At 70.0% G+C, this 57,671-nt stretch carries 50 protein-coding genes, 2 tRNA genes and 3 pseudogenes (1 of these 55 only partly in view); 28 read left to right on the forward strand and 27 right to left on the reverse strand.

Annotation, left to right across the window (positions count from 1 at the left end):
* Nucleotides 1-97: 97 nt before the first annotated feature.
* Together C6A87_RS25425 and C6A87_RS25430 are read left to right on the forward strand one after the other, a co-directional pair.
* Nucleotides 98-619 carry a 2-oxo-4-hydroxy-4-carboxy-5-ureidoimidazoline decarboxylase gene (locus C6A87_RS25425; protein WP_311114780.1) on the forward strand — a complete coding sequence of 174 codons (522 nt, stop codon included), beginning with the start codon at nt 98-100 and terminating at the stop codon, nt 617-619.
* Nucleotides 620-673: 54 nt separating this feature from the next.
* Nucleotides 674-1,843 carry a serine hydrolase domain-containing protein gene (locus tag C6A87_RS25430; protein ID WP_311114781.1) on the forward strand — a complete coding sequence of 390 codons (1,170 nt, stop codon included), beginning with the start codon at nt 674-676 and terminating at the stop codon, nt 1,841-1,843.
* Here C6A87_RS25430 and C6A87_RS25435 read toward each other — a convergent pair.
* Nucleotides 1,825-2,193, reverse strand: a complete 369-nt coding sequence (locus tag C6A87_RS25435) for a hypothetical protein (RefSeq protein WP_311114782.1) — start codon at nt 2,191-2,193, stop codon at nt 1,825-1,827. The two genes, C6A87_RS25430 and C6A87_RS25435, sit on opposite strands and share 19 nt — an antisense overlap.
* 101 nt (nt 2,194-2,294) lie before the next feature.
* Nucleotides 2,295-3,341 (reverse strand): TerC family protein, encoded by a 1,047-nt coding sequence (locus C6A87_RS25440; RefSeq protein ID WP_311114783.1) that lies wholly within the window; start codon nt 3,339-3,341, stop codon nt 2,295-2,297.
* A gap of 228 nt (nt 3,342-3,569) precedes the next feature.
* Here C6A87_RS25440 and C6A87_RS25445 point away from each other — a divergent pair, with 228 nt between their 5' ends.
* From C6A87_RS25445 to C6A87_RS25470, 6 genes are read left to right on the forward strand one after another with little or no spacing between them, the layout of a single operon-like run.
* Entirely contained in the window at nt 3,570-7,511 is a 3,942-nt protein-coding gene (locus C6A87_RS25445) for a Pls/PosA family non-ribosomal peptide synthetase (protein ID WP_311118077.1), read from the forward strand.
* Nucleotides 7,508-8,854 carry a M1 family metallopeptidase gene (locus tag C6A87_RS25450; protein ID WP_311114784.1) on the forward strand — a complete coding sequence of 449 codons (1,347 nt, stop codon included), beginning with the start codon at nt 7,508-7,510 and terminating at the stop codon, nt 8,852-8,854. Before C6A87_RS25445 ends, C6A87_RS25450 begins: the two co-directional genes overlap by 4 nt.
* A complete protein-coding gene (locus C6A87_RS25455; protein WP_311114785.1) occupies nt 8,851-10,140 on the forward strand; it encodes a hypothetical protein in 1,290 nt (429 codons plus the stop codon). Before C6A87_RS25450 ends, C6A87_RS25455 begins: the two co-directional genes overlap by 4 nt.
* Nucleotides 10,137-11,129 (forward strand): UDP-glucose 4-epimerase GalE, encoded by a 993-nt coding sequence (galE, locus tag C6A87_RS25460; protein WP_311114786.1) that lies wholly within the window; start codon nt 10,137-10,139, stop codon nt 11,127-11,129. The genes C6A87_RS25455 and galE overlap by 4 nt, the downstream gene beginning before the upstream one ends.
* Nucleotides 11,126-12,901 carry a hypothetical protein gene (locus C6A87_RS25465; protein ID WP_396837124.1) on the forward strand — a complete coding sequence of 592 codons (1,776 nt, stop codon included), beginning with the start codon at nt 11,126-11,128 and terminating at the stop codon, nt 12,899-12,901. The genes galE and C6A87_RS25465 overlap by 4 nt, the downstream gene beginning before the upstream one ends.
* Nucleotides 12,902-12,913: 12 nt before the next feature.
* Complete coding sequence (locus C6A87_RS25470) at nt 12,914-13,528, forward strand: maleylpyruvate isomerase family mycothiol-dependent enzyme (protein WP_311114787.1); 615 nt, start codon at nt 12,914-12,916, stop codon at nt 13,526-13,528.
* Between the two features lie 16 nt (nt 13,529-13,544).
* On the opposite strand, the gene C6A87_RS25475 is transcribed toward C6A87_RS25470, so the two are convergent.
* A tRNA-Thr gene (locus C6A87_RS25475) sits at nt 13,545-13,620 on the reverse strand.
* 47 nt (nt 13,621-13,667) lie between these two features.
* Entirely contained in the window at nt 13,668-14,903 is a 1,236-nt protein-coding gene (locus tag C6A87_RS25480) for a DNA polymerase III subunit delta' (RefSeq protein ID WP_311114788.1), read from the reverse strand.
* Between C6A87_RS25480 and C6A87_RS25485 the strand changes: the two genes are divergently transcribed.
* A complete protein-coding gene (locus tag C6A87_RS25485; protein WP_396837125.1) occupies nt 14,902-16,587 on the forward strand; it encodes an adenylate/guanylate cyclase domain-containing protein in 1,686 nt (561 codons plus the stop codon). The genes C6A87_RS25480 and C6A87_RS25485 overlap by 2 nt on opposite strands.
* 9 nt (nt 16,588-16,596) lie before the next feature.
* Here the strand turns inward: C6A87_RS25485 and topA are convergent, their stop codons facing one another.
* The 3 genes from topA to C6A87_RS25500 form a co-directional block, all read right to left on the reverse strand.
* Entirely contained in the window at nt 16,597-19,437 is a 2,841-nt protein-coding gene (gene topA / locus C6A87_RS25490; protein ID WP_311114790.1) for a type I DNA topoisomerase, read from the reverse strand.
* Between the two features lie 135 nt (nt 19,438-19,572).
* Nucleotides 19,573-20,163, reverse strand: a complete 591-nt coding sequence (locus C6A87_RS25495) for a hypothetical protein (protein ID WP_311114791.1) — start codon at nt 20,161-20,163, stop codon at nt 19,573-19,575.
* Nucleotides 20,164-20,297: 134 nt separating this feature from the next.
* The gene (locus C6A87_RS25500) at nt 20,298-20,501 is read right to left on the reverse strand and encodes a cold-shock protein (RefSeq protein ID WP_003882601.1); all 204 of its coding nucleotides are present in this window, start codon (nt 20,499-20,501) and stop codon (nt 20,298-20,300) included.
* A gap of 278 nt (nt 20,502-20,779) precedes the next feature.
* On the opposite strand from C6A87_RS25500, the pseudogene C6A87_RS25505 reads away from it, so the two are divergent.
* A pseudogene (locus tag C6A87_RS25505) lies at nt 20,780-23,124 on the forward strand (DEAD/DEAH box helicase).
* Between the two features lie 154 nt (nt 23,125-23,278).
* Entirely contained in the window at nt 23,279-24,364 is a 1,086-nt protein-coding gene (locus C6A87_RS25510) for a PAS domain-containing protein (RefSeq protein ID WP_311114792.1), read from the forward strand.
* Nucleotides 24,365-24,551: 187 nt separating this feature from the next.
* Here the strand turns inward: C6A87_RS25510 and C6A87_RS25515 are convergent, their stop codons facing one another.
* The 8 genes from C6A87_RS25515 to ssd all read right to left on the reverse strand — a co-directional run bounded on the left by C6A87_RS25515 (nt 24,552) and on the right by ssd (nt 30,408).
* Nucleotides 24,552-25,796, reverse strand: a complete 1,245-nt coding sequence (locus C6A87_RS25515) for a serine/threonine-protein kinase (protein ID WP_311114793.1) — start codon at nt 25,794-25,796, stop codon at nt 24,552-24,554.
* Between the two features lie 91 nt (nt 25,797-25,887).
* Nucleotides 25,888-26,262 (reverse strand): Rv3654c family TadE-like protein, encoded by a 375-nt coding sequence (locus tag C6A87_RS25520; protein ID WP_311114794.1) that lies wholly within the window; start codon nt 26,260-26,262, stop codon nt 25,888-25,890.
* Nucleotides 26,231-26,545 carry a TadE family type IV pilus minor pilin gene (locus C6A87_RS25525; protein WP_311118079.1) on the reverse strand — a complete coding sequence of 105 codons (315 nt, stop codon included), beginning with the start codon at nt 26,543-26,545 and terminating at the stop codon, nt 26,231-26,233. The genes C6A87_RS25520 and C6A87_RS25525 overlap by 32 nt, the downstream gene beginning before the upstream one ends.
* Nucleotides 26,546-26,559: 14 nt before the next feature.
* On the reverse strand, nt 26,560-26,760 hold the full coding sequence (locus tag C6A87_RS25530) for a DUF4244 domain-containing protein (RefSeq protein WP_396836939.1): 201 nt from the start codon (nt 26,758-26,760) through the stop codon (nt 26,560-26,562).
* Nucleotides 26,761-26,784: 24 nt separating this feature from the next.
* On the reverse strand, nt 26,785-27,357 hold the full coding sequence (locus tag C6A87_RS25535; RefSeq protein WP_311114796.1) for a type II secretion system F family protein: 573 nt from the start codon (nt 27,355-27,357) through the stop codon (nt 26,785-26,787).
* Entirely contained in the window at nt 27,354-28,139 is a 786-nt protein-coding gene (locus tag C6A87_RS25540; RefSeq protein ID WP_311114797.1) for a type II secretion system F family protein, read from the reverse strand. The genes C6A87_RS25535 and C6A87_RS25540 overlap by 4 nt, the downstream gene beginning before the upstream one ends.
* On the reverse strand, nt 28,136-29,314 hold the full coding sequence (locus C6A87_RS25545; protein ID WP_311114798.1) for a TadA family conjugal transfer-associated ATPase: 1,179 nt from the start codon (nt 29,312-29,314) through the stop codon (nt 28,136-28,138). Before C6A87_RS25545 ends, C6A87_RS25540 begins: the two co-directional genes overlap by 4 nt.
* Nucleotides 29,311-30,408 (reverse strand): septum site-determining protein Ssd, encoded by a 1,098-nt coding sequence (ssd, locus tag C6A87_RS25550; protein ID WP_311114799.1) that lies wholly within the window; start codon nt 30,406-30,408, stop codon nt 29,311-29,313. The genes C6A87_RS25545 and ssd overlap by 4 nt, the downstream gene beginning before the upstream one ends.
* Before the next feature lie 463 nt (nt 30,409-30,871).
* On the opposite strand from ssd, the gene C6A87_RS25555 reads away from it, so the two are divergent.
* Complete coding sequence (locus C6A87_RS25555) at nt 30,872-31,693, forward strand: HAD-IB family hydrolase (RefSeq protein ID WP_311118080.1); 822 nt, start codon at nt 30,872-30,874, stop codon at nt 31,691-31,693.
* Nucleotides 31,694-32,134: 441 nt separating this feature from the next.
* Here C6A87_RS25555 and C6A87_RS25560 read toward each other — a convergent pair whose 3' ends face one another.
* Nucleotides 32,135-32,881: an oxidoreductase gene (locus C6A87_RS25560; protein ID WP_311114800.1), complete on the reverse strand. Its 747-nt coding sequence runs from the start codon at nt 32,879-32,881 to the stop codon at nt 32,135-32,137.
* Nucleotides 32,882-33,027: 146 nt separating this feature from the next.
* Between C6A87_RS25560 and acs the strand changes: the two genes are divergently transcribed.
* A complete protein-coding gene (gene acs, locus C6A87_RS25565; RefSeq protein WP_311114801.1) occupies nt 33,028-34,989 on the forward strand; it encodes an acetate--CoA ligase in 1,962 nt (653 codons plus the stop codon).
* Between the two features lie 7 nt (nt 34,990-34,996).
* On the opposite strand, the gene C6A87_RS25570 is transcribed toward acs, so the two are convergent.
* Entirely contained in the window at nt 34,997-35,695 is a 699-nt protein-coding gene (locus C6A87_RS25570) for a S1 family peptidase (RefSeq protein ID WP_311114802.1), read from the reverse strand.
* 154 nt (nt 35,696-35,849) lie between these two features.
* Here C6A87_RS25570 and C6A87_RS25575 point away from each other — a divergent pair, with 154 nt between their 5' ends.
* Nucleotides 35,850-36,356 (forward strand): phage holin family protein, encoded by a 507-nt coding sequence (locus C6A87_RS25575; protein ID WP_311114803.1) that lies wholly within the window; start codon nt 35,850-35,852, stop codon nt 36,354-36,356.
* On the forward strand, nt 36,356-37,315 hold the full coding sequence (locus C6A87_RS25580) for an alpha/beta fold hydrolase (protein ID WP_311114804.1): 960 nt from the start codon (nt 36,356-36,358) through the stop codon (nt 37,313-37,315). Before C6A87_RS25575 ends, C6A87_RS25580 begins: the two co-directional genes overlap by 1 nt.
* Here the strand turns inward: C6A87_RS25580 and marP are convergent, their stop codons facing one another.
* The 4 genes and pseudogenes from marP to nth form a co-directional block, all read right to left on the reverse strand.
* Nucleotides 37,316-38,509, reverse strand: coding sequence for an acid resistance serine protease MarP (gene marP / locus C6A87_RS25585; protein WP_311114805.1), 1,194 nt, complete (start codon nt 38,507-38,509; stop codon nt 37,316-37,318).
* Nucleotides 38,506-39,288, reverse strand: a complete 783-nt coding sequence (locus C6A87_RS25590) for a CoA pyrophosphatase (RefSeq protein ID WP_311114806.1) — start codon at nt 39,286-39,288, stop codon at nt 38,506-38,508. The genes marP and C6A87_RS25590 overlap by 4 nt, the downstream gene beginning before the upstream one ends.
* Nucleotides 39,285-39,943, reverse strand: a pseudogene (locus C6A87_RS25595) (TlpA family protein disulfide reductase). The gene C6A87_RS25590 and the pseudogene C6A87_RS25595 overlap by 4 nt, the downstream one beginning before the upstream one ends.
* A complete protein-coding gene (gene nth, locus C6A87_RS25600; protein ID WP_311118081.1) occupies nt 39,944-40,624 on the reverse strand; it encodes an endonuclease III in 681 nt (226 codons plus the stop codon).
* Nucleotides 40,625-40,861: 237 nt separating this feature from the next.
* Between nth and C6A87_RS25605 the strand changes: the two genes are divergently transcribed.
* Together C6A87_RS25605 and crp are read left to right on the forward strand one after the other, a co-directional pair.
* Nucleotides 40,862-41,194: a hypothetical protein gene (locus C6A87_RS25605; protein WP_311114807.1), complete on the forward strand. Its 333-nt coding sequence runs from the start codon at nt 40,862-40,864 to the stop codon at nt 41,192-41,194.
* Nucleotides 41,195-41,290: 96 nt separating this feature from the next.
* On the forward strand, nt 41,291-41,965 hold the full coding sequence (crp, locus tag C6A87_RS25610) for a cAMP-activated global transcriptional regulator CRP (protein WP_003931718.1): 675 nt from the start codon (nt 41,291-41,293) through the stop codon (nt 41,963-41,965).
* Nucleotides 41,966-42,041: 76 nt separating this feature from the next.
* On the opposite strand, the gene C6A87_RS25615 is transcribed toward crp, so the two are convergent.
* The 3 genes from C6A87_RS25615 to C6A87_RS25625 are packed head-to-tail and all read right to left on the reverse strand — an operon-like array spanning nt 42,042 to nt 43,458.
* On the reverse strand, nt 42,042-42,815 hold the full coding sequence (locus C6A87_RS25615) for an MBL fold metallo-hydrolase (RefSeq protein ID WP_311114808.1): 774 nt from the start codon (nt 42,813-42,815) through the stop codon (nt 42,042-42,044).
* A 26-nt stretch (nt 42,816-42,841) separates the two neighbouring features.
* Entirely contained in the window at nt 42,842-43,300 is a 459-nt protein-coding gene (locus C6A87_RS25620) for a RidA family protein (RefSeq protein WP_311114809.1), read from the reverse strand.
* Nucleotides 43,297-43,458: a DUF4177 domain-containing protein gene (locus C6A87_RS25625; RefSeq protein ID WP_013472940.1), complete on the reverse strand. Its 162-nt coding sequence runs from the start codon at nt 43,456-43,458 to the stop codon at nt 43,297-43,299. Before C6A87_RS25625 ends, C6A87_RS25620 begins: the two co-directional genes overlap by 4 nt.
* Before the next feature lie 48 nt (nt 43,459-43,506).
* Here C6A87_RS25625 and C6A87_RS25630 point away from each other — a divergent pair, with 48 nt between their 5' ends.
* Nucleotides 43,507-44,550 (forward strand): ArsA family ATPase, encoded by a 1,044-nt coding sequence (locus tag C6A87_RS25630; protein ID WP_311114810.1) that lies wholly within the window; start codon nt 43,507-43,509, stop codon nt 44,548-44,550.
* Nucleotides 44,551-44,566: 16 nt separating this feature from the next.
* Nucleotides 44,567-45,711: pseudogene (locus tag C6A87_RS25635) on the forward strand (ArsA family ATPase); the annotation flags it as partial.
* A gap of 122 nt (nt 45,712-45,833) precedes the next feature.
* Here the strand turns inward: C6A87_RS25635 and C6A87_RS25640 are convergent.
* Nucleotides 45,834-46,190, reverse strand: coding sequence for a WhiB family transcriptional regulator (locus C6A87_RS25640; RefSeq protein ID WP_311114812.1), 357 nt, complete (start codon nt 46,188-46,190; stop codon nt 45,834-45,836).
* 331 nt (nt 46,191-46,521) lie between these two features.
* Between C6A87_RS25640 and ponA2 the strand changes: the two genes are divergently transcribed.
* The 6 genes from ponA2 (at nt 46,522) to C6A87_RS25670 (ending at nt 53,152) form a co-directional block, all read left to right on the forward strand.
* Entirely contained in the window at nt 46,522-48,975 is a 2,454-nt protein-coding gene (gene ponA2, locus C6A87_RS25645) for a transglycosylase/D,D-transpeptidase PonA2 (protein ID WP_311114813.1), read from the forward strand.
* Nucleotides 48,976-49,020: 45 nt separating this feature from the next.
* Nucleotides 49,021-49,986, forward strand: coding sequence for a metallophosphoesterase (locus C6A87_RS25650; protein ID WP_311114814.1), 966 nt, complete (start codon nt 49,021-49,023; stop codon nt 49,984-49,986).
* Nucleotides 49,983-51,071, forward strand: coding sequence for a PLP-dependent cysteine synthase family protein (locus C6A87_RS25655; RefSeq protein WP_311114815.1), 1,089 nt, complete (start codon nt 49,983-49,985; stop codon nt 51,069-51,071). The genes C6A87_RS25650 and C6A87_RS25655 overlap by 4 nt, the downstream gene beginning before the upstream one ends.
* Before the next feature lie 242 nt (nt 51,072-51,313).
* Nucleotides 51,314-51,387, forward strand: a tRNA-Pro gene (locus C6A87_RS25660).
* 235 nt (nt 51,388-51,622) lie between these two features.
* Entirely contained in the window at nt 51,623-52,090 is a 468-nt protein-coding gene (locus tag C6A87_RS25665; RefSeq protein WP_311114816.1) for a MarR family transcriptional regulator, read from the forward strand.
* 162 nt (nt 52,091-52,252) lie between these two features.
* Nucleotides 52,253-53,152 carry a TIGR03620 family F420-dependent LLM class oxidoreductase gene (locus tag C6A87_RS25670; protein WP_311114817.1) on the forward strand — a complete coding sequence of 300 codons (900 nt, stop codon included), beginning with the start codon at nt 52,253-52,255 and terminating at the stop codon, nt 53,150-53,152.
* A 16-nt stretch (nt 53,153-53,168) separates the two neighbouring features.
* Here C6A87_RS25670 and C6A87_RS25675 read toward each other — a convergent pair whose 3' ends face one another.
* Both C6A87_RS25675 and C6A87_RS25680 read right to left on the reverse strand, forming a co-directional pair.
* On the reverse strand, nt 53,169-54,395 hold the full coding sequence (locus C6A87_RS25675) for an MFS transporter (RefSeq protein WP_311114818.1): 1,227 nt from the start codon (nt 54,393-54,395) through the stop codon (nt 53,169-53,171).
* The gene (locus C6A87_RS25680; RefSeq protein WP_311114819.1) at nt 54,392-55,741 is read right to left on the reverse strand and encodes an NAD(P)-binding domain-containing protein; all 1,350 of its coding nucleotides are present in this window, start codon (nt 55,739-55,741) and stop codon (nt 54,392-54,394) included. Before C6A87_RS25680 ends, C6A87_RS25675 begins: the two co-directional genes overlap by 4 nt.
* Before the next feature lie 86 nt (nt 55,742-55,827).
* Here C6A87_RS25680 and C6A87_RS25685 point away from each other — a divergent pair, with 86 nt between their 5' ends.
* From C6A87_RS25685 to C6A87_RS25695, 3 genes are all read left to right on the forward strand, one after another.
* A complete protein-coding gene (locus C6A87_RS25685; protein WP_311118082.1) occupies nt 55,828-56,187 on the forward strand; it encodes a metalloregulator ArsR/SmtB family transcription factor in 360 nt (119 codons plus the stop codon).
* A 113-nt stretch (nt 56,188-56,300) separates the two neighbouring features.
* Nucleotides 56,301-56,585: a type VII secretion target gene (locus tag C6A87_RS25690; protein ID WP_311114820.1), complete on the forward strand. Its 285-nt coding sequence runs from the start codon at nt 56,301-56,303 to the stop codon at nt 56,583-56,585.
* 3 nt (nt 56,586-56,588) lie between these two features.
* Nucleotides 56,589-57,671, forward strand: the 5' portion of a protein-coding gene (locus C6A87_RS25695) for a hypothetical protein (RefSeq protein ID WP_311114821.1). 288 nt of this gene lie beyond the right edge of the window; the window shows 1,083 of its 1,371 coding nt (coding positions 1-1,083); its start codon is at nt 56,589-56,591; its stop codon lies beyond the right edge, outside the window.

Below are 57,671 nucleotides of genomic sequence, written 5' to 3' on the forward strand. Positions count from 1 at the left end.
TCGTGCGATTTTGTGTCTGCTCGCGCCGGTGCGACGAATTTGCACGGTCGTAACACGGCGTAACGCCTGTGTGGCTTGACGGTCCCATCATTGCGGTGTGTTGCTGCATCAGGGGATGGGGCTGGACGCGTTCAACGCCCTGCCGATGCGCCGCGCCGTCCACGCGGTCTTCGAATGCTGCTTCAGCGTGCCACTGGCCGCAGATCTGGCCCGTGCCCGCCCGTTCGACACCCACGACCGGCTGTTCCGCTTCGCCGACACGCTGCTGTTCGGGTTGAGCGAGGAGTCGATCGACTCGATCCTGCAGGCCTATCCGGACGTGGGCAGACGCCCGGGCAGCGAGAAGTCGCAGGCCGAACAGTGCGCGATCTCCGACAAACGTCCTGAGGTGATGGCCGAACTGGCGGCCGCGTCGAAGGCCTACCTGGACCATTTCGGGTTCGGCTTCGTGATGTTCGTCAACGGCGCCGGCGCCGACCTGGTGCTCGCGACGATGCGCAACCGCATGCACCACGACCGCGAGACCGAGCGCAAGGTGGTCCGCAACGAGCTGGCCCGGATCAACCGCACCCGGCTGGAGCGCATGCTGGGCCCCGAGGGTGGCTACGACAACTGGTGAGATAGCAGGCGCGCTCCTCCCGCCGCAGGGACGACACGGCCTAATGTCGGTCCCATGACCGACGTGGCAGGCCACTGGGAGCCCCGCTTCGACGCGCTGGCCGGCGCCCTGGCCGACGAGGTCGCCGCCGGCGCCGAACTCGGCGCGTCGATCGCGGTCGACGTCGACGGCGAGCTGGTGGCCGACATCTGGGCCGGCCACGCTGATCGCGCTAAAACCGTTGCCTGGCAACAGGATACGATCGTCAACTTCTGGTCCTGCACCAAGACGTTGACCGCGCTGGCGGCGCTGATGCTCGTCGACCGCGCCGAACTGGACCCGTTCGCGCCGGTGGCCCGCTACTGGCCGGAGTTCGGCGCCAACGGCAAGGCAGGCATCGAGGTGCGCCACCTGCTGTCGCACACGTCCGGGGTGTCGGGCTGGCAGACCCCGTTCGGCGTGCAGGACATCTACGACTGGCCCACGGCGACCGCGCATCTGGCCGCGCAGGCGCCGTGGTGGCCGCCGGGATCCGCGTCGGGCTACCACGCGATGAACTACGGGCACCTGATCGGCGAGCTGGTCCGCCGCATCACCGGCACGTCACTCAAACAGTTCGTCGCCGAACAGATCGCGACTCCGCTGCAGGCCGACGTCCAGATCGGGGCGCGGCCCGACGACCATCCCCGCATCGCGGAGTTGGTGGCTCCCCCACCGCGCGAGAGCGGCCTGGAGCGGTTGCCGCCGGACCACCCGGCGGTGCTGACGTTCGCGGCGTTCCCGCCCGGCGCCTACGGCGTGGCCCACGCCGAAACCGACGCGTGGCGCAGTGCAGACATCGGCGGCGCCAACGGTCACGGCAACGCCCGCGGCCTGGTCCGCGCGCTGTCACCGATCTCGTTGGGCGGCAGCGCCGGCGGGGTGCGGCTGCTCGGTCCGCGCACCATCGAGCTGATCTTCACCGAGCAGTCCCGCGGCACCGACAAGGTGCTGTTCGTCCCGCTGCGTTTCGGCATCGGGTTCGGGCTGCCCAGCCCCGACAGCGTCCCCGCCGTACCCGCGGGCAGGGCCGGCAAGGTGTGCTGGTGGGGTGGCTGGGGCGGCTCGCTGGTGGTGATGGACCTCGAGCGGCGCGCGACGTTCGCCTACGTGATGAACAAGATGGGCGGCGGCACCACCGGCAATGCCCGCACGCTGCGCTACGCGAGGTTGATCGACGCGGCGCTTCAGGACGCGCGCGGCTGATCGCGTGCGGCCAGCCGGCCGAGCACGTCGCGGCCCACCGTGCCGACGTCCTGCCGCGGTGACGCCGGGATCAGCGTGACGCCGTCGGCGACGCCGGCCGACGCGATGTCGGAGATCAGGCCTGCCAGACCGTCGACCGTGCCGACGTAGTGCACCGTGGCCTCGTCCGCGGGATCGAGGCCCTGCTGCTGCGCCGACCGGAAGTCTCCGGCGACGGCGATCGTGACGTCCAGGATCACCGCGACGTCGTCGGAACCGGCGCGGATGCGGGCCCGGACCCGCCTGGCCTGCTGCAGATCCTTGGCCGCGACGCGGACGATCTGCTGGTCGCCGTCGGTCAGCTCGCTCACGCCACCGTCTTCTGCCACGAAAAGCCGCACCCGGTCACGCTATCCAGCGCGGCCGGGTGCGGCCCAGGTTTGTGCTCAGCGCGAGTGCAACAATCGCACGCTCAGCGGCTCGGATCCGGGTGCGGATCGACCGTCGTCTCGTCGTCGGCGCTCGGGGAATCCCCGTTTGACGTGCCGTTATTGCGGACGTCGTGCACGCGGGTCTTGTACAGGCTGGCCGCGGTGGTCAGCAGCAGCGTGACGATGATCACCCCGAGCGAGAGCAGCGTCGGGATCTCCGGCACCGGCACGTGCTCGCCGCCGTTGATGAACGGCAGCTCGTTCTCGTGCAGTGCGTGCAGCAGCAGCTTCACGCCGATGAAGCCCAGGATGATCGCCAGGCCCTGCGACAGGTACACCAGCCGCTTGAGCAGATCGCCGAGCAGGAAGTACAGCTGCCGCAGACCCATCAGCGCGAACACGTTGGCGGTGAACACCAGGTAGGGCTCGCGGGTCAGACCGTAGATCGCCGGGATCGAGTCCAGCGCGAACAGCAGGTCGGTCGTGCCGAGGGCGATGATGACCAGGAACATCGGGGTCATCAGCCGCTGGCCGTTGTCCTTGATCCAGAGCTTCAGCCCGTCCCACTCGTCGGTGAACTTCATCCGCTTCTGCGCGAAGCGCACCACCGCGTTGTCGCCGTCGTCGTCGTGGTCGCTGTCCTTGACCAGCTTGACCGCGGTGTAGAGCAGGAACGCGCCGAAGATGTAGAACACCCAGGAGAACTGCTCGATCGCGACCGCGCCGAGCGCGATGAAGATGCCACGGAAGATCAAGGCCAGGATGATGCCGACGAGCAGCGCCTGCTGCTGGTAGATCCTCGGCACCTTGAAGCTGGCCATGATGATCAAGAAGATGAACAGGTTGTCCACCGACAGGCTGTACTCGGTGAGCCAGCCGGCGAAGAACTCGATGCCGAACTGGCTGCCGTGGAAGAACCACGTCCACAGCCCGAACGCGACCGCCAGGCTCACGTAGAGGGTCAGGTACCCGGCGGTCTCACGCCGGGTCGGCTCGTGCGGGCGACGCCCGATCACGATCACGTCGAAAAGCAGGATCGCGATCGTCACGGTGAGCGTGATGCCCCACTCGAGACCACTTACGTTCATCAAACCTCCGGTCGTCGTCACACGCCGGAGGTCTCTTCCACCACCGCGAAGTGCGGTGGCCCACAGCACCGGTCGTCCGAGGTCGGACGGCGTGATGACGACACCGTGGCGAAGGAATACTCCCCTCCAAGCGGCTCATTGTGCCAGCCGGTTGTCCGACACGCGAAACGAGCTGCCCGACGGGGCCAGGCGACTCCGGACGCTGAGTAGTTTGTACCCGTGACAGCCATGGATCCAACCCCCGAGATCCCCGCTCAATACCTGCTGTCGGAGCTCGCTTCCCCGCCGCGCACGCTGATCGACATCCTGTACGAGACGGCCCGCCGTTACCCCGACGCACCGGCGCTCGACGACGGAACGGTGCAGCTCACCTACGCCGAGCTGATCTCCGACGTCGAGGACAGCGTCGCGTGGCTCGGCGCCCGCGGGATCGGCCGCGGCGACCGGATCGGGATCCGGATGCCCTCGGGCAGCTATGCGCTCTACGTCGCGATCCTGGCCACGCTGGCCACCGGCGCGGCCTATGTGCCGGTCGATGCCGACGACCCGCCGGAGCGGGCCGAGCTGGTCTTCGCCGAGGCGCAGGTGGTCGCGGTGATCACCGAGCGCGGGCTGGTCCGCGGGCCCGGCGCGTCCCGCGGCTGGCGTGCGACGGCGCCGCTGAGCCGGGACGACGCATGGATCATCTTCACTTCCGGGTCGACGGGGACCCCGAAGGGCGTGGCCGTCACGCACCGCAGCGCGGCGGCGTTCGTCGACGCCGAGGCGCAGCTGTTCCTGCAGGACAACCCGCTGGGCCCGGGGGACCGGGTGTTGGCGGGGCTGTCGGTGGCGTTCGACGCGTCGTGCGAGGAGATGTGGCTGGCGTGGCGGCACGGCGCCTGTCTGGTGCCCGCGCCGCGCTCGCTGGTGCGCAGCGGCATGGACCTGGGGCCGTGGCTGGTCTCGCGCGACATCACCGTGGTGTCGACGGTGCCGACGCTGGCCTCGCTGTGGCCGGCCGAGGCGCTGGAGTCGGTGCGCCTGCTGATCTTCGGCGGCGAGGCCTGCCCGCCGGAGCTGGCCGAACGGCTCGCCGCCGGACCGGATTCGGCGGGCCGCGAGGTGTGGAACACCTACGGGCCGACCGAGGCCACCGTGGTGGCGTGCGCGGCGCGGTTGGACGGCAGGAGTCCGGTGAGCATCGGGCTGCCGCTGCCCGGATGGGACCTGGCGGTCGTCGACAAGGACGGACTGCCGGTGGCCCTCGGCGAGGTCGGCGAACTGGTCATCGGTGGGGTCGGCCTGGCCCGGTATCTCGACTCGGACAAGGACGCCGAGAAGTACGCCGCGCTGCCCTATCCGAGCCCGCTCGCGCTGTGGCCCCGCGCCTACCGCAGCGGGGACCTGGTGCGGCTGGAGTCCGACGGCCTGTACTTCGTCGGCCGCGCCGACGACCAGGTCAAGGTCGGCGGCCGCCGCATCGAGCTCGGCGAGGTGGACACCGCGCTGATGAACCTGCCCGGGGTGACCGGCGGCGCGGCGGCGGTGCGCCGCAGCGCGTCCGGGACGCCGCTGCTGGTCGGCTACGTCGCGGTGGCGCCGGAGCTGGCCGGCGGGTTCGACGTCGCTGCGGCGCGGGCCCGGCTGTCGGAGTCACTGCCCGCGGCGCTGGTGCCCCGCCTGGTGGTGGTCGACGAACTACCCACCCGCACGTCCGGGAAGGTGGACCGCGACGCGCTGCCGTGGCCCGTCGGGGGCACCGACACGGCCGACGCCGCCGACCTCGGGGGCACGCTCGGCTGGCTGGCCGGGCTGTGGCGCGAGGTGCTGGCCGCGCCCGTCGACGGTCCCGAAGCCGACTTCTACGCCCTCGGCGGCGGTTCGCTGTCGGCGGCGCAACTCGTCTCGGCGTTGCGGCAGCGCTACCCGCAGGTGACCGTCGCCGACGTCTACGACCATCCGCGGCTGGGCTCGCTGGCCGGATATCTCGACGAGCTCGACCCACCCCCGCCGACGGAGACCCGCGAGGTCGCCCCGGTGCCGCGGCTGACGCAGGCCGCGCAGGTGGCGCTGAGCGTGCCGCTGGCGCTGCTGACCGGCATGCAGTGGGTGGTGTGGCTGGCGATCGCGAACAACCTCGCCGCCGCGATGTCGCTGGCCGACTGGGTGTGGCCGCTCAGCTGGTGGTGGATCCTGGCCGGTTTCCTTCTGTTCGTGACCCCGCCCGGGCGGATGAGCATCGCGGTGTTCGGCGCGCGGGTGCTGATCGGCAACCTGCAGCCGGGCACCTACCGCCGCGGCGGCCCGACGCACCTGCGGGTCTGGCTGGCCGAGCGGCTGGCCGACGCCAGCGGCGCCGAGAACATGGCCGGGGCGCCGTGGCTGGTCTATTACGCGCGGGCGCTGGGCAATTCGGTGGGCAACGGCGTCGACCTGCACTCGGCGCCGCCGGTGACCGGCATGTTGACCCTCGGGCACCGCTGCTCGATCGAGCCCGAGGTCGACCTGAGCGGGCACTGGATCGACGGCGACCTGTTCCACGTCGGGCCGATCACCGTCGGCAACGACGCCACCGTCGGGGCCAGGACGTCTCTGCTGCCCGGCGCCGTGGTCGGCAAGAACGCCGACGTCGCACCCGGGTCCGCGGTGGTCGGCAAGGTCAAGAACGGCCAGTACTGGAAGGGCTCACCCGCGGTGAAGTCCGGTAAGGCCAAGCATCCGTGGCCCGATCACCGTCCGCCGCGCGCGCCGCTGTGGGTGGCCGTGTACGGCGTCACGTCGATGCTGCTGGGCGCGCTCCCGCTGGTGGCGCTGGCCGCCGGGCTGGCCGTGATCGGCTGGGGTGTGCGCGGCACCCCGACGGTGGTGTCGGCGATCGCACCGGCGCTGGCCTGGCTGGTGCCGGCCACCGCGGCGGCGCTGCTGGTGTACGCGGTGTTGACCGTGCTCGGCGTGCGGCTGCTCTCGATCGGCCTCGACGACGGCTACCACCCGGTGCGCAGCAGGCAGGGCTGGCAGCTGTGGGCGACCGAACGTCTGATGGACGGTGCGCGCAACTACCTGTTCCCGATCTACGCGAGCCTGCTGACGCCGTGGTGGCTGCGGCTGCTCGGCGCGAAAGTCGGTAAGGGCACCGAGATCTCGACCGCGCTGGTGATCCCGAAGTTCACCCTCATCGAGGACGGCGCGTTCCTGGCCGACGACACGATGGTCGCCTCCTACGAACTCGGTGGCGGCTGGATTCACGTCGCGCCGGCCACCGTGGGCAAGCGGGCGTTCCTGGGCAACTCCGGGATCACCCAGCCCGGCCGGCGGGTGCCCGACGACGGGCTGGTCGCCGTGCTGTCGGCCACCCCGCACAAGGCCAAGGCCGGCTCGTCGTGGCTGGGCAGCCCGCCGGTGCGGTTGCGCCGCAAGCCGACTGCCGCCGACGCGCTGCGCACCTTCCACCCGTCGGCGCGGCTGAAGGTGCTGCGCGCGGTGGTGGAGACGTTCCGGTTCGTGCCCGTCGCGGTGACCTTCGCGATCGGGGTCGCGGTTCTGCTTTCGCTGCAGCAGGTGGCGGTGACCTACGGCTGGCTGTGGACCGTGTTGGCGGCCGGGCCGGTGCTGCTGGCCGCGGGCGCGGTCGCCGGGATCGTCGCGGTGCTCGCGAAATGGCTTGTGGTCGGCCGGATCGGTGCGATCGAGCATCCGCTGTGGTCGGCGTTCGTCTGGCGCAACGAGGTGTCGGACACGTTCGTCGAGACCGTCGCCGCGCCTTGGTTCGCCCGCGCGGCATCGGGTACGCCGGTGATCAACCTGTGGTTGCGGGCCCTGGGCGCGAAGATCGGACGTGGCGTGTGGTGTGAGACGTACTGGCTTCCCGAGGCCGATCTGGTGACCCTCGGCGACGGCGCCACCGTGAACCGGGGCTGCGTGGTGCAGACCCATCTGTTCCACGACAGGATCATGCGCATGGACACCGTCGTGCTGGAACAGGGCGCGACACTGGGGCCGCACTGCGTGGCGCTGCCCGCGGCGCGCATCGGGGCGGGCGCCACCGTCGGGCCCGCGTCACTGGTGATGCGCGGCGACGAGGTGCCGCCGTCGACCCGGTGGCAGGGCAACCCGATCGCGCCGTGGCTGCCGAAGAAGAAGCGCTCCGAGACCCCGGAGCCGAAGCCCAAGAAGTCCGCGGCCGCGTGACATTACGCAAGAGCGCCGCCAAGAAGGGTGCTGCGCCCGTGATCGACCCGTACCTGCCCGGGTCGGGCAATTTCGGGTACCGGGTCTCGCGCTACGAGCTCGAGCTGGAGTACAAGGTCGCGATCAACCGGCTGGCCGGCGCGGCCACCATCACCGCGGTGACGCTCGCGGAGCTGAAGACGTTCACCCTCGACCTGTCCGACGCGCTGGCGGTGGCCAAGGTCACCGTGAACGGCAAGCGGCCCGCGCAGTACCGCGCCTCGGCGGGCAAGCTGCACGTCACCTTGTCCGATCGGCTGCCCGCCGGCGCGGCGATGACGGTCGCGGTGCGCTACGGCGGCAACCCCCGGCCCACCCGAAGCCTGTGGGGCGAAGTCGGTTTCGAGGAGCTCACCGAGGGCGTGCTGGTGGCCGGGCAGCCCAACGGCGCGTCGTCCTGGTTCCCGTGCGACGACCATCCCAGCGCGAAGGCCAGCTTTCGCGTCCAGATCGCCACGGAGAGCCCGTATTTCGCGTTGGCCAACGGAAAGCTGTTGGACCGCCGGGCCCGGGCGGGGATGACCACCTGGGTTTACGAACAGGCCGAACCGACGTCGACGTATCTGATCACGCTGCAGATCGGCATGTACGGACGGCATCGGATGGCCAAGAACGGCGTCGAGATGTTCGCGGTGCTGCCCGACCGGCTGCGGGACGACTTCGAGCACGACTTCGCCCGCCAGCCGCAGATGATGAAGCTGTTCACCAAGCTGTTCGGGCCCTATCCGCTGGCCACCGGATACACCGTGGTGGTGACCGACGACGACCTGGAAATACCCCTTGAGGCGCAAGGCATCTCGATCTTCGGCGCCAACCACTGCGACGGCCGCCGGGGGTCGGAGCGGTTGATCGCCCACGAGCTGGCGCACCAGTGGTTCGGCAACTCGGTCACGGCGCAGCGCTGGCGCCACATCTGGCTGCACGAGGGCTTCGCGTGCTACGCGGAGTGGCTGTGGTCCGAGCACTGCGGTGAGCGCACCGCCGACGAGTGGGCCCGCCACTACCACCACCGGCTGCGGCATTCGGCGCAGGACCTGGTGCTGGCCGACCCGGGCCCCCGCGACATGTTCGACGACCGCGTCTACAAGCGTGGCGCGCTCACCCTGCACGCCCTGCGCGGACGCCTCGGAGATGCCGACTTCTTTGCGCTACTACGGGATTGGACGGACCGCCACCGGCACTCCAGCGTGGTCACCGACGACTTCATCGCGCTGGCCGCCCGGTACACCGACGAATCGCTGCGCCGACTGTGGACGGCGTGGCTGTACTCACCGGAGGTCCCTGCGCTGGACGCGGGGCCGTGACCGACGCGACGGCCGGACCCTCGGGTGCGGTGACCCGGGGCAGTGTGGTCCGGGTCGGGGTCGCGACGGCGCTGTCGGCCCTGTGCGGATACGCGGTGCTGTACCTGGCCGCCCGCGATCTGGAGCCCGCCGGCTTCTCGGTGTTCGGGGTGTTCTGGGGCGCCTTCGGACTGGTCAGCGGCGCCGCGTTCGGACTGCTGCAGGAGACGACGCGCGAGGTGCGGTCGCCGTCTGCGGCGCCCGGTGACAAGAAGGCGCACCCGATGCGCGTCGCGGCCGGCGTCGGCGTCGGCGCGGCCGCGGTGATCGCCGTCTCCGCGCCGGCGTGGTCCGGGTACGTGTTCGCCGACGCCCGGGTGCTGAGCGTGATCCTGCTCAGCGCGGGCCTGGCCGGGTTCTGTCTGCACACCACGCTGCTGGGCGCGCTGGCCGGGATGAACCGGTGGTCGGAGTACGGGGCGCTGATGGTCGCCGACGCAGCACTGCGTGTCGCGGTCGCCGCGGCGACGTTCGCACTGGGGTGGGGCCTGGGCGGCTACCTGTGGGCCACGGTCGCCGGCGCGTTCGCGTGGCTGCTGATGCTGGTGGTGTCCCCGGCGAGCCGGATGGCGGCCCGGCTGCTGACCCCCGGCGGGACGGTGACGTTCCTGCGCGGGGCAGGGCACTCGATCGCAGCCGCAGGCGCCAGCGCGGTACTGGTGATGGGATTCCCGGTGCTGCTCAAGGCCACCGCCGGGGAGCTCGGCGCCACCGGCGGAGTGGTGATCCTGGCGGTGACGCTGACCAGGGCGCCGCTGCTGGTGCCGCTGACCGCGATGCAGGGAAACCTGATCGCCCACTTCGTCGACCAGCGCGAACACCGCCTCAAGGCGCTCGTCGTGCCGTCGGCGGTGGTCGCCGGGCTCGGCGCGGCCGGGGTCGCGCTGGCGGGCGCGTTCGGGCCGTGGCTGCTGCGGGAGGCGTTCGGTGCGCAGTACCAGGCGGACGGCACCCTGCTGGCCTGGTTGACCGCGGCGGCCGTCGCCGTCGCGCTGCTGACGCTGACCGGCGCCGCGACGGTGGCCGCCGCGCTGCACCGCGCCTACGCGGCAGGCTGGGTGATCGCGACGCTGGCGGCCACGCTGTTGCTGCTGCTTCCGCTGGAACTGGAAGTGCGCACCGTCATCGCGCTGCTGTGCGGACCGCTGCTCGGGATCGCGGTGCATCTGAGCGCACTCGTTACGGTGGCATATCGACGACCCGGTTCCACCGAGCCGCGTCCGACGACGACGAAGGAGACACCGTGACCTGGTTGGTGACCGGCGGCGCCGGCTACATCGGCGCGCACGTGGTGCGGGCACTGCGCGACGCCGGGCTGGGCATCGTCGTGATCGACGACCTGTCCACCGGCCTGGCGCAGTTCGTGCCCGACGGCGTGCCGCTCGTCACGGCGAACCTGCTCGACGCCGACACCGTGCGCGCGACGCTGGACGAGCACCGCGTCAGCGGAGTCATCCATATCGCCGGCTACAAGTACGCCGGCGAGTCGGTGCAGCGTCCGCTGCACACCTACCAGCAGAACGTGTCCGCGATGGTGACGCTGCTGGACGCGGCGACCGCCGCCGGCGTCGACAAGTTCGTGTTCTCCTCCAGCGCGGCGACCTACGGCACCCCGGCGACCGAGGTCGTCGACGAGGGCACATCCACCCGCCCCGAGTCGCCGTACGGCGAGAGCAAACTGATCGGCGAATGGCTGCTGCGCGACGTCAGCACCGCCACCGGGCTGCGCCACACCAGCCTGCGCTACTTCAACGTCGTCGGCTCGGGCTCGGATGACGTGTTCGACGTCAGCCCGTTCAACCTGTTCCCGAGGGTGTTCGACATGCTGCTGCGCAACGAGACCCCCCGGATCAACGGCACCGACTACCCGACCCCGGACGGGACGTGCGTGCGCGACTACGTGCACGTCGCCGACATCGCCGCCGCCCACGTCGCGGCCGCCCGCCGGCTCGCCGACGGCAGCCCGATCGAACCGGTCTACAACCTCGGCAGCGGATCGGGCACCTCGGTGCGCGAGATCATGACCACCATGCGCGAGGTCACCGGCGTCGACTTCGAACCGGAGGTGGCGCCGCGCCGCCCCGGCGACCCGGCCCGCATCGTCGCCGACGGCACGCTTGCCGCCCGCGACCTGGACTGGAAGATGCGGCACTCGCTGACCGACATGGTGGCCTCGGCGTGGTCGGCCCGCCAGGCCGCCGGTCAGGCCTGCCCGACCGCGGGGACGGTCCCCTGATCGCGACGAGGAACTGGGTCGCCCGCACCGCGGTGGCGCTGATCGCGCTGCAGCTGGTGATCCGGGCGGTGCTGGCGTTCGGTGGCTACTTCTACTGGGACGACCTGATCCTGATCGGTCGGGCCGGCACCCAACCCCTGCTGTCCCTGGGCTATCTGTTCGACGACCACGACGGGCACGTGATGCCCGGGGCGTTCCTGGTCGCCGGCGTGATCACCCGGCTGGCGCCGCTGGACTGGATCGGGCCCGCGGTCAGCCTGGTGCTGCTCGCGCTGCTGGCGTCGCTGGCGTTGCTGCGCGCGCTGTACGTGATCCTGGGCTGGCGCCCGGTGTTGTTGCTGCCGTTGACGTTCGCGCTGTTCACACCACTGGCGGTACCCGGGTTCGCGTGGTGGGCGGCGGCGTTGAACTCGCTGCCGATGCTGGCGGCACTGGCATGGGTGAGCGCCGAGGCGATCCTGTTGGTGCGCACCGGAAACCGGCGGCACGTCTGGTCCGGGGCGCTGGTGTATCTGGGCGCCCTGCTGTTCTTCGAGAAGTCGGCGATCATCCCGTTCGTCGCGTTCACCGTCGCGGCGCTGTACGGGTACGTCACCGGGTCCGCGACCGTCGCCCAGGTGTGGCGCCGCGGACTGCGGCTGTGGAGGGCATCGGCGGCGCTGACGGTGGCGTGGGTCGGGGTCTACCTGCTGGTGGTGGATCAGCAGCGGTGGAGTTTCGACCTCGCGATGACCTGGGATCTGTTGCGCCGCTCCTTCACCCACGGCATCGTGCCCGGTCTGGTCGGCGGGCCGTGGGACTGGCAGCGGTGGGCGCCGGCCTCCCCGTGGGCGACTCCCCCGCTCACGGTGATGGTGCTCGGCTGGCTGGCCCTGGGCGCCGTCGTCGCGGTGACGCTGCTGCGCAAGCGTCGCCTCGGCCCGGTATGGCTGGCCGCGCTGGGCTACGCGGTGGCCTGCCAGGTGCCGATCTATCTGATGCGCTCGTCGCGGTTCACCGCGCTGGAACTGGCGCAGACGTTGCGGTACCTGCCCGATCTGGTGGTGGTGCTGGCGCTGCTGGCCGCCGTCGGCCTGTGCGCGCCGAACCGCGAGCGTTCGCGGTGGCTGGATGCCTCGCCGGGGCGCACTGCCGTGACCGTATGCGCCGCAGTGGCTTTCATGGCCAGCAGCCTGTACTCCACGTCGACGTTCCTGACCAGCTGGCGGGACAACCCGGCCCAGCCGTATCTGCAGAACGCGCGGGCCGGGCTGGCGCAGGCGCACGCGTCGTCGGACTCGCCGATGCTCGACCAGGAGGTCGATCCGCTGGTGCTGCAGCGGGTGGCGTGGCCGGAGAACCTGGTCTCACACATGTTCGCGCTGCTGCCGGATCGCCCCGAGTTCGCCGCTGCCGCCACCGATCTGCGCATGCTGGACAGGCAGGGCAACCTCGTCGACGCGCTGGTGACGTGGGTGCGCAGCATCCGCCCGGGACCCGATCCGCAGTGCGGCTACCTCGTGCAGCCCGACTTTCCGGTCAGCATGCCGCTGGACGGCCCGCTGCTGCCCGCGGACTGGACCGTGGAACTCAACTACCTGGGCAACAGCGACGGTTCGATCACCGTGTCGCTGTCGGAGGGCGAGGCGGTGAAGGTGCCGGTGCGGCCGGGACTGAACCGGGTCTTCGTCCGGCTGCCCGGCGCGGGCGACGCGATCACCGTCAGTGCCGACACCGCGGCGCTGTCGGTGTGCGTGGCCTCGGGTCCCGTCGGGTTCGTCGCGCCGATCTAGCAGACTGTCGGCATGGCCGCGGTGCACTCTCTCGCCTTCAGGGAACGCGAGAGGTTCGCCGAGCTGCTGGCCGGGCTCAGCGCCGAGCAGTGGTCCGCACCGAGCCTGTGCGCCGGCTGGTCGGTGCGCGACGTGGCCGCCCACGCCGTGGCCTACCTCGGGCAGAGCGTGCCGGGCCTGACACGCAACATGATTCGCGCCCGCGGCGATGTCGACCGGGTCAACTCCCGGCTGCTGCGGACGTCCACGGCCCTCACCCCCGCCGAATTGGTGGGTCTGATGGCCCGCCATACCGCGCCGGCCGGAGCCGCGGCGCTCTACGGCGGGCGGGTCGCGCTCATCGAGTGCGTGATCCACCAGCAGGACATCCGCCGCCCGCTCGGGCTCGACCGCGACGTGCCGGAGGACGCGCTGCGGGCGTCGCTGACGTACGCCCGGGTCAGCCCGGTGATCGGCGGGGCGCGGCGCACCCGCGGCGTGCGCCTGGTCGCCACGGACATTGACTGGGCAGCCGGGCGCGGACCCGAGGTGCGCGGGCCGGGCGAAGCGCTGCTGCTGGCGATGACCGGACGTATCGACGCGATCGGCGCCGAACTGGCCGGCGAGGGCGTGTCGAAGCTGTCCTGAGCGGTGGTGAAGAAAGTGGAGCCGCCTGGGGGAATCGAACCCCCGACCTATTCATTACGAGTGAATCGCTCTACCGACTGAGCTAAGGCGGCGCTGTCGGGCGGCATGAGTCTACGGCAGGGCCTCCCGGCGACCCAAGTCAGCTGCGCAACGCCTGCCCGACCGTGGCGACCATCGCGTCCACCGCGAACTTCGGCTTGACGTTGACGGCGAGCGCTTCGCGGCATTCGAGCACGGCTTCGATGCAGCGCAGCAGCTTGTCGGGCGACGAGTGCGCGGCCATCGCCGCGACCTTGTCGGCCATGTCGGGGTGGTTGGCGACGACCCCGGTGGCGCCCGAGGCGACCAGCAACGCGTCCCGGAAGTAGGTCGCGAGGTCGATCAGCGCGCGGTCCAGCGCATCCCGCGACGCGCGGGTCTGGCGGGATTTCTGGCGCTTCTCCAGTTCTTTGAGCGCCCCGGCGGCTCCCCGCATGGTGCCTGCGGTGCCCTTCCCGGTGCCGCCCGCACCGAGCGCGGTGCGCAGCTCCTCGGTCTCGGCCTCGTTGCGGTCCCCGGTCAGCGCCTTGGCCTCGGCCTCGGCGGTGGCCACCAGCTCTTCGGCCGCGGCGTACGCGCGCGACGGCGTCGCCGCGTCCCGTGCCAGCCCCAGCGCCCGTTTGCGCCGCTCCCGCGCCTGCTCGTCGGTGGCCAGCCGACGGGCCCGCCCGACGTGTCCGCCGCTGACCGACGCGGCCCACGCCGCGTCGCGTTCGGGCAGCCCGTCGGACTCGATCAGCACCTTGGCGATGGCGTCCACGGGCGGGGTGACGAGTGCGACGTGCCGGCACCGCGACCGCAGCGTGATCGCGATGTCCTCGGGATCCACCGACGGCGCGCACAGCAGGAACACCGTGGACGGCGGCGGCTCCTCGACCACTTTGAGCAGCGCGTTGGCCGCGCCCTCGGTCAGCCGGTCGGCGTCCTCGATGACCACGATCTGCCAGCGCCCGGTCCCCGGCCGGCGCGACGCGATCTGCACGATCGCACGCATCGCGTCCACCCCGATGGACAGCCCCTCGGGGATGATGCGCCGCACGTCGGCGTGAGTGCCCGCCATCGTCGTCGAACACGCCCGGCACTGCCCGCACCCGGGGGTGCCGTCCGAGGTGCACTGCAGCGCGGCGGCGAAACACAACGCCGCGACCGACCGGCCCGACCCGGGAGGACCGGTGATCAGCCAGGCGTGGGTCATCGTCCCGACCACGCCGTCGGTCGCCTCCGCCACACCATCGGCGCTGGTGTGAGCGGAATCACCGCGTGCCGCGCGTGCGGCCGCGACCAACTCCTTCTCCACCGCGTCCTGACCTACCAGTCGCGAGAAAACACCGGCCATCGCCGATAACAGTAGTGCTGCGAACCGACACGTCCGCCCCAGACGCCCCTTCCGCGTCAGCGCGGCCCGATACGGTATCCGGGTGGCCGCCGAACCGATCGAAGTGGGGCGAATCAGCGCATTCGTCCGCTGGGTCGCGCGCACCCCGTGGCCGGTGTTCACGCTGGGCATGGTGCAGGCCGACATCATCGGCGCGTTGCTGGTGCTGGGATTCCTGCGCTTCGGGCTGCCCCCGGAGGACCGCATCCAGCTGCAGGACCTGCCTGCCTACAACCTCGCGATCTTCCTCGGCTACCTGCTCGTCTCGTTCACGGTGGCCTCATACCTGACTTTGCGGATGCTGATCCCGGTGATGCGCTGGCAACGCCGCGACATGCTGCTGGGCGACCGGAACCCGGCCGAGACCGAAGTGGCCCGGATGCGGGCACTGAAGATGCCGTTCTACCGGTCGCTGATCAGCGCCACGAACTGGCTGCTCGGCTCGGTGGTGTTCATCGTGGCCAGCTGGCCGGTGGCCAGCAAGTCCGCCCCGGTGGTGGCGGTCGCCACCGGGCTGGGCGCGACCGCGACCGCGATCATCGGCTACCTGCAGTCCGAGCGCGTGCTGCGCCCGGTGGCGGTGGCGGCGCTGCGCGGCGGCGTCCCGGAGAACTTCCGCGCGCCCGGGGTCATCCTGCGCCAGGTCCTGACCTGGGTGCTGTCCACCGGGGTGCCCGTGCTGGCCATCGTGCTGGCGCTGGTCGCCAGCAAGTTCGAGGTACTGACCGCGCCCGCCGACCGGTTGATCACGACGATCCTGCTGCTGGCGATCGTCGCGCTGGTGATCGGGTTGTCCAGCACCGTGCTGGTCGCGATGTCCATCGCCGACCCGCTGCGCCAGCTGCGGTGGGCGCTCGGCGAGGTGCAGCGCGGCAACTACAACGCGCACATGCAGATCTACGACGCCAGCGAACTCGGCCTGCTGCAGGCCGGCTTCAACGACATGGTCCGCGACCTGGCCGAACGGCAACGTCTGCGCGACCTGTTCGGCCGGTACGTCGGTGAGGACGTCGCGCGCCGGGCTCTGGAGCGGGGCACCGAGCTCGGCGGCCAGGAACGCGACGTCGCCGTGCTGTTCGTCGACCTCGTCGGCTCGACGCATCTGGCCGCGACCAGACCCGCATCCGAGGTGGTCAACCTGCTCAACGACTTCTTCCGCGTGGTCGTCGACACCGTCAACCGGCACGGCGGTTTCGTCAACAAGTTCCAGGGCGACGCGGCGCTGGCCATCTTCGGCGCGCCGATCGAGCATCCCGACGCCTCCGGTGCGGCGCTGGCAGCCTCCCGCGAGCTGCACGACGAACTGATCCGGGTGCTCGGCGAGACCGAATTCGGCATCGGGGTCTCGGCGGGCCGAGCGATCGCCGGCCACATCGGCGCACAGGCCCGCTTCGAGTACACCGTGATCGGCGATCCCGTGAACGAGGCGGCCCGACTGACCGAGCTGGCCAAAGCCGAACCCGGCCACGTGCTGGCGTCCTCGATCGCGGTGGCCGACGCGCTGGACGCCGAGGCGCTGTGCTGGGACGTCGGCGAGATCGTCGAGCTGCGCGGACGCACCGCCCCGACCCAGCTGGCCCGTCCCGTCAACCTGGCGACGTCACGCGCGGCGGCCCGGCAGGTCGCCGCCGAGCGGAACAGCTGACCGGAACGGCTAGGCCTTCTTCGCGACCTTCTTCGCCGGCGCCTTCTTGGCGGCCTTCTTGGCCGCCTTCTTCGGGGCGGCCTTCTTCTTCACCGGCCCACGGGCACGGCGGTCGGCGAGCAGCTCGGACGCGCGCGCGTCGGTGATCGTCATGACGTCGTCGCCCTTGCGCAGGCTCGCGTTGGTCTCCCCGTCGGTGACGTACGGACCGAAGCGGCCGTCCTTGATCACCATCGGCTTCTCCGACACCGGGTCGACGCCCAACTCGCGCAGCGGCGGGGTGGCCGCGCCCTGGCGCCCACGGCGCTTCGGCTCGGCGTAGATCTTGAGCGCCTCGTCGAGCGTGATGGAGAAGATCTGGTCCTCGGTGGCCAGCGACCGCGAGTCGGTGCCCTTCTTCAGGTACGGGCCGTAGCGGCCGTTCTGCGCGGTGATCTCCTCACCGTCGGCCGGGTCGACCCCGACCACGCGGGGCAGCGACAGCAGCTTGAGCGCATCCTCCAGCGTCACCGTCTCCAGGTCCATCGACCGGAACAGCGAACCGGTGCGCGGCTTCGGACCCGTCGGCTTCTTGCCCTTCTTGGCGGTCGCGCCGGCTTCACCGTCGTCGGGGGGTTCCGGCAGCACCTCGGTGACGTACGGGCCGTAGCGGCCGTCCTTGGCGACGACCTCGTGCCCGGTCTCCGGGTCGACACCCAGGGAGCGGCCCTCTTGCGGTGTGGCGAAAAGCTTTTCGGCCAGCTCGAGGGTGAGCTCGTCGGGGGTCAGCTCGTCCTTGAGGTTGGCGCGCTGGGGTTTCAAAGGGCCGTCCGGAGCTTCAGGATCAATGACCATGCGCTCGAGGTAGGCGCCGTTGCGGCCCACCCGGACGTTGATCGCACGACCTTCGGCATCGTCGAAGAGCTTGATGGAGTTGACTTCTCGCGCGTCGATCTCTTCGAGGTTGCCGCCCACCAGCTGCTTGAGCCCACCCTCCCGGGCGATGGAACCTTCGACGCCGTGCTCGCCACCGAAGTAGAAGTTGTTGAGCCAGTTCGTCCTTTGCTCATGACCCGAGGCGATCGCGTCGAGCTCGTCTTCCATCGCGGCGGTGAAGTCGTAATCGACCAGCCGGGCGAAGTGCTGCTCCAGCAACCCGATCACGGCGAACGCCACCCAGGACGGGACCAGCGCACTGCCCTTCTTGTGCACGTAGCCGCGGTCCTGGATCGTCTTGATGATCGAGCTGTAGGTCGACGGCCGGCCGATCCCCAGATCCTCGAGCGCCTTGATCAGCGAGGCCTCGGTGTAGCGCGCCGGCGGCGAGGTGGTGTGGCCGTCGGCAGTCAGGTCCTTGGCGTCGACACGCTGGCCCTGGGTCAGGTTCGGCAGCCGGCTCTCGGCGTCGTCGGCCTCCCCGCCCGCCTGATCGTCGAGACTCTCCACGTAGGCCTTCAGGAAGCCCGCGAACGTGATGGTCCGGCCGCTGGCGTTGAAGACCACCTGCTCGCCCGAGCGAGCGGCTCCGGCGATGCGCAGGCTCAGCGTGGTGCCGCGCGCGTCGGCCATCTGCGAGGCGACGGTGCGCTGCCAGATCAGCTCGTAGAGGCGGAACTCGTCGGTGTCGAGCTGGCTGTGCAGCTGACCGGGGGTCTGGAACACGTCGCCCGCCGGCCGGATGGCCTCGTGGGCCTCCTGCGCGTTCTTGACCTTGCGGGTGTACTGGCGCGGCGTCGGATGCACGTACTCCTCGCCGTAAAGCTGGCGGGCCTGGTTGCGTGCGGCGTCAATGGCCGACTGCGACAGCGTGGTCGAGTCGGTACGCATATAGGTGATGTAGCCGTTCTCGTACAGCCGCTGCGCGATGCTCATCGTGCGCTCCGACGAGAACCGCAGCTTGCGGCCCGCCTCCTGCTGCAGCGTCGAGGTCATGAACGGCGCGTAGGGGCGGCGGGTGTAGGGCTTCTGCTCCACCGAGGTGACCGCGAGCTGTGCGCCGCGCAGGCCGCCGGCCAGACCGTTGGCGGCGGCCTCGTCCAGGACGAGCACCTCGTCGGGCTTCTTGAGCGCGCCGAGGGAGTCGAAATCGCGGCCGCTGGCCACGCGGCGCCCGTCGACCGTGTTCAGTTTCGCGGTGAACGTCGGCGGGGTGGCCTGCGCGTCGGAGACGCTGGCGTCCAATTCGGCGGTGACGTCCCAGTAGCCGGCGCTGCGGAACGCCATCCGCTCGCGTTCGCGCTGGACGATGATGCGGGTCGCGACCGACTGCACCCGGCCGGCCGACAGCTTCGGGGCGACCTTCTTCCACAGCACGGGGCTGACCTCGTAGCCGTAGAGGCGGTCGAGGATGCGGCGCGTCTCCTGCGCGTCGACCAGGTCGTTGTCCAGGTCGCGGGGATCTTCGGCGGCCGCGCGGATCGCCGGTTCGGTGATCTCGTGGAACACCATCCGCTTGACCGGGATGCGCGGCTTCAGCGTTTCCAGCAGGTGCCAGGCGATCGCCTCGCCCTCGCGGTCACCGTCTGTGGCCAGATAGAGCTCGTCGACGTTCTTGAGCTTGTCCTTCAGATCAGCGACGGTGCTCTTCTTGTCCGGGCTGATGATGTAGAGCGGTTCGAAGTCGGCGTCGACGTTGACACCCAGGCGTGCCCACGGCTCCGACTTGTACTTCGCCGGGACGTCGGCGGCGGCCCGGGGCAGATCACGGATGTGTCCGCGGGAGGACTCAACGATGTAGTTGGACCCCAGATAACCTGCGATCTTGCGCGCCTTGGTGGGCGACTCGACAATGACGAGCCGCCGCACAGGCGATCCGTTGCCCCTGCGCGGCTCGGCGCCACTTTTGCCGCTGCCGCGGTCCTCGTCAGCCACCTGTGTCCAGCTCCCAATTCTTCAGCTGCCTGCGGAGAGCATTCACTCATTCGACCCGCCCCGGCAAGTGACAATTTGACACCCCCGGCCTGCCGACGCAAACCGTCGCCCCGTCCCCGGGTCCCCTTCGACCGGCTACAGACGCGGCCAATGGTGCAACGCGTCGTGGTGTGCCGGCGGTTCCCCCACGTTCTCTACCAGCCGCGATAGCCGTCGCCGCCCACTGATCCGCAGCGCGGGACAGGACCCTCTGGTGCCGATGAGAGTAGGTGCGATCCCGACTCTCATCATCGCTGACGCGAGCGCAGAATGCGTGTCGGGAGCGTGCGGGTCGAGCCCGAGGAGGTAGCGGTCGTCCTCCTGCCTGCCCGCCGCCAACGTCCACGCCCGCAGCTGCCGCGGACCGGGCAGCCACTGCGCGGGGACGGTCTTGACCGCCCCCGTGCTCCAGTCGGCGGCGATGTCGAGCAACCGGGGGTCCACCGCGGTGCGCACCAGCGGGCTGTCCTCCTCGGTGCGCGCGATCTCGGCGTCCAGTCCGACGTCGGCGATCATCTCGGCCAGGCCCTCGGCGCGCCACAGCGCGTCGACCACCACGGACAGCCGCGCAGCCTGCTGCCCCGCGGCGCCGACGACGACCGCCTGTCCGGTCGCAGCCAGAATCCCGGTCAGGTCGGCGACCACCGGGGGCACCGACTCGGCCGAGAAGAAGGACAGCTGGCTCACCCCTCAGACACTAAGCCAGCCAGGCCCCGTCGACGCGTCACCGTGCCGCCGGGGTGATCAACCACCTGCATACAAGAACGCCCCCGCGGGTCCGTGTGGACTGCGCGGGGGCGTCTTGAGGTCTTGGTGGCCGCTCAGATGGCGCGAACGCCGGTGGCCTGCGGCCCCTTGGGGCTCTGGCCGACCTCGAACTCGACCTTCTGATTCTCCTCCAGGGTGCGGAAGCCCGAACCCTGGATCTCCGTGTAGTGGACAAAAACGTCAGCGGAGCCGTCCTCGGGGGCGATGAAGCCGAAGCCCTTTTCCGCGTTGAACCACTTCACAGTTCCCTGTGGCATCTTTCGTACTTTCCTTCTCTATATTCACCGGGTGCGGCCCGCCGTTATTCGGCAGACCGGGCCCGTTCCGACCGCCATACCTTCGTGGAGTGCTCGGAACTCGACCCGACCTACAACCCTCGCAGGAACCGCGATCGCAACGTCGTTCCTGCGAGTGCTGATACACGAACACAGAAGCTGCGACCGTCGTAAGTCAACCATGTTCAGGGCCTCCGCGACAGTCTCGCGGCAATCACGTAGTGAACAATTCACGGGAGACCAGACCGGAAGGGGCCGACGTGACGGATCCGGGGCCGGATTTCGGCCGCGAACTGCTCGCGTGCGCCGTCGACGGGACCGCCGCCGGCGAGCATCCGCTGCGTCATGTCGCCGACCTGGCACCGAGACGGGCGCGGCCGCAGGCGTGGCCTGGGCGGACCCAGATGTGGTGCAGGCGTTCCATGATCGCGGTGTCGAAGCGATGTGGTCACATCAGCTGGCGGCCGCCGAGCTGGCCAGGGACGGCCGCCATGTCGTGCTGAGCACCGGCACCGCCTCAGGCAAGTCGCTGGGTTACCAGCTGCCCATATTGACAGCATTGAAGGAGAATCCGCGGTCGCGGGCGCTGTACCTGTCGCCGACCAAGGCGCTCGGCCACGACCAGTTGCGGTCCGCCGCCGCGCTGACCATGGCCATCCCGGGGCTGGCCGACGTCGCGCCCAGCCCCTACGACGGCGACAGTCCCACCGAGGTGCGCCGCTTCGCCCGGGAGCGGTCCCGCTGGATCTTCTCCAATCCCGACATGATCCATCTGTCGCTGCTGCGCAACCACGCCCGCTGGGCGGTCTTCCTGCGCCACCTGCAGTACGTGGTCGTCGACGAATGCCACTACTACCGAGGAATTTTCGGGTCCAACGTGGCGATGGTGCTGCGCCGCCTGCTGCGCCTGTGCGCACGGTATGCCGCGCCGGGCTCGGCGTTCTCCGGACCGACCGTCATCTTCGCGAGCGCCACCACCGCCGCGCCCGCGGCCACGGCATCGGAGTTGATCGGACAGACCGTCGCCGAGGTGACCGAGGACGGCTCGCCGCAGGGGGCGCGCACAGTCGCGCTGTGGGAGCCGGCGCTGATGGCCGACCTCGTCGGCGAGAACGGTGCGCCCGTGCGCCGTTCGGCCGGCGCCGAGGCCTCGCGGGTGATGGCCGACCTGATCGCCGAGGGCGCACGCACGCTCACGTTCGTGCGGTCGCGGCGCGGCGCCGAGCTCACCGCGCTGGGCGCGCGGGCCAGGCTGACCGACACCGCACCCGAGCTGGCACCGCGGGTGGCGTCCTACCGCGCCGGGTATCTGGCCGAGGATCGCCGCGAATTGGAGCGCGCGCTGGCCGAGGGCGAGCTGCTGGGCGTGGCCACGACGAACGCGCTGGAACTGGGCGTGGACATCGCCGGCCTCGACGCCGTTGTGCTGGCCGGGTTTCCGGGCACGGTGGCCTCGTTCTGGCAGCAGGCAGGCCGTGCCGGACGGCGCGGCCAGGGCGCGCTGATCGTGCTCATCGCCCGCGACGACCCGCTGGACACCTACCTGGTGCACCATCCGTCGGCGCTGCTGGACAAGCCGATTGAACGGGTGGTGATCGACCCCGGGAACCCGTACGTGCTGGGCCCGCAGTTGCTCTGCGCGGCAACCGAACTCCCTCTGACTGAAGCCGAGGTCCGGATGTGGGGCGCGGAGACGGTGGCCGAGTCACTGGTCGACGACGGGCTGCTGCGCCGCCGGCCCAGCGGATACTTCCCGGCCCCCGGCCTGGATCCGCACCCCGCGGTGGACATCCGGGGCGCCATCGGCGGGCAGATCGCGATCCTGGAGGTGGGCACCGGACGGATGCTGGGCAGCACGGGTGCGGGGCAGGCGCCGGCCTCGGTGCATCCGGGCGCGGTCTATCTGCATCAGGGTGAGAGTTATGTCGTCGATTCCCTCGATTTCGAGGACGGCGTCGCGTTCGTGCACGCGGAGGACCCCGGCTATACGACGTTCGCGCGGGAGTTGACCGACATCAGCGTCACCGGTCCCGGTGAGCGCACCGAGCACGGCCCGGTCACCGTGGGCCTGGTGCCGGTGTCGGTCAGCAACACCGTCACCGGCTACCTGCGCCGGCGCCGGGACGGCGAGGTGATCGACTTCGTCGAACTCGACATGCCGACCCGCAGCCTCGAGACGATGGCGGTGATGTGCACCATCACCGCGGAAGCCCTGCAGGACAACGGCATCGACCCACTGCGGACACCCGGCTCGTTGCACGCCGCCGAACACGCCGCCATCGGCCTGCTGCCGCTGATGGCCAGCTGCGACCGCGGCGACATCGGCGGGGTGTCGACCGCGGTGGGCCCCGTCGGCGGCCTGCCGTCGATCTTCGTCTACGACGGCTACCCCGGCGGCGCCGGCTTCGCCGCGCGCGGATTCCGCACGATGGAGCGCTGGTGGGAGGCCACCGCATCGGCGATCGACGCGTGCGAGTGTCCCTCGGGCTGTCCGTCCTGCGTGCAGTCCCCGAAGTGCGGCAACGGAAACGACCCACTGGACAAGGCCGGTGCGGTGCGGGTGCTGCGACTGGTGGTGCGACTGCTGGCCGGGCGCACCGGATGACGCCGCGCACCGCATCAGATGCCGCCGGCGACGAGATCCGCTCCGCCGAGCCCCACTACCGGCAGCGATCCGCGCCGCTCACCGCGCCGCGGTGCGGATTCCGTGGTGTGCGGACCTCCCGCTTTGCGCTTTCCGCATCGGTAGGATCACCCGCATGACCCACGACTGGTTGCTCGTGGAAACACTCGGCACCGAGCCCGCCGTCGTCGCCCACGGCGCGTACACCAAGGACCTCGTCCCGGTCGCCACCTATCTGCGCCGCAACCCGCACCTGATGGCGATCCAGACGGCGATCGGCGAGACCGTGCGCGCCGGAGGCGGTTTGAGCAGCATCACGCCGAAGAACGACCGGGTGATCCGCACCGAGGTCGTGCAGATGTCCGACGGCCGGATCCACGGCGTCCAACTCTGGGCCGGAGCGCCCGACGAGGCTCCGCCGGAACGCCCGCTGGTGGGCTCGCTGATGTGGGATCTGACCGCGGGTACGGCCACCGACACCCCCGAGTCCCTGGAGGTCGGCGGTTGGGATCCGGCGAGGCAGGCCACCCACGGGCGGGCGTTCGCCGACGACCTGCCCCGGCGTGACCTGAACCCGAACGAAGCCGAGGTGCTGAGCATGGTGATCCAGCCCGAGCCAGGGGTGACGCTGTGCAACACCTGGGATGTCACCGATTACCGCGGCCAACCCATCACGGTCGGGTTCGTGGCGCGCTCGCTTCCCGAGGTGCAGGCCGACGGCAGCGAACGGTTGATCTGCCGGGCGATGAACTGGCGCAGCGTCCGGGAAGGCCCCAGCATTCAGCACGACCTGCTGGCCCAGCGCATCGTCGAGGGGATGCGCCAGCCCGGCGTGTACCGGGCGCTGGTGGATCCGCGGCACTGGACCTTGCTGAAATGGCTGGATGACCCGGTGCCGTTCCTTGACTGGCGCGCCACCATGGTCAGCGCGGAATCGCTGCACCCGGACGACCGGAAGACGACGATGCCGGCGATGGCCGCCGAGTTCACCACCGGCGTGGCCAGTGGGGTGTTGCGGATGGCCGGCCCGGACGGTGGATGGACGCCGGTGCACGTCACGGTGAATCGCGTCAAGCTCGGCAGGAACGTCGATGCCGGGCTGGCGTCGCTGCGCCTGCCGACACCGTCCGAGCTCGCCGCAGCCGGCCTCGATGGTGCGGTCGAGCAGCCGTCCCGCAGACCGAAAGCGCTGTCCCGCAGGGACAGGTCGTCCCGCACCTAGCTCAACGGCCGCGTCCGCCGCAGTCACCGTCATTCCCGTCTCTCCCCCTGTGGCGTGAGCAATGTCTAGCCCGGTTCGGAGTCGAGGCGCGCCGCTCCGGCTCCCACCGCGTTTGGCAACGCTGCGGTCGATATGGACAGCCGTCTTGGCTCCACGTGACAATCCAGATCCGCAGGCGAGTCCTGCGCTACGGGCCACCTCGGCCCGGGCCACCGCCGTTCCCGTTGCCAGGACCCTTTCCGTTGCCGGGGCCCTTTCCGTTGCCCGGGCCCTTGCCTTCGCGCTCGGCCTTGCCGGGCGGGCCCTTCCTCTCCTCGGGCTGTTGCGGCGCAGGCGGGGCCGTCGAGACGACCTGTGACGGTGCGGGTGTGGTGACCGGCGGCGGGGCGGGTGCCGTCGTGCTAGTGCCGACCGGTTCGGCGGGGGCCGACGACGAGAACGGGTCCATCGCCAGCGCGATCGCCGACACGGTGAAGGCGCCCAGCACGCCGGCGCCCAGCGCATACTTGCGGGCCCGGGACATCGGGCGGCGCGGCGGCGCAGGAGGAATCGGCTGCGGCACCGGCGCGGTGAGCATCCGGGTGGCCGGCCGGGGCGCGCCTGCACCGGCTGACCACGCGGATGCATCGCCGGCCAGCGCGGCACGCATCTGCGCGGCGCTGCCGAAGCGCAGATGCGGATCGCGGCTCATGGCTCGGTCGATGACTCCGACCAGGACCGGATCGGCATCGGTGCGCAGTCCGGCCAACGGCGGCGGCGGGCCATCGGTGATCGCCCACGCCAGGGCCGCCGGGTTGTCCTGCGGAAAGGCGCGCCGGCCCAGCAGCGCCTCGTATCCGATGACGCCGACGGCGTACAGGTCGTCGGCCACCGACGCGGGGGCACCGGTTATCCGTTCGGGGCTCAGATAGTTCAGCGTGCCGATGATCTGCCCGGTCGCGGTGTGATTGGTGGTACCGCTCTTGGCGATACCGAAGTCCGCGACCTGCATCCGGTCCCCGGCCGCCGACACCAGGATGTTGCCGGGCTTGATGTCGCGGTGCAGCACCCCGGCCCCGTGGGCGACCTCGAGGGCGGCCAGCACGTCGTCGAGCACCGCCCGCACCTGCGCCGGCGGCATCGGGCCGCGGGCGAGCACGTCGGCGAGGGTGTGTCCGGGCAGGCGCTCCATCACGATGAACGGTCGTCCGTCGTAGTCGCCGAAATCGTGCACGGCGACGATGCCGGGATGCGACAGGCCGGCCGCGGCGCGGGCCTCGGCGGCGAATCTCTGCCGGGCGATCGGATCGGCGTTGAGGTTCGGGTGCAGCAGCTTGACCGCGACCGGGCGGTGCAGTCGGGTGTCCCAGCCGTCCCGTACCTCGGCCATGCCGCCGCAACCGAGCAGGCCGCGTAACTCGTAGCGGCCGGCAAGAGTCTCGCGGCCGGTCATGCGGGCTGCTTATCCGTCTGCGGTCGCAAGTAAACCGGGCCGAGCGACGGGTTCGGGTCCACGCCACGATTCTCGCGTCAACCTGCGCGAGTCAGCGTGCGGGGGCGGCCGGCCCGGCCCGGGCGACCGCCGAGGCCGGCCCGACGGCCGCGCCAGCCGCCGGCACCGCGACCGTGGTGCGCACCTGCACGTCGAGCCCGTCGACTGCGCAGTCGGCCACCTTGGCCCCCATCGCGGTGGCGACGTGGTCGGCCGTCCCGCACGCCGCGGTGTGCCCGGCCGCGATCCGGTATGCGGCGCTGAGCGCGGCGAGGTCGGCGGCGGCCTGCGCGCGGTGCCGGGCCGTCACCGCCGAGGCGACCGCGACCCCGCCCCACGTGACCGCCACCAGCGCCAGCACCATCAGCGCCGCGGCCACGGTCGCCGCGCCGCACTCACCGGTCAGCGGGTTCGAGGGCCGACACACCTTCGGCGGCAATGACGATGCCGGGTAGCACCGCCGATCGCGTGCTGACCCGGGCCACGACGAAGTCCCCGTCGCGACGCACCGCGACGACCGCGTCGTCCGGCGCGATCCGCCGCGCCGCGGCGGTGGCCGACGCGTCGTCGCCGCGGGCGGCCAGGCGCGCAGCTTCGCGGGCGGCGTCGATGCAGCGCACCTGCATCGACACCGCGGTGAGCCCGGCGACGCAGGCGACGAGAACACCCACCAACGCCAGGATCCCGAAAGCCGCTTCGGCGGTGGAGATTCCGGACTCACCGCTCAGACGTTCGTGTTCAGCGCCCGGCTGATGATGTTGGTCAGCGCCGTCACGATCGAATCCCCGGTCACCACCGTGTAGAGGATCGCGCCGAACGCGGCTGCGGCAATGGTCCCGATGGCGTACTCCACGGTGGACATGCCGTCGTCGGCGACGGCCAACACCAGCAGGCGGGCCTTGATGTCCCGAAGTTGTTGCCTCATGGTCATTTTCTCCTTCGTTTTTCGTCACAGAACGCCCGACTGCAAGACCTCGCCGGCCAACCCGGCGACGACGGGAACAATCCCCAGGCACAGGAACGCCGGCAGGTAGCACAACCCCAGCGGCCCGGCCATCAGCACCGAAGCGCGCTCGGCCCGCGCACTCGCCGCGTCCCCCGCCTCGCCGCGCAACTGCACGGCCAGGTCGTCCACCCCCTGGGCCAGCGCAGCGCCCGACAGGGCCGACCGGCGTGCCATCCGCAGGAATGCGTCCAACGAATGGTCCACCGCACCTTCGGGATTCGCCCATGCCCGGACCGGATCCGCGCCCAGCGCCACCAGGTCGGCCGCCCGGCGCAGCAGCGCCGCCAGAGCGGGCGGCGCCGACTGCGCCACCGCTGAGGCCGCCGACGACACCGCCATCCCCGACCGCAGGCACGCGGCGAGCACGTCGAGGCTGGCCGCCACGGCGAGGACATCACCGACAGGCGATCCGCCGTGGGCCGAGTCGCCGAGATGCCGATGCCGGTGCATCCGGGACGCTGACGCACCGGGGACGAGCAGTGCCGCCAGGGCGAGAAGCATTGCGGCCCAGGTCATGTCATCACCGAGGCCATGATGCGGTCGGACCACAGCAGGCCGCCGCAGACGAAACCCGTCCCGACCATGAGCAGCCACCCGCCCGCGCCGCCGGACAGCAGGAAGACCAGCGGGTCCGCCCCGATCAAGTGCCCGAGCAGCATTCCGAGCACCGGCAGTCCCGCCAGGATCGCCGCGGTGGCCCGCGCGCCTGCCAGCCCGGCTTCGACGCGTCCGCGGAACCGTTCCCGCTCGGTGATGTCCCGCTGGGCGGCCTGCATCAAGGTGGCGATCGCCAGCCCCTGGTTCTGCGCCAGACCCCAGCAGACGCCGAGTCTTTCCCAGTATCCGGGCAACAGGGACCGGTGCCCGGCCGCGCGCAGGCCGTCGGCGACGTCGGCTCCGAGCAGTGCCCTCGCCGCGACCCCGGAGAGGGAACCCGAGATCGCGTGGTTCGACTCCTGGGCGGCCGCCCGGATCGCCGCCACGGGGTGGGCGCCGATCCGGAGTTCGCCGACGAGCACATCGAGAGCACCCTGCAGCGAGACCGCCTCGGTGACCCGGGCCCGCCGCCGCCGGTTCGCACGGGCGCGGGCCAGCAGTGTCGCGGACAGCATGCCGACGGCCAGCGCCGCGCCGGGGGTCAGCAGCAGGGCCACCGCCGCGCAGACGAGCACCGCGCACACCGGAGCGGACATCCGCAGGGGCCGACGGCGGCGCACGAGGAACGCCTGGGCGCGGCGGCGCGAATCGGTCGGCGCGACGAGCACCGCGGCGGCCAACGCCAGCGCCGCCGCGGTCACGGTCGCGTCCTGTCGCGGACCAGGTCGGCCAACGCCGCCGCGGCGGGACCGAAGCCGGTCTCGCAGTGCCAGCCGGTGGTCACGCGGACGATGCCGTCGTCACGGCGCTGCAGCACGCCGACCTCGGTGAGGCGGCGCCGGCCGGTCCGGTCGCGCGCCACGTGCAGCACCACGTGGATCGCGGCGGCCAACTGGCTGTGCAGCGCAGCGCGGTCGAGGCCGCCGAGGGCCGCGAGCGCCTCGAACCGCGCCGGCACCTCGGCGGGGTTGTTCGCGTGCACGGTCCCGGAGCCGCCGTCGTGGCCGGTGTTCAGCGCGGTGAGCAGATCCACCACCTCGGCGCCGCGCACCTCGCCGATCACGATGCGGTCCGGCCGCATCCGTAATGCCTGGCGGACGAGGTCACGCACGGTCACCTCGCCCGCGCCCTCGACGTTGGCGCAGCGGGCGACCAGCTTGACCAGGTGCGGGTGTGCCGGCGCGAGTTCCGAGGCGTCCTCGACACAGATGATGCGCTCGTCTGCGGGCACCGCGGCCAGGAGCGCGGCCAGCAGGGTCGTCTTTCCCGCCCCGGTGCCGCCGGACACCACGAAGGCCAGGCGGGCGGCGAGGACCCCGTGCAGCAATTCGACCGCCTCCGGCGCGATGGTGCCCGCCTCGACCAGCGCGTCCAGTCGCTGGTTGGCCGGTCGCAGCACGCGTAGCGACAGGCAGGTCCCGCCGTCGGCCACCGGCGGCAGCACGGCGTGCAGCCGAACGTTGAGCGCGGCCCCGGACTGTGCGGCGCTCACACCGCTGAGATTCCCGTCAACCCAGGGCTGGGCTTCGTCGAGCCTGCGGCCGGCGGCCAGCGCCAGTCGTTGCGCGAGGCGCCGTACCGCCTCGTCGTCAGCGAAGCAGACCGACGTCCGTCGCAAACCGTTGCCGTCGTCCACCCAGACGGCGTCGGGCGCGGTGACGAGCACGTCGGTGACTCCGGGGGCCGACAGCAGCGGGTCCAGCAGCCCCGCGCCGATGAGCTCGGTCTGCAGGTGGCGCAGGTTGGTCAGCACCTCGGCGTCGCCGAGTACCCCACCGGACTCCGCGCGGATGGCCGCGGCCACCACGCTGGGTCGCAGCGGGGACGACTGTGCGGCCAGACGTTCGCGCACCCGGTCGATCAGGGGAGAACTCATGCGGCGGCCTCGGCGCCGGCCCCGAGTTGAGGGTGCTGACCGAGCACGCTCAACACCTCCCGTGCGGCGCGCGCCAGAGGCGAGCGGGCGCGCACGCGCAGCCCGCCCCGTTCCAGGGAGGCCTCGATGCCGGGCTGCGGCCGCATCGCCGCGAGCACCGGCAGGCCGACGATGCGGGCCACGTCCATCGGCCGCAGGCCGCCCGGCGACGGACCGCGTACCACCACGCCGGCATTGGGATTGGCCGCGGCGACCCACTGCGCCGTCGCCGCGCCGGCCGCGCACGACCGGAGGTCCGCGGGCGTGACCAACACCACCAGATCCGCTGACGACACCGCCGTGTCGGCGGCCGGTCCGGGCCGCCGCGCCACATCGCACACCACCGTCACGCCCGCACGGCTGCCTGCCGCGATCACCGCTTCCAGCGGGGCGGGATCCACCTCGTTGCTGGGATCGTCACCAGATAACACCCGACTGCCCGACAGCACGCTGACCCCGCGATGGCTCGGCAGCGCGTCGCGCAGCGCGGAGAAGCTGACCCGCCCGCCCGCCAGCGAAAGATCGGGCCAACGCAGACCGGGTTCGGTCTCACTGCCGAGCACCAGATCGAGGCCGCCGCCCCACGGATCCCCGTCGATCAGCAGGGAGTTCGCGGCGATCTTCGCCAGAGCTGTCGCGAAAACGGACGCGCCACCCCCGCCCCGGCCGGCCAGCACCGCCACCACGGGACCGCGCGCCCCTGCGTGGCGCGCCGCCTCGGTGGCGTCGGCGAGCTCGGCCATCAGGTCGCGGTCGTCGCCCGGTAGCGTCACGACGCGTTGTGCGCCGATGGCCACCGCGGCCTCCCAGTCCCCCGGTGTGGGCGCATCGCCGCTGATCAGAAGCACTCTGGGCCGCCGGGGCAGGCTCCGCGCGGCGCACCGGGACGCCGCTGCCGCGTCGACGAGGACTGCCGCCGCGCCGGCCCACACACGGTGGCCGGACGGATCCGTGGCACGCACCACCTGCATGCCTGCAGCGGCGACAACCCGGTCGATGTCGGCGCCGAGCACCGGATCATCGACCAGAACCAGGATGGCCTCGGCAGCGGTCATGACTTCGAGCGTGGGCCCGCACCGCACCGCGCACCAGGGTGCGGGCAACGATCTGTGGATGAAAATCACACTGTGGACAAGTGCCGCAGCACCGGCACCTGCGCAGCGAAAACCGCGTTCCGCAACTCAGTAAGAGGGGGGTGAACTATCCGCAATGCGAAATACCCCAGAAAAGGGACGACCCCCGCCAGGGGGGGGAGGAGGCGGAGGTCGTCGTGTATCAGCCCCGGGGGGTCGGGCTGATCCACACCCGGCATAAGCCGAGTAATGACAACTATACACACGCATGACAGGGCGGGCGCAAGTACCGAAACGGGAACAAGTCGGTCAAGGACCAGGAAAGATGCAGTCGCAGACAGGTGTCGTGAACTGCCATTTTGTACGATCTGCCGTCATCTGTCACACAGACCACCCTTATGCTGACGAAGTGACCCCACCCGAGCCGGCCACCGAGGACAGCCACGTGCCGACCCCGCCGGCTCCACCGGACCGGCCGGTGCGCACGGCAGCGTTCTTCGATCTGGACAAAACCGTCATCGCAAAATCCAGCACTTTGGCTTTCAGCAAACCGTTCTTCAGTCAGGGGCTAATCAACCGGCGCACTGTGCTGAAGTCGAGTTACGCGCAATTCCTGTTTCTGATGTCCGGCGCGGACCACGAGCAGATGGACCGCATGCGCTCCTACATCACCAACATGTGCGCCGGCTGGGACGTCGAACAGGTGAAGACGATCGTCGGGGAGACCCTGCACGAGATCGTCGACCCGCTCGTGTTCGCTGAAGCCGCAGAGCTCATCGCCGATCACAAACTGTGCGGCCGCGATGTCGTGGTGGTTTCCGCCTCGGGCGAGGAGATCGTGGCGCCGATCGCCCGTGCACTGGGGGCCACGCATGCGATGGCGACGCGGATGGTGGTCGAAGACGGCAAGTACACCGGCGAGATCGCGTTCTACTGCTACGGCGAGGGCAAGGTCGAAGCCATCCGGGCGCTCGCCGAGCGCGAGGGTTACGCGCTCGAGCATTGCTACGCCTACTCCGACTCGATCACCGACCTGCCGATGCTGGATTTGGTCGGGCACCCCACCGCAGTCAACCCGGACAGGGCGCTGCGCAAAGAGGCGGTGGCACGCGACTGGCCGGTCCGCACGTTCTCCAAGCCGGTGTCGCTGCGCGACCGGATCCCGGCGCCGTCCGGGGCGGCCGTGGCGACCACCGCCGCTGTCGGCGTGAGCGCGCTGGCGGCCGGTGCGCTGACGTACTCGCTGCTGCGCCGATTCGCGTTCTGACACAAGCTACTTACCAGTACAGATGAATTGCTGGGTCCCGGCGTAACGATCCGGGCGCACAACCGCGTTTACCCCTTGATGTGACCGTGGTCACGTAGTAGAAAGGAACCACGGAAGCTGGGTGAGGCCAAGGCCGAGCCGGAAGAGAAGGCTCGGCCTCCCGACCTCGGCTCCCTAGCACGGGTCCCGGAACCCACGCGGAGCACATACCGCCATATAGGTAGAAGCGTTGCGGGCCTGCGTAATTGCGAAGATCGGACGGCGACACCGACCCTTTGGGTGGGGTCGCAGCCGTAGCGGAGCGCAAGGACGCCGAGGCCGCCCACGCAACCCACACGGCACGCTTGGCCTCCGGTGACCCGTGCTAGCGGGCGGTGAGCCGATACGGTCGCAAGACCTATCGGATCACCGCCCGCTTCACGTTTGCTGACCTGTCGATCCTCAGGAGGTCGCGTTTTGCGCGATCGCCAGGGCCTCCCGGGCGCCGGCGTGAAGTCCCTCGCTGCTGAACACCAGCCACGCCGCCAGACCGTCCGGCGTCCCCGAGGCGAACCCCCTGGCCGCGGCGCGGTAGTCGCCGGAGCGCCGCATCCAGTGCACCTCGGGCACTCCTAGACCGTGCGGGTCCAGCCCGCTGGCGATGGTGATCAGCCTGGACACCGCGCGGGCGACGACACCGTCGGCGACGCCGAACGGTTCCAGCGTCAACAGTTCTCCGTGCGCGACGGCGGCGAGCACCGTCGCAGGCACCCGCGTCCCGCCGGTGGCGAGGTCGGCCAGCAGTTCCAGCCGCCGCCCGGTGCCCTCTCGCGGCCGGCCCAGCGCATCGTCGTCGACCAGATCCGATGCGGCCAGCGCGTGCAGCCGCGCGATCGCCTGCAGTGGCGCGCGCCGCCACGCCCCGACCAGCGCGCCTTCCCCGCCTTCGAGCGCCTCGGCGACACGCAGCGCCCCGGCCAGCACCGGATCGCGGTCGCCGTCCGGCGAGAACTGCAGCGGTCCGCCGTCGAGGACCGAGGATGCCCGCGCGGCGCGCAGTGCCGCCTCGGCCGCGTTCGCCGGCCATCCGCGCAGGTTCGCCCGGTGCCGGTGTGCCTTGCCGAGGGCGTCAGCGGCGTCGGCGCCGGCCTGGGCGACCCCGGGGAGCGTCGTCAGCGGCGCCAACGGGTCGTCGGCGGTCGGGCTCATCGGGGGCTGCCACAGGTCACGCGGGGACACGGTAGTCGACCAGTGGCCGCGCGCGCCGTGACGTTCGTCGCGGCGAAACCGCCGTCTGCAGTCTCAGATGTGAGTTGCCAACGTCTGTGCAACGTTGGGTGACTACCCTCACAGGCATGACCGAGACGCCTGCGGACGCCATCGCGTCCTACCCTCCGGCCCCCGAGTTCACCGAGCACGCCAACGCCACCGCGGCGTTGTATGACGAGGCCGACGCCGACCGCCTGGCGTTCTGGGCCGAGCAGGCCGAGCGACTGTCCTGGGAGACGCCCTTCGACGAGGTGCTGGACTGGTCGGGCGCGCCGTTCGCGAAGTGGTTCGTCGGCGGGCGGCTCAACGTGGCCTACAACTGCGTGGACCGGCACGTCGAGGCCGGCAACGGCGACCGGGTGGCCATCCACTGGGAGGGCGAACCCGTCGGGGACGCCCGCGACATCACCTACGCCCAGCTCAAGGACGAGGTGAGCCAGGCGGCCAACGCGTTCACCGAGCTCGGCCTCAAGGCCGGCGACCGGGTGGCCATCTACATGCCGATGGTGCCCGAGGCCATCGTGGCGATGCTGGCGTGTGCCCGGCTGGGCGCCATGCACTCGGTCGTCTTCGCCGGGTTCTCCGCGAGCGCACTCAAGGCGCGCATCGACGACGCGCAGGCCAAGCTCGTCATCACCACCGACGGGCAGTTCCGCCGCGGGTCCGCGGTCTCGCTCAAAACCGGGGTCGACGAGGCCATCGACGGTCTGGGTGACCACAGCCCGGTCGACCACGTGGTCGTGGTGCGCCGCACCGGTATCGACACCCCGTGGACCGAGGGGCGCGACCTGTGGTGGGACGAGGTCGTCCCCCAGGCCTCCACCGAGCACACCCCCGAGGCGTTCGACTCCGAGCATCCGCTGTTCCTGCTCTACACCTCCGGCACCACCGGCAAGCCCAAGGGCATCATGCACACCTCGGGTGGCTACCTGACCCAGGCCGCCTACACCCACTACTACGTCTTCGACCTCAAACCCGAGACCGACGTGTACTGGTGCACCGCCGACATCGGCTGGGTGACCGGCCACACCTACATCGTGTACGGGCCGCTGGCCAACGGCGCCACCCAGGTCGTCTACGAGGGCACCCCGGCCTCGCCCGACGAGCACCGCCACTACCAGACCATCGAAAAATACGGCGTCACCATCTATTACACCGCGCCGACGCTGGTGCGCACGTTCATGAAGTGGGGCCGCCAAATCGCCGCCGAGCACGACCTGTCGAGCCTGCGGCTGCTCGGCAGCGTGGGCGAGCCGATCAACCCCGAGGCGTGGCGCTGGTACCGCAAGGTGTTCGGCGCCGACAAGACCCCGATCGTGGACACCTGGTGGCAGACCGAGACCGGCGCGATCATGATCTCCCCGCTGCCCGGGGTCACCGTGTGCAAGCCCGGTTCGGCGATGCGCGCGCTGCCGGGCATCTCGGCCAAGATCGTCGACGACGACGGCAACGAGCTCGAACCGTCGCCCGATCACGGGGAGCACACCACCGGCTACCTGGTCCTCGACCAGCCGTGGCCGGCGATGCTGCGCGGCATCTGGAACGACCCCGAGCGGTTCAAGGAGACCTACTGGGCCCGGTTCGCCAAGCAGGGCTGGTACTTCGCCGGCGACGGCGCACGGTACGGCAGCGACGGCGAGATCTGGGTGCTGGGCCGCATCGACGACGTCATGAACATCTCCGGGCACCGGATCTCCACCGCCGAGGTCGAATCGGCCCTGGTCGGCCATTCCGGGGTGGCCGAGGCCGCGGTGGTCGGCGCCACCGACGAGCAGACCGGCCAGGCCATCTGCGCGTTCGTGATCCTCAAGTCCAGCGCCCACGGCGGCGAGAAGGACATGATCGACGAGCTGCGCGCCGAGGTGGCCCGCGAGATCTCCCCGATCGCCAAACCGCGCGAGATCCACGTCGTGCCCGAACTGCCGAAGACCCGCAGCGGCAAGATCATGCGCCGGCTGCTCCGCGACGTCGCCGAGGGCCGCGAGCTCGGCGACACCTCCACGCTGGTCGACCCCAGCGTGTTCGAGGCGATCCGGGCCGGCAAGTAGGTCGGAGCTAGCCCGCCCCGATGGGAACGAAACCGGTACCGGGGCGGCCCTTGGCGGTGATGTCGGCCAGCTGCGTGTTGAACGACATGGTCACCGCGGGGGTGTGCAGCGGGATGAACTTGACCACGCAGGTCGGCAGGTCCTCGGAGAACGCGCCGTGGATCATGCCGACCAGTCGGTTGTTGACGGTGACGGGGGCGCCCGAGTCGCCGGGCTGGCCGCACACCTGGTTGACGATCGTGCCCGGCGCCTCGCCCGGGCCCCAGGTGACGCCGCACGAGTAGCCGGTGGTGCGGCCCAGTTTGCAGGCCACGTCGCCGAACCGGGGGTCAGGGGCCAGGCCGTCGATGCGGAAGCCGTTGACGGTGTTGACGGGCGTGACCTTGGCCGGGTCGAACTTGATGACCGCGTAGTCGAGGATGTCGTTGCCGGCGACCATCGTGCCGACGGGGCCGGCGGCTTGATCGGCCTCGGCGGCGACGACCGCGCCCGGGCCGCCGCAGTGCGCGGACGTGAACCCGATCAGGTTCCCCTGGTTGTCGGTGCCGATCGCGGTCAGCGTGCACAGCGATTCGCCGTTGACGACGAGGCCGGAGCCACCGCCGAGGACCACCGGCGGTGCGGCATGGGCAGGGACCGTCGCGAACGTCAGCAAGGCGGTGAGAGCCAGGAGCGCCGCGCGGACCCACGGGAAGTGGCCGCTCATCCTCAAGAGGTCACTCCCCTATCCCGAAAATCCGACGTGCCCGACCCGTCTCAGCAAGGAACTCGCGCAGTCTAACCTCGGCCGGAATCGTTTAGTGGGACGCCACGTGGCAACATGAACGCGACCGAGAAGAGTGGGCGGAAGGAAGCCAGGCGTGAGCGATCGCAGAAACGGCGTGCCGAACACCGTGACGTCGATACCGCTGGTGGACCCTCACGCACCCAAACCGGATCCGTCGATCGGGGATCTGGTCAAGGACGCCACCGCCCAGGTGTCCACTCTGGTGCGCGCCGAGGTCGAGCTGGCGAAGGCGGAGATCACCCGCGACGTCAAGAAGGGCCTGACCGGCAGCATCTTCTTCATCGCGGCGCTGGTCGTGCTGTTCTACTCGACGTTCTTCTTTTTCTTCTTCGTCGCCGAGCTGCTGGACACCTGGCTGTGGAAGTGGGCGGCGTACCTGATCGTGTTCGGGATCATGCTCGTGCTGACCGGGCTGCTCGCGCTGTTCGGCTATCTGAAGGTGCGCCGTATCCGCGGCCCGCAGAAGACCATCGAGTCGGTCAGGGAGATCCCCGAGGCGTTCACGCCCGGCCCGGACAAGAGGGCCGTCGCGACCGGTAACGGCGATCCGGCGACGCACAAAGACCCGTCGGGCTGGTAATGGCCCCACCCGATCCGTCGGTGGTACGCATCGGCGGACCGTGGCGACACCTGGACGTGCACGCCAACGGGATTCGGTTCCACGTTGTCGAGGCACTGCGCCGACCCGACGATGACGATCCGTCCCGTTCCCTGGCCGATCGTCCGCTGGTGATCCTGCTGCACGGCTTCGGGTCGTTCTGGTGGTCGTGGCGCCACCAGCTGACCGGTCTGACCGGTGCCCGGGTGGTGGCGGTGGATCTGCGCGGTTACGGCGGCAGCGACAAGCCGCCCCGCGGATACGACGGGTGGACGCTGGCCGGGGACACCGCGGGACTGGTCCGCGCGTTGGGCCATCACAGCGCCACGCTGGTGGGGCACGCCGACGGCGGGCTGGTGTGCTGGGCGACGTCGGTGCTGCACCCGCGGGCGGTGCGGGCGATCGCGGTGGTGAGCTCCCCGCATCCGGCCGCACTGCGCACCTCGACCCTGACTCGCCGCGATCAGGGCCGGGCACTGCTGCCGTCACTGCTGGGCTATCAGGTGCCCATGTGGCCGGAGCGCGCGCTGACGCGCGACGACGGCGCCGAGGTCGAACGGTTGGTCCGCAGCCGGTCGGGCACGAAATGGCAGGCGAGCGAGGATTTCTCGGAGACCGCCAGGCATCTGCGCCGGGCCGTCCAGATCCCGTCGGCGGCGCACTGCGGGCTGGAGTATCAGCGTTGGGCGGTGCGCAGCCAGTTTCGCACCGAGGGCCGGCGCTTCATGAGATCGATGAAGCGCCCGCTGACGGTTCCGGTGCTGCACCTGCGTGGTGACGCCGACCCGTACGTGCTGGCAGACCCGGTGCAGCGGACGCAGCGCTACGCCCCGCACGGCAGGTACGTCTCGATCGACGGCGCCGGGCATTTCGCCCACGAGGAGGCCCCGGAGGCGGTCAACGAGCAGCTGCGGCGCTTCCTGGATCAGGTGTACGGCTGATCAGCTTGCGTTGATGCAGGTTCCGGTCGGGACGCGGTCGACGTTGCCGACCTTGGCCATCTGCCTGGCCACCTCGTTGGCGGTGAGCACGAACCCGGTGTCGACGTCGTCGACCGCCGCGCCGAACACCACGCCCAGCACCTTGCCCTGCCGGTTGATCATCGGCCCACCCGAATTGCCCTGCCGGACAGTGCCCCTGATCGTGTAGACCTCGCGGGTGACGGTGGTGGACCGGTAGATGTCGGGCCCGTTGAGCTCGATGATCTCGCGTACCCGTGCCGGGGTCGCGGTGAACTCGCCGCCGCCCGGATAGCCCATGACGATGCCGTCGGTGCCCGGCTGGGCCTCGGTGTCGACGAACTGCAGCGGCGCCGACGGGAGGTTGGGCACGTCGAGGATGGAGATGTCGGCGTCGGGGTCATACGAGATGACGCCTGCGTCGTAGGTCTGGCCGTCGACCTCGACGGTGACGCTGTCGGACCCGGCGACCACGTGCGCGTTGGACATCACCCGGTTGGGGGCGACGACGAAACCGGTGCCTTCGAGCACCTTCTGGCAGCTCTGCGCGACGCCGCGGACCTTGAGCACGCTGGAGCGGGTGGTGTTGACCACGGGCGAGGTGGCCAGTGCCGGGTCCGGTGGGTCGATTTCGGCGACCGGCGTCGGACCGAACGGTTTCAGCACGTCGTGCAGTCCGGCGGTCTCCCACAGCGCCGAGAGCCGGTCGGGCACCGACCGCAGCCAGCTGGGCGCGACGTCGTCGACTTCGGCGATCACCTTCGAACCCTGCACGGCGGCGGCCAGATTCGGTTGCGGCGAGGAGACCAGTGCGGTGCCCAGCAGCCATGCCGCGGTCAGCACCAGCACCAGCTGCAGCGCCACCCCGACGACCGAGTCGACGACCCGCAGGCCAGGACTTCGGATCGCCCCGCGCACCGCCCTGCCGAGCACCACCCCGGCGATCTCGCCGATCACCACCAGCGCCAGGATCAGGAACAGGGTGACGAACAGCTTGGTCCGCGGGCCGCTGATGTGGTCGACGACGTGCGGAGCCAACAGGATCCCGGCGCCCGCGCCGAGCGCCACCCCGACCAGAGCCAGCAGGGAACCCGGCGCGCCTGATCGCCAGCCGGAGACGGCGGCGATGAGCGCTAACGCCAGGATGCTGATATCAAGCCACTGTGACGAGTTCATCGTTGCGCATCACCGTAGCTGCCCTGACCCTCCAGGAGCGCGATTGCGGCGTCGAGTTCGTAGACGTTGTCGGTCGCCCAAGGCACCGCCCAGCCCGCGACCTCCAGCATCGCCGCGATCACCTGCCCGGTGAACCCCCACACCATCATCTCGTTGAGCAGGAACGCCGGGCCCGCCGAGCGCCGACTGTTCTGCTTGCGGTACACCATGATCCGGTTCTCCGGATTGATGAAGGCGCGCACCGGGACCCGGGCCACCACCGCCGTCTCGAACGGGTCGACCACCCCGACGGGGCCCGGATCCGGTGAATACGCCAGCACCGGCACCACGTGGAAGCCCGACGGCGGGATGAACATTTTGTCCAGCACGGCGAGCGGCTGCAGTCGCGCGGCGTCGATGCCGGTCTCCTCGGTGGCCTCCCGCAGTGCGGTGTCCACGGGGCTGCGGTCCTCGGGGTCGGCGGCGCCGCCGGGGAACGCGGCCTGTCCGGCGTGGTGGCGCAACGTCGACGCGCGGACGGTGACCAGCAGGTCGGCCTCGTCGGGCAGGGTGCCGGGCGCACCGTCGCGCGGACCGGAGAAGAGCACCAGCACCGCGGCGTCCCGGCGCGCCCCGGTCACCGCGGCTTTGGTGTTGGCGGCGGCCAGCGCGGCCAGCACTTCGGCGGGCACCCGGCGCCGGTAGGCGTCCTGCACCGCACCGGGTTGCGCGACGAGCGGGGCCAACCAGGGCGGGGCCGCGGACGGAGTCAACTCGCCGTCGCTGCTGTCCCAGCTCACGCGACTCCAATCTTCGGGTCGACCGCGGCGGCGATCTCGTCGGCGGTCGCGAACGACCGGGGCAGAATCTCGGCAACGCTACCGTCTGCGCGCAGCACCACCGTGGCCGGCATCACGTTGGGCACCCGCAGCGCTGCGGCGATGGTGCGACGGCCGTCCTGCACGGTCGGCAGGTGCACGCCCAGCTCTGCCAGCCGCAGCAACGCCGCGCTCTCGTTCTCGTCCTGGTGCACGGTCAGCACGGTCACCGCGGGGCCGACCCGGCGCTGGTACTCGGCCAGCGCGGGCAGTTCGTCGGCGCACGGGCCGCACCAGTAAGCCCAGAGATTCACCACGGCGGGCCCGCCAGCGCCTCGGCGACCGCGACGCGCGATCCGTCGCCCACGCATTCCAGCGCGATGCCGCGCAGCGCGGCCGGACCGGGACCCGCACCCGGATCGGGGCACGGTTCCAGCGCGGCGCGGGCCCGCAGACCTGCCAACGCCTCGGGGGTGTCGGCGTCGCGCCGGTCCCGCGCGGACGGCACGTCGCGCTGCGATGCGGATTGGGTGTCGTCGGCGCCGAGTTCGGTCCACAGTGCGACGCCGAGCGCGAGGACGACGACCAGCGCCACGATGCTCCACCGGGCTGATGCACTGACGGTCACGCCAGGCACCTACAGCCCGGCCAGCGCCAGCAGGTGTTCGGTCTCGGGTCCCTTGACCAGTGGCGCCGCGATCATCGGGTCGGTGGGGCCGATGCCGTAGGACGGACAGTCCTTGGCGAGCACGCAGACCCCGCAGGCCGGTTTGCGGGCGTGGCACACGCGCCGGCCGTGGAAGATCACCCGATGGCTGAGCAGCGTCCATTCGCTGCGCTCGATGAGTTCACCGACGGCGTGCTCGACCTTGACCGGATCTTCCTCGGCGGTCCAGCGCCACCGGCGCACCAGCCGGCCGAAGTGGGTGTCCACGGTGATTCCGGGGATGTCGAACGCATTACCCAGGATCACGTTGGCGGTCTTGCGCCCCACCCCCGGCAGCGTGACCAGCTCGTCGAGTGTCTCGGGGACCTGGCCGTCGAACCGTTCGACCAGGGCCTGGCCCAGCCCGATCAGCGAACTGGCCTTGTTGCGGTAGAAGCCGGTGGGCCGGATCAGCTCTTCCAGTTCGGTGCGGTCGGCCTGCGCGTAGTCCAGGGCGGTGCGGTACTTCTTGAACAGCGCCGGGGTGGTCAGGTTGACCCGCTTGTCGGTGCTCTGCGCGGACAGGATGGTCGCGACCGTGAGCTCGAGCGGGTTGGTGAAGTCCAGTTCGCAGTACACGTGCGGGAACGCCGTGGCCAGGGTGCGGTTCATCCGGCGGGCACGGCGCACCAGCCCGAGGTGGGTTTCTCTGTCCCATTTACGGTCCGGTTTACGGATGGCTTTGCGGTCCGATGCGCCGCCGGCCTTCTCCGTCGCCGCCCCGTCGGCCGGTTTCACGCTCACCAGGCCAGCGTACTGACGGACACCGACGCACCGTGCGGTGGATAGGTCCTTAACGTGGACTTTTCGTGATCCTGCCGAGATCTTCGCCGTGTTTACTTCAGCGTTGTGTCGTGGTTGCTCGTTGCGCTGATCCCGGGGTTGCTGATGTTGGCGACGCTCGGTCTGGAGCGCGTGGAGGCGGGGTTGCGCCGCGATGCGTTTCCCTCCCCCGACGTCGACGAGCTGCTGCAGCAGGCCGAAGCCGCCTGCGCCGAGACCCGGGCACGGGCCGGGGCCGGCAATTCGCCACAATCGGCCCTTCGGCGCGTGTTGCCGCGCGACACCCCGACCGACGGGTTTCTTGAGCCGGTTTCGGCGCCGGGTCTGCCGACAGGTGAGTACTTTCGGGAGCTCGCCAATACTCAATTTCGGCAGACTCGACATGCCGATCGTGTGTAGCGTGGGCAGGTCACACAGGGACCTACCTCTAGACTGATCTCACGATCTTTCGAGGTCGACTCGCGAATTTTGATCATCAAGCCAATAAGGGGCAACGTGGACGAGATCCTGGCCAGGGCCGGAATCTTCCAGGGTGTGGAACCCAGCGCCGTTTCCGCGCTGACCAAGCAGTTGCAGCCCGTCGACTTTCCGCGCGGACACACCGTGTTCGCTGAGGGTGAGCCCGGCGACCGCCTGTACATCATCATCTCCGGGAAGGTGAAGATCGGCCGTCGTTCACCGGACGGCCGTGAGAACCTCCTGACGATCATGGGTCCGTCGGACATGTTCGGCGAGCTGTCGATCTTCGATCCGGGTCCCCGGACGTCCAGCGCCACCACCATCACCGAGGTGCGCGCGGTGTCGATGGACCGTGAGGCGCTGCGCGCGTGGATCGCCGACCGCCCCGAGATCGCCGAGCAGTTGCTTCGCGTGCTCGCCCGCCGCCTGCGCCGCACCAACAACAACCTCGCCGACCTGATCTTCACCGACGTGCCCGGCCGTGTGGCCAAGCAGCTGCTGCAGCTCGCGCAGCGCTTCGGCACCCAGGAGGGCGGCGCGCTGCGCGTGACGCACGACCTGACGCAGGAGGAGATCGCCCAGCTCGTCGGCGCGTCCCGCGAGACCGTCAACAAGGCGCTGGCCGACTTCGCCCATCGCGGCTGGATCCGCTTGGAAGGCAAGAGCGTGCTGATCAGCGACTCCGAGCGACTGGCGCGCCGAGCGAGGTAACCATCTCGCCGAAATTGCATTCCACGCGCGATTTCCCGCCTGGGGACCGCGCGGAATGCAATTTCGGCAGCAGTCGTCAGCGCCGTAGGTAGTCCAGCTGCGCCTGCACCGAGGATTCGGCAGCATCCCACAGCTTTTCGTCGACGTCGGTGTACACGTGCTCGACCACCTGCCGCGCGGTGGCGTCGTCGCCCAGTTCGCGCAACGCGCCGCGCACCTGGTCGAGGCGCGCCTCCCGGTGGCTCAGATACGTCCGGCTGACCGAGACCACGTCGTCGAGTTCGGGACCGTGCCCGGGCAGCACCCGGCGGGGCCCGAGTCCGTGCAGCCGCCGCAGTGACTCCAGGTAGTCGCCCAGGTCGCCGTCCTCGGTGTCGATGACGGTGGTGCCACGCCCGAGGATGGTGTCGGCGGTCAGCACCGCGTCGTCGACGAGGAACGACATCGAGTCGGCGGTGTGGCCGGGGGTGGCCATCACGGTGATCTTCAGGCCGGCCGCGTCGATGACCTCGCCGTCGGTCAGCGAGCCGCCGAGGCCGCGCTGGAATCCGCTGCCGACCGACCGCACGACCGCACCCGTCAGGTCGACCAGGCGGTCGATGCCGGCGGTGTGGTCGGCGTGCCGGTGGCTGATGAGCACCAGGGCGATCTTGCCCAGCGCGGCGAGCCGCTCGATGTGCTCGTCCTTGTCGTCGGGACCGGGGTCGACGATCACCATCTCGTCACTACCGGGCCCGCGCAGCACCCAGGTGTTGGTGCCGTCGAGCGTCATCAACCCCGGGTTCTCGCACAGCAGCACCGACGCGGTGTCGGTCACCGGTCGCAGCAGGCCGTACGCGGGGTGCTCCACCTACGCGACCTCCGTCCGATCGTCGCTCACGCGACCTCGAAAATCACTTCCACTTCCACCGGCGCGTTGCGCGGCAGTTCCGCCACCCCGACCGCCGAGCGGGCGTGCGCGCCGGCCTCGCCGAAGATCTCGCCGAACAGTTCGGAGGCGCCGTTGATCACCCCGGGCTGGCCGGTGAAGCCGGACGCCGACGCGACGAAGCCGACCACCTTGACGACCTTGACCACCGAGTCGATGCCGACCAGCCCATTGACGGCGGCCAACGCGTTGAGCGCGCAGCGGCGCGCCAGGTGCGCGGCATCCTCGGCGGACACCTCGTCCCCGACCTTGCCGGTCGCGGCCAGCTCGCCGTTCGCGATGGGCAGCTGCCCCGAGGTGTAGACGAGGTTGCCGGTGCGCACCGCGGGCACGTAGGCCGCCAGCGGCGCGACGACCTCGGGCAGCGCGATACCGAGCTCATCCAGGCGTGCCGACCAGTCACTCATTTCGCCCGCTTGAGGTAGGCGACGTGCTGCTCACCGGTGGGACCGGGCAGGACCGACACCAGCTCCCAGCCGTCTTCACCCCATTGGTCGAGGATCTGTTTCGTGGCATGCGTCAGCAGCGGGACGGTTGCGTACTCCCAGCGGGTCGGTTCGCTCATGCGGCAGAGCTTATCCGTGATGGCACCCGCCTTGGCTAGCATGCTTGCGTGGCTACCACATCTTCGGCGACACCCGGCGGCAGCAAGCACCTCGGCTGGCCCTCGCGCCTGACCGAGGCCCGGCTGCACTTCGTCACCGGAAAAGGTGGCACCGGCAAGTCGACGATTGCCGCCGCGCTCGCGCTGGCGCTGGCCGCCGGTGGGCGGAAGGTGTTGCTCGTCGAAGTGGAGGGGCGCCAGGGCATTGCGCAGCTCTTCGACGTGCCGCCGCTGCCCTATGAAGAGGTCAAGATCGCGACCGCCGAGAGGGGCGGACAGGTGAACGCGCTGGCGATCGACACCGAGGCCGCGTTCCTCGAGTACCTGGACATGTTCTACAACCTCGGGCTGGCCGGGCGCGCGATGCGCCGGATCGGCGCGGTCGAGTTCGCGACGACGATCGCACCGGGCCTGCGTGACGTGCTGCTGACCGGGAAGATCAAGGAGATCGTCACCCGCAACGACAAAAGCCAGCAGCGGGGCAATGCCACCGTCTACGACGCGGTCGTGGTGGATTCGCCGCCCACCGGCCGCATCGCGCGGTTCCTCGACGTCACGAAGGCGGTCTCGGACCTCGCCAAGGGCGGGCCGGTGCACTCCCAAGCCGAAGGCGTGGTCAAGCTGCTGCACTCGGACCTGACGGCGGTGCACCTGGTCACGCTGCTGGAGGCGCTGCCCATCCAGGAGACCCTGGAGGCCATCGACGAACTGCGCGAGATGGGTCTGCCGATCGGCGCCGTCATCGTCAACCGCAACATCCCCGCGTACCTGTCGCCGGAGGACCTGGCCAAGGCTGCGGAAGGCGTCATCGACGCCGACGCGGTTCGGGCCGGCCTGACCGCGGCGGGCATCACGCTGTCCGACGACGACTTCGCGGGGCTGCTCACCGAGACGATCCAGCACGCGACCCGCATCGCGGCACGCAACGCGAGCGCCGAGCAGCTCGCCGAGCTCGACGTGGCCCGCCTGGATCTGCCGACGCTGTCCGACGGCGTCGACCTGGGCAGCCTCTACGAACTGGCAGAAGAGCTCGCCCATCAGGGCGTGCGGTGAGCAGCGGAGAGACACGATGAGCCACACCCCACCGGTCCTCGACATGGCGTCGGTCCTGCGCGACACCTCCAACCGGGTGGTGGTCTGCTGCGGTGCGGGCGGCGTCGGCAAGACCACGACCGCCGCCGCGATGGCGTTGCGCGCCGCCGAATACGGGCGCACCGTCGTGGTGCTCACCATCGACCCGGCCAAGCGGCTGGCCCAGGCACTGGGGATCCGCGACCTCGGCAATACCCCGCAGCGGGTGCCGCTGGCGCCGGAGGTCACCGGTGAGTTGCACGCGATGATGCTCGACATGCGCCGTACGTTCGACGAGATGGTGGTGCAGTACTCCGGGCCCGGGACCGCGGACGCCATCTTGGACAACCAGTTCTACCAAACCGTGGCCACCTCGCTTGCCGGCACGCAGGAGTACATGGCCATGGAGAAGCTGGGTCAGCTTCTGGCCGAGGACAAGTGGGATCTGATCGTCGTCGACACTCCCCCGTCGCGCAATGCGCTGGACTTCCTCGACGCCCCCAAACGTCTGGGCAGTTTCATGGACAGCAGGCTGTGGCGGATGCTGCTGGCGCCGGGACGAGGTATCGGCCGGCTGGTCACCGGCGCGGTCGGTCTGGCCATGAAGGGCATGTCGACGATCCTCGGGTCCCAGATGCTCTCGGACGCAGCGTCTTTCGTGCAATCTCTGGACGCGACGTTCGGCGGTTTCCGGGAGAAGGCCGACCGCACCTACGAGTTGCTCAAGCGGCGCGGCACGCAGTTCGTGGTGGTGTCGGCGGCCGAGCCCGATGCGCTGCGTGAGGCCTCGTTCTTCGTCGACCGGCTGTCCTCGGAGCACATGCCGCTGGCGGGTCTGATCCTCAACCGCACGCATCCGACGCTGTGTGAACTGCACGCGGACAAGGCCGCCGAGGCGGCCGACGAACTGGCCGAGACCGATCCGGACTCGGTGGCCGTGGCGGCGCTGCGCATTCATGCCGACCGGGCGTCGACGGCCAAGCGGGAAGTGCGGCTGCTGGCGCGCTTCACCGGCGCGAACCCGACCGTGGCGATCGTGGGCGTGCCGTCCCTGCCGTTCGACGTGTCCGACCTGGAGGCGTTGCGGGCGATCGCCGACCAGATCACGAACGCGGCGTAGCCGCGGATCGAAGCGGCGGGCGGGGCGCACCGTCCAGCGACGAAGTAACCGCGCCCCGTGGGGCGCGGTTACCGCGGTTTCAGGTCGTTTGCGACGATGCCGCCAACCCGCGAATCAGGCAATCGCGGCTTAGCTGAACGTCTGTTCAGCCGGCAGTGCGGTGTTTGCGCTGCGCAGCAAAGAAGTCGGCCCAGGAGACCACCTCGGGATGCTGCTTAAGCAGAGCCCGGCGCTGACGCTCGGTCATGCCGCCCCAGACGCCGAACTCGACGCGGTTGTCCAACGCGTCCGCGCCGCACTCGGCGATGACGGGGCAGTGGCGGCAGATGACTGCCGCTTTGCGCTGTGCTGCGCCGCGGACGAAGAGCTCATCCGGGTCCGTCTGACGACACCTGGCCTGCGAAACCCAAGCGATTCGGGCTTCGGCTTCGGCCCCGTGAAGTATGGACTGGCCGGATGGGTCCACGGAGGTAGTACGAGCCGCAGGCTTGACTGTTGACACCGGCGATCCCCTATCGTTCTGGCCGCGCCCCGACAACGCAGACGATTATTAACCCACGCGTCGATAGCTTGTGCGATCTACGCCACACTGCGAGTAGCAGGTGTGACCTGCATCGCACTGTCAGCTCAACTTAGGTGGTCAGGGCCAGTTTGCGCAATACGTCCGTGACCACTTTTTTGGGACGACCGTGCCGTCAGGGGGGTACAGTGCGCGACCAGCGCAGGCCCGTTCGTCGCACAAGCGCTCGTCAACGGCGTTTGACATGGCCTGACACGACCGTGTGCGGACCGCTCGCGGCGGGGGCGGCGAATATCGTCGCTAGTCTGTACCCATGCCGGAGCACCCCTCGGGCAGGCCGCCGCGCGCGGTGACGGTCATCAAGCTCGCCTGGTGCGTGCTACTCGCCAGCGTGCTGGCCGCCGGATTGATGTTCCCGCTCGTGGGCGGCTTCGGCTTGATCTCCAACCGTGCTTCCGACGTCGTCGCCAATGGTTCGGCCCAACTGGTCGAGGGCGAGGTCCCGCAGGTCTCGACGATGACCGACAGCAAGGGCAACGTCATCGCGTGGCTGTACAACCAGCGACGCTTCCAGGTGCCCAGCGACCAGATCGCCAACACGATGAAGCTGGCGATCGTCTCGATCGAGGACAAGAGGTTTGCCGACCACAACGGTGTCGACTGGCAGGGAACACTGACCGGCCTGTCCGGCTACCTGTCGGGGAACCTGGACACCCGCGGCGGTTCGACGATCGAACAGCAGTACGTGAAGAACTATCAGCTGTTGGTGGTCGCACAGACCGACGCCGAGAAGCGCGCCGCGATCGAGACCACCCCGGCCCGCAAGCTGCGGGAGATCCGGATGGCGCTGACGCTGGACAAGACGTTCACCAAGCCGGAGATCCTGACGCGCTACCTGAACCTGGTGTCGTTCGGCAATAACGCGTTCGGGGTGCAGGACGCGGCACAGACCTACTTCGGCATCAACGCCACGGATTTGAACTGGCAGCAGGCCGCCCTGCTCGCGGGCATGGTGCAGTCGACCAGCACGCTGAATCCCTACACCAACCCCGAGGGCGCGCTGGCCCGTCGCAACGTGGTGCTCGACACCATGATCGACAACCTGCCCGAGTACGCAGACGAGCTGCGCGTGGCCCGGCAGCAGCCGCTCGGCGTGCTGCCCCAGCCGAAGGAACTGCCGCGCGGCTGCATCGCCGCGGGCGACCGCGCGTTCTTCTGTGACTACGCGCTGGAGTACCTGGCCCGCGCCGGGATCAGCAAGGACCAGGTCGCCAAGGGCGGCTACATGATCAAGACCACGCTGGACCCGGACGTGCAGGCGACGGTGAAGAACGCGATCAACGAGTATGCGAGCCCCGATCTGCCCGGGGTCGCGAGCGTGATGAGCGTGATCCGGCCGGGCAAGGAATCCCACCCGGTGCTCGCGATGGCCAGCAACCGCACCTACGGCCTGAACCTCGATGCCGGTGAGACGATGCAGCCCCAGCCGTTCTCGCTGGTCGGCAACGGCGCCGGTTCGGTGTTCAAGATCTTCACCACCGCCGCGGCCATGGAGATGGGCATGGGCATCAACACCCAGCTCGACGCGCCCAGCCGATTCGAGGCCAAGGGCCTCGGCAGCGGCGGCGCGCGCGGGTGCCCGCCGGCGACGTGGTGCGTGCAGAACGCGGGCAACTACCGCGGTCAGATGAGTGTCACCGACGCGCTGGCCACCTCGCCGAACACCGCGTTCGCGAAGCTGATCGCCCAGGTGGGCGTGCAGCGCACCGTCGACATGGCGGTGCGGCTCGGGTTGCGGTCCTACGCGCTGCCCGGCACCGCACGCGATTACGACCCGGAGAGCAACGAGAGCCTGGCCGACTTCGTGAAGCGGCAGAACATCGGGTCGTTCACGCTGGGCCCGATCGAGGTGAACGCCCTCGAGCTGTCCAACGTCGCCGCGACGCTGGCCTCCGGCGGCACCTGGTGCCCACCGAACCCGATCGCCGAGGTCTACGACCGCTACGGCGAGCCGGTGTCGGTGACGACCGACACGTGCGAACAGGCGGTCCCCGAAGGCCTGGCCAACACGCTGGCCGTGGCGATGAGCAAGGACGACACCGGCGCGGGCACCGCCGCCGGTGCGGCAGGCGCGTCGGGGTGGTCGTTGCCGATGTCCGGCAAGACCGGCACCACCGAGGCCAACCGCTCGTCGGCGTTCCTGGGCTTCACCAACCAGTACGCCGCCGCCAGCTACATCTACGACGATTCGACGGCTCCGACCGAGCTGTGTTCGTTCCCGCTGCGCCAGTGCGGCTCCGGGAACCTGTTCGGTGGCAACGAGCCGGCCCGCACGTGGTTCACCGCGATGACTCCGATCGCCACCGCGTTCGGTGACGTCACGTTGCCCCCGACGGATCCGCGCTACGTCGAGGGCGGCCCGGGTTCGAAGGTGCCGACCGTCGCCGGGCTCAAGGAGGACATCGCGCGGCAGCGCCTGCGCGAGGCCGGTTTCCAGGTCGCCGAGCAGGCGTCGTCGGTGAACAGCACGTCGTCTCGCGGCACGGTCGTGGGCACCTCGCCGAGCGGGCAGACCATTCCGGGCTCGATCATCACGATCCAGGTGTCCAACGGGATCGCGCCTCCGCCGCCCCCGGCCGCGGAACCGATCCCCGGCCTGCCGCCGCCACCGGTCGGACAGCAGGTGATCCAGATCCCGGGTCTGCCGCCGATCACGGTGCCGGTTCTCGGCCCGCCTCCGCCTCCCCCGCCGCCACCGCCGGGCTGACCTCGGGTGCCTGTCGCCCGCAGCGAATAGCGATAGGCTGGACCAATGCCTGCCGCTTCACCGGGAACGATCCTCAAGACCACGGCTGCCGCGTCGGTCGGCACCCTCGTCGCCGGCATCGGGTATGCGTCGCTGATCGAGCGCAACGCGTTCGTCGTCCGCGAAGCCACGATGCCGGTGCTGTCCCCCGGGTCGTCGCCGTTGAAGGTGTTGCACATCAGCGACATCCACATGCGTCCGGCGCAGCGCCGCAAGCAGGACTGGCTGCGCGAGCTGGCGGGCTGGGAGCCGGATCTGGTCGTCAACACCGGCGACAACCTGGCCCACCCGAAAGCGGTGCCGGCCGTCGTGCAGGCCCTCGGTGACCTGTTGTCGGTGCCCGGCGTCTTCGTGTTCGGCAGCAACGACTACTTCGCGCCGAAGCTGAAGAACCCGGCCAACTATCTGACCAAGCCCACCCACCGCATCCACGGCGAGCCGCTGCCCTGGCAGGACCTGCGCGCGGCGTTCACCGAGCGCGGCTGGCTGGACATGACGCACACGCGCCGCGAGTTCGAGGTGAACGGCCTGCACATCGCCGCTGCCGGCGTCGACGACCCGCACCTGGCCCGCGACCGCTACGAGACCATCGCCGGGCCGGCGAGCCCGGCGGCCAACCTGACGCTGGGCCTGACCCACTCGCCGGAGCCGCGGGTGCTGGACCGGTTCGCCGCAGACGGCTACCAGCTGGTGATGGCCGGGCACACCCACGGCGGCCAGCTGTGCCTGCCGTTCTACGGGGCGATCGTCACCAACTGCGACCTCGACCGGTCCCGGGCCAAGGGCCCGTCGCGATGGGGTGCGCGCACCCAGCTGCACGTGTCGGCGGGCATCGGCACGTCGCCGTTCGCTCCGCTGCGGTTCTGCTGCCGGCCCGAGGCGACGTTGCTGACGCTGGTGGCGGCGCCGACCGGCGGTTCCGACGCGGGAGCGAGGGCCGGTCAGTCGAGCCCGACCGTATCGGCGCGGTGAGCCCGTCGGGCCCGTGTCGTCAGTCGCGGGCATGGGTGGACAACGCGGTCCGGCTGATCGAGGCCGACGCGCACCGCAGCGCTGACACGCATCTGCTGCGCTACCCGCTGCCCGCGAGTTGGTCGGCCGGCGTCTCGTTGTATCTGAAGGACGAGACCACCCACATCACGGGCAGTCTCAAGCACCGGCTGGCGCGGTCGCTGTTCCTGTACGCGCTGTGCAACGGGTGGATCGGCGAGGACACGACGGTGATCGAGGCCTCGTCGGGGTCGACGGCGGTGTCGGAGGCCTACTTCGCGGCGATGCTGGGGTTGCCGTTCATCGCGGTGATGACGGCGTCGACGAGTGCGTCGAAGATCGCGTTGATCGAATCCCAGGGCGGCCGTTGCCATTTCGTCGACGAGGCGGCGCAGGTGTACGACGAGGCGCACCGGCTGGCCGAGGAGACCGGCGGGCACTACCTGGACCAGTTCACCAATGCCGAGCGCGCCACGGACTGGCGGGGCAACAACAACATCGCCGAGTCGATCTTCGAGCAGATGGAGCAGGAGAGCCACCCGGTGCCGGACTGGATCGTCGTCGGGGCGGGCACGGGCGGCACCAGCGCGACGATCGGCCGCTACATCCGCTACCGGCGGCACCCCACCCGGTTGTGTGTGGTGGACCCGGAGAACTCGGCGTTCTACCCGTCCTACGTCAGCGGGCAGGACGTGGTGACCGGCGCGTCGTCCCGGATCGAGGGGATCGGGCGTCCGCGCGTGGAGCCGTCGTTCCTGCCCGGCGTGGTGGACCGGATGGTGGCGGTGCCCGACAGCGCGTCGGTAGCGGCCGCGCATCACGTCAGTAGGGTGCTGGGGCGGCGGGTTGGACCGTCGACGGGGACGAATATCTGGGGTGCGTTCGCGCTGCTGGCGGAGATGGTGGCCGACGGCCGCCGCGGGTCGGTGGTCACGCTGCTGGCCGACAGCGGAGACCGCTACGCCGACACTTACTTCTGCGCCGAGTGGCTCACCAGCCACGGCATCGAACCGGCGGAATCGGCCGACGTACTGGCCGAATTCGAACGGTCCGGCCGCTGGCGCTGATCGTCGGACCCCCGGGTGAGCGGTCCGTCGGAGGTCAGGAACAGCCACAGCGCGGCCAGCAGGAAGAATCCGAGGTAGATCGATGCGCCCAACCCGGTCATTTCTCGCCCCGTTCCGTTCGGTGGTGTCTGTCAGTGTGCATAACGCCACCGACAGGTCGGATCCATCCCGGGGTGTGTCGCGTCACTCGGAGGCGTTTGGCGTCGGTGGCGCCCGGTGCGATACGCTGTCGTGGCTTCACTCGGGGTGTGGCGCAGCTTGGTAGCGTGCTTCGTTCGGGACGAAGAGGTCGTGGGTTCGAATCCCGCCACCCCGACTCGTGTGATCGCAGTTGAAAGGCCCTGACCGGGAATTCCGGTCGGGGCCTTCTTACTTGCCGGCCCGCAGTGACTCCTCGGAGACCGCATCCGCGCCGCATCCGGTGCGACCGAAACCGATCGCTCCGGTCGGGTCGCGACAGCTGCGGGGTCGAAAGCGTTCGCCAACCCCTCGTTGTGCCGCAACGATGACCTGGCAGCCGGTTCATCTCTGGCACTAGTATCTAGAGCACTATGGAATCGCGCGCTGGAGTTCTGTCCTCGTCGACGCCGCCCGACTCGGAAACTCGACTGGGCGAGCAATTGTCGTTCGCGCTCTACGGAGCAGCGAACCGGATGGTCCGCCTGCACAAGCCATTCCTCGAACCGCTGGGACTGACCTTTCCGCAGTACCTGGCCATCCTGGCGCTGCTCGACGGCGCACCTCAGACCGTCGGTGCGCTCGGTGCACGCTTGGACATGGACACAGGCACGATCACCCCCCTGGTGAAGCGCTTGGAGGCCGCCGGAATGGTCTCGCGCGTCCGAGATCGCACCGACGAGCGACGGGTGCTGGTCGATCTGACCGCTGCCAGTCGCGCCATCGAGTCGGAGGTCCGCGGCGTCACCGACAAGATCAAGTCCGCATGCCAACTGGACGATGCCGGCCTCCGCGACCTTCGGCGCACGCTCGAGGGTCTCGCGTACCCCGCCGTCGACTGACGAATGACCACAATCAAGGAGGAGAAGTGAAGATGGGAATCGTCGGCGCCATCGCCGAACGAGTTGGCGACGGAACCACGAATCCTGAATCCGACTACGCCGTCCGACTGGTGCGCGCGATCTTCATGTGAGCACGTCCACTTCACGAGAGAAGGTACTGATATGGCGAACAAGCCTGGCTCCGTTGATTTTCCGTCGAAGGTCGGCGTGTTCTGGAACAGCGAGCCCTGGCCTATCCGCGAGGCGCAGAACATGGCTCGCGAGATCGAGGCGCTCGGATACGGGTCGTTGTTCATGCCCGAGGGCAACGGCAAGGACGTGATGATCGAATCCGCAGCCTTGCTGGGCGCCACCGAGCGCTTGGTGGTCGGTACCGGCATCGCCAACATCCACGTCCGATTGCCGACGGCGGCCGAAAGTGGCGCCCGGATGCTCACCGCCCTGCACCCGGGACGGTTCGTCCTCGGCCTGGGCGTCAGTCACGCCCCGTTCGTCGAAGGCTCCCTCGGCGGCGCGTACCGCAAGCCGCTGGCCATGATGCGCGCTTATCTGGACGGCATGAGTTCGGTGCCGGCCGAGCTCGAGTCCGGGTCGCGGCCGACGCGTCTGCTGGCGGCACTGGGTCCCAAGATGATCGAACTCTCCGGCGAGCGTGCTGACGGCGCCCATCCGTATCTGGTGCTGCCCGAACAGACGCGAAACACCCGCGCCATCCTCGGCGAGGACCCCTGGATCGTCACCGAACAGGCAGTTGCCATCGGTGGCAGCCCTGACGATCAACTGCGTCGTGCCCACAGCCACTTGGACCTCTACACGCGGCTGGACAACTACCGGAACTCCTGGCTGCGACAGGGTTTCGACGAGACCGACCTGGTGATCGGCGGGTCCGAACGACTGGCTCGCGCGCTGGTCGGGATGGGATCGGCCGAACAGGCGGCCGCCTCCGTCACCGCGCATCTGGACGCCGGCGCAGACCACGTGGTCGTGCAGGTCGCCGTCGACGCCCCGACCGACGACCCGCTGCCGAACCTGCGGGCGCTTGCAGCGGCATTGGGCCTGTGATGCGCGTCGGCGTGACCTACACACCGGACTCAGCGGCGGCCGGCTGAGGGTCGGTGCGCGGCCGCGACACCGCCGCCAGTAACGCCCCCACGGTAGCGACCGCCCCCAACGCAACGAACATCGCGGAGTACCCGCCGAGCAGGCTGGCCAGCGCGGCGCCGACGAACGGGCCGACGGCGGTGGCGATCATGATCGGTGCGTTCAAGAGTGCGCTGAGGCGACCGTAATGGGTTGGGCCCCAACGCTCCGTGACGGCGGTGGCTTGCAGCAGCGTCATGATGCCGCGCATCACGCCGGCACCGATGGCCACGACCAGCAACGCGGCGTAGCTGCTGAACATCCCGAGGAGCGCGGTGGTGACAGCGACACCGGCCATGATGCCGACGGTGCGGGGCACGACGCCGACCCGACGGACCAGAGCTTGATAGCCGAGGCGGCCGAGGACCTGTCCGGCACCGCCAAGGCCGAGTGCGACGGCCGCAGCCCCGGTACTGATGCCGCGTTGGCCCATCAACGGCACCAGGTTCGCTATCACCGCATACGACGCCAACCCGGACAGCGCGAATGCGGCCACCAGCGCCAGGAACGACCCGCTGCGCGCCGTTCGCGTCGGCGCTTCGACGTGGTGCTCGGTGGTCACCGGCGGCCACGGGCGCCGCAGCCCGAAGAAGTGCGCCGGAACCGTGATCACGGCCAAGACCGCAGCCAGCACCAAATAGGTTTGTCGCCAGTCCAATTGCGCCGACAGCGCGGCGGTCAGCGGCGCGAACACCGTGCTGGCGAATCCCGCGACCAGCGTCAACACCGTCAACGCGCGCACCGCGTCGGTGGCGAAGAACCGGGTCAGCGCCGCGAACGCGGGTGCGTAGAACACGGCGCTCATCGCTACCCCGGCGAGAACCCAGGCTGCCACGAACCAGCCGTAGTTCGGGGCGGACGCCACGGCCAGCACCGACCCGGCACCCAGGGCCGAACCGGCCGTCATGATCCAACGCGGACCGACACGGTCCAACCATCGCCCGACGGGGATCCCTACCAGGGCTGAGGTCACCAAACCCGTCGAGAACGCCGCGGTCACCGCCGGCGCCGACCAGCCCGTGTCAGCGCTGATCTCATCGGACAGCACGGTGAACGCGTAGTAGAGGACGCCCCAGCTGGTGATTTCGGTGACGCACAGGGTGAGCAGCACCCAGCGCAGCCGGTGCGCTGCGCGGGGTGCCGCGAGAGGATCAGTCCCGGTCATCCGCCCAGCGGAGTACCCGGCATCGCCAACGGTTGCACCGATGACGGTGGAGATGTCGGGGTCGGCCCGCAGCAGCCGCCGCCGGCGTTCTCCGCCTCGGGACTGTCGAACAAGCCGGCCCCGTTGCACACCCCGGTGTCGGGCAGCGTCAGCTCGACACGTCGAGCTGCTTCATGGTCGCCGGCCAGCTCGGCGGCGATGCTGCGGACCTGTTCGTAGCCGGTCATTGCCAGGAAGGTCGGCGCCCGGCCGTAGGACTTCATCCCGACGATGTACAGATTCGGTTCAGGGTGGGCCAATTCGGCGGCGCCGTGCGGCAACACGCTGCCGCACGAGTGTGCGTTGGGGTCGATCGACGGGGCCAGGCGGACGGGGGCCTGCAGGATCGGATCCAGCTCGATGCGCATCTCCGACAGGAACGACAGATCCGGCCGGAAGCCCGTGAGGGTAACCACGTGATCGGCCGGCGACAGGGCTCGACCGTCCTCAGCCGTCACCACCGCGCGTCCGTTCACGAGGTCGATGCGCTCGGTACGGAAACCGGTCACCAACGAAACCCGACCCGCCTCGACCGCTTCCCTGGACCGGACGCCCAGCGCGCCGCGCTGCGGGAGTTCGTCGGCGGCACCACCGCCGAAGGTGTCCCCCACCACCCCTCGGCGTAACAGCCACGTCACCGTCGTCGACGGATCGCGGCGCACCATCTCAGCGAGTTGGATCACCGCCGTCATCGCCGAATGTCCGCTGCCGACCACCGCCACGTGCTTGCCCGCCAGCGACGAGGCCTGCGCCGGCGTCGGCGGGACATAGGTGAGCACGCCCGCGGCTGCCGCACCGCGTTCCCCGATCGCCGGAACACCGTCGGCGCCTGCAGGATTGGGCTGACCCCAGGTGCCTGAGGCGTCGATGACCGCCCGGGCCTGCACCCGGTGCTCGATTCCGTCGGCACTGCTGACATGAACCACGAACGGTGTCTCGGCACGGCCCGGGCTGACCAGCCGATCCCGCCCGAGCCTGGATACGGCTTCGACTCGTGCGCCGTAATGCAGACACGGGCCGAGAGCCGTCGCCAACGGCGACAGATAGTCGTCTATCCACTCCCGGCCGGCCGGAAAGCCGGCGTCAGGAGCGGCCCATCCCGTCGCCGCCAACAGGCGGGCGGCCGCGGGATCCACCAGTTCGGGCCACGGCGAGAACATGCGCACATGCCCCCACTGCCCCACCGCCGCCCCTGGGCCCGTACCGGCCTCCAACACCACTGGTGTGAGGCCTCGCTCCAGCAGTTGAGCAGCCGCGGCCAACCCCAACGGACCGGCTCCGATCACCACGACGGGCAGTCTCGACACGCCTCGCCCCTCTCATCGACAACCTTCGATGGATGATCCTGCTTGATGCATCGAAGAGTGTCAATGTGTGTGCCATGCTGGAGCGCATGGCGACCGCTACCGCTTCCGTGACCACCGCTGACGTGGCTGCGTGCTGTTCCCCTCTGACGGGTGGCGTGCTGGACGCGGCCGCTGCCGAACGCCTCGCGTCGGTGTTCAAGGCGCTCGCCGAGCCGGCGCGGGTCAGACTGATATCCCTCATCGCGGCCGCGGACGGCGGTGAGGCATGCGTCTGCGACCTCACCGCACCGCTCGGCCTGAGTCAGCCCACGGTGTCACACCATATGAAGTTGCTCGTCGACAGCGGCCTGGTGAGCCGCGACCAACGCGGTAAATGGGCCTACTACCGCGTCAACTCGGAAGCGTTGGACCGCATCGCCACGGCGGTCTCGCCGCGCCCCCGCTGACGGACAGACCAGTACTCCGTCTCGGCGCCGCGAAATTGGTGACCGGACCCCCTCCGTGCCGCGATTAATCTTCTAGCAAACGCTGCGTGTCGATCGGTGGGACGGAGACTGCTGTGGAAGTTGACCCTGACGTATTGCGTGCCTTCGCCGGGCAGGTGGATATCGCGTCGGTCCGGATTCGCGAAGCAGATGTCGGGGGCAAGGTCGCTTCGGCCGCCGACGGGCTGGACGGGTCAACCACGCAATGGGCGGTCGGGCTCGTCGGCGCACACGTCGAACAGCTGGCCGACCAGATCGCCGCCAATATCGCCGAGATGGGTACGGCGGTACGCGGAGCTGGCAACACCTACGAGGTGACCGACAAGGGCCTGGCCGAGCGCTTCGTCGGGATCTTCTGATTCGTGTTGCCCTCACGCTCCCGGCTGGAACGCTGGAATCCCGACACACTGACGTCCGCCGGCCAGTCGATCATCGACACAGGCAGGGCGGTCGAGGAGGCGGTGACGGCGGTCAGCACCAACATCGCAACGATGCCGGACACCAGGGCATGGTCGGGTGGCGCCCACTCGGCGGCCACGTCGATGTTCGAGCGGGCGGCGAAGCAGACAGGCGCGTTCACGGCGTACACCACCGCAGTCGGTCAAGCCCTGGCAGATGGCGCCGGCACCATCGGCGCGACCCGAACCGCGCTGCTGGACAAGGCTGATCACCTCGACATGGGCGGCCAGTTGCACGTCAGCGACCAGTGGGCGGTGTTGATCACCGGCGCACCACTGTCGGCCGAGCAGACCGCGGTGCTGGAACGTCGGGCGCAGGCCGAGCAGGCCGTGGTCAACCGACTGCTGTTGGCAGTGGGAGCCGCCGATGACGAGACGGCCGCCGCCGTGACCGGCGCCGCCCAGCCGTTCGGATTCGAGGTGCCGAACCCGGCCGGTCTCGGCGGCCTGCTGGTACCGGGAACAGAAAAGCCCGGTGACGACGTCCCCGATCCGTCGACCACCCTTGGCCTTCTCCAACAGGCGACGATCAGGGACGCGGACATGGCCCAGACGATTCGGGATACCAAGGTGGAGAAGCAGTTCAACCCTGACACCGGAGAAGAAGTCGCCACCACCACGACGCTCTTCATGCAGGACGGCAGCAGACACGTCAGGACTGTCAATGCCGAACCGCAATTTTCGGACCGCGGACCGCTGACCACCGAAGTGCAATTCGACAAGGACGGCAACAAGATCTCGGAGACGACCTCGGTCGTCTTCGAGGACTGGGCGCACCACAGTCTGGCCGGCTCGAAATCGACCACGACACAACTCGCCGACGGCACGGTCATCCATTTCCTCGAACGGCCCAACGGCCAGAAGGTCGGCACCATCACGACTCCGGACGGCCGCCAGGCCGATGTCCCGCTCGACCTGTACAACCATCCGATTCTGACAGCTGCCGGTGCCGGCCTCAGCGGTGTGGAAAACCAAGCCGGAAAAGGT

Source organism: Mycobacterium sp. ITM-2016-00317, assembly GCF_002968295.1.
Lineage (GTDB): Bacteria > Actinomycetota > Actinomycetes > Mycobacteriales > Mycobacteriaceae > Mycobacterium.

What these genes read in the sequence shown, in the direction of transcription:
- C6A87_RS25430 (WP_311114781.1), top strand. Translation starts at nt 674, where the DNA reads ATGACCGACGTGGCAGGCCACTGGGAGCCCCGCTTCGACGCGCTGGCC.
- C6A87_RS25440 (WP_311114783.1), bottom strand. Translation starts at nt 3,341, where the DNA reads ATGAACGTAAGTGGTCTCGAGTGGGGCATCACGCTCACCGTGACGATC.
- C6A87_RS25445 (WP_311118077.1), top strand. Translation starts at nt 3,570, where the DNA reads ATGGATCCAACCCCCGAGATCCCCGCTCAATACCTGCTGTCGGAGCTC.
- C6A87_RS25470 (WP_311114787.1), top strand. Translation starts at nt 12,914, where the DNA reads ATGGCCGCGGTGCACTCTCTCGCCTTCAGGGAACGCGAGAGGTTCGCC.
- C6A87_RS25480 (WP_311114788.1), bottom strand. Translation starts at nt 14,903, where the DNA reads ATGGCCGGTGTTTTCTCGCGACTGGTAGGTCAGGACGCGGTGGAGAAG.
- C6A87_RS25500 (WP_003882601.1), bottom strand. Translation starts at nt 20,501, where the DNA reads ATGCCACAGGGAACTGTGAAGTGGTTCAACGCGGAAAAGGGCTTCGGC.
- C6A87_RS25510 (WP_311114792.1), top strand. Translation starts at nt 23,279, where the DNA reads ATGACCCACGACTGGTTGCTCGTGGAAACACTCGGCACCGAGCCCGCC.
- C6A87_RS25515 (WP_311114793.1), bottom strand. Translation starts at nt 25,796, where the DNA reads ATGACCGGCCGCGAGACTCTTGCCGGCCGCTACGAGTTACGCGGCCTG.
- C6A87_RS25530 (WP_396836939.1), bottom strand. Translation starts at nt 26,760, where the DNA reads ATGAGGCAACAACTTCGGGACATCAAGGCCCGCCTGCTGGTGTTGGCC.
- C6A87_RS25535 (WP_311114796.1), bottom strand. Translation starts at nt 27,357, where the DNA reads ATGACCTGGGCCGCAATGCTTCTCGCCCTGGCGGCACTGCTCGTCCCC.
- C6A87_RS25545 (WP_311114798.1), bottom strand. Translation starts at nt 29,314, where the DNA reads ATGAGTTCTCCCCTGATCGACCGGGTGCGCGAACGTCTGGCCGCACAG.
- ssd (WP_311114799.1), bottom strand. Translation starts at nt 30,408, where the DNA reads ATGACCGCTGCCGAGGCCATCCTGGTTCTGGTCGATGATCCGGTGCTC.
- C6A87_RS25560 (WP_311114800.1), bottom strand. Translation starts at nt 32,881, where the DNA reads ATGAGCCCGACCGCCGACGACCCGTTGGCGCCGCTGACGACGCTCCCC.
- acs (WP_311114801.1), top strand. Translation starts at nt 33,028, where the DNA reads ATGACCGAGACGCCTGCGGACGCCATCGCGTCCTACCCTCCGGCCCCC.
- C6A87_RS25570 (WP_311114802.1), bottom strand. Translation starts at nt 35,695, where the DNA reads ATGAGCGGCCACTTCCCGTGGGTCCGCGCGGCGCTCCTGGCTCTCACC.
- C6A87_RS25580 (WP_311114804.1), top strand. Translation starts at nt 36,356, where the DNA reads ATGGCCCCACCCGATCCGTCGGTGGTACGCATCGGCGGACCGTGGCGA.
- marP (WP_311114805.1), bottom strand. Translation starts at nt 38,509, where the DNA reads ATGAACTCGTCACAGTGGCTTGATATCAGCATCCTGGCGTTAGCGCTC.
- nth (WP_311118081.1), bottom strand. Translation starts at nt 40,624, where the DNA reads ATGAACCGCACCCTGGCCACGGCGTTCCCGCACGTGTACTGCGAACTG.
- C6A87_RS25620 (WP_311114809.1), bottom strand. Translation starts at nt 43,300, where the DNA reads ATGAGTGACTGGTCGGCACGCCTGGATGAGCTCGGTATCGCGCTGCCC.
- C6A87_RS25625 (WP_013472940.1), bottom strand. Translation starts at nt 43,458, where the DNA reads ATGAGCGAACCGACCCGCTGGGAGTACGCAACCGTCCCGCTGCTGACG.
- ponA2 (WP_311114813.1), top strand. Translation starts at nt 46,522, where the DNA reads ATGCCGGAGCACCCCTCGGGCAGGCCGCCGCGCGCGGTGACGGTCATC.
- C6A87_RS25650 (WP_311114814.1), top strand. Translation starts at nt 49,021, where the DNA reads ATGCCTGCCGCTTCACCGGGAACGATCCTCAAGACCACGGCTGCCGCG.
- C6A87_RS25665 (WP_311114816.1), top strand. Translation starts at nt 51,623, where the DNA reads ATGGAATCGCGCGCTGGAGTTCTGTCCTCGTCGACGCCGCCCGACTCG.
- C6A87_RS25670 (WP_311114817.1), top strand. Translation starts at nt 52,253, where the DNA reads ATGGCGAACAAGCCTGGCTCCGTTGATTTTCCGTCGAAGGTCGGCGTG.
- C6A87_RS25675 (WP_311114818.1), bottom strand. Translation starts at nt 54,395, where the DNA reads ATGACCGGGACTGATCCTCTCGCGGCACCCCGCGCAGCGCACCGGCTG.
- C6A87_RS25685 (WP_311118082.1), top strand. Translation starts at nt 55,828, where the DNA reads ATGGCGACCGCTACCGCTTCCGTGACCACCGCTGACGTGGCTGCGTGC.